The following is a 57261-nucleotide window of genomic DNA, read 5'->3' as shown; positions in this document are numbered from 1 at the left end:
GTATAGATTTAGCCGTTGTCGTCATCTTTCTCGTCGTCATCGTCCATGAACGGGCCTTGTGCGATTACTGATCCGTCATTGGCATCGATAAGGATCTCGGTCATGGACCCATCCGGGGCGACGGCGACTGCCTCGTAGACAGCCTTACCATCCTCGCTTTCGAATTCAATTGAGGTGATCTTGCCATCCACACCTTCCAAAGCAATGGTGAGTGCTTTCTGGATGTCGATCTGCGCTACAGAGAACAGTGTCATTTTTTTCGCATTTTCTGTTTCAGCCAGTGCCATTCCGGCCATCGCGACCGCACCTGCGGCAATAAGTGCGGTAAGGGAAATCAAACGTTTCATCGTGGTCTTCCTGTCTTGCACGGCCCCCAACTGGAGCCTCGCCTCAAGAGATAACCGACCCTTGTAGCCGGGAACGTCTCCACCAGATTACTGATTGGTTAGATTGGCAGACGGTTCCACATCGACCGGCCCGCCGGCTTTGTGCGGGCTGCGAAACGCCCACAATCTGCTGAGTGCAAAAGTCAAAACCGCCGCGGAACCGGTTGAGATCCACAGGCTCACTGTGTCGGATAGACCCCCTTCGGATAGCAACATGATCAGAAGCCCTTCGTTAATGGCAAAGCCGATCAGGGCGACAAGCGCAAATTTCCACAGCGCGCTTGATGCGCTGACTTCCTGATCGGCAAAGGAAAATCCGAGATGGCCGATGAAGCTGACCACGAAAGCGATTGTGAAGGCGAGCAGGTTCGCCAAAAGAGGATGCCAGGTCGACTGGATCAGCAGAAAGCCGATCATCATGTGAACGAAGGTCGCGAGCAGACCGACCATCCCGAACCGCAACAACTGGCGCCACATCACAGGTGCTCCGAATCTGCTGAAAAATCCTCGGCGATGATAAAGCCAGGACGGCCTTTGACCTCGGTAAAGACCCGCGAGAGGTATTCGCCCAACACACCGATGGAGATAAGCTGCACCCCACCCAATAACATAACGGCCACCACAAGGGTCGACCAACCCGGCACGTCGATGCCGAAGATCAGGGTGCGGACGGCAATCCAGAGGGCGTAGAGGATCGAACAGGCAGCAATGGTCATACCAACCCCTGTCCAGACCCGCAGCGGCCAAGCAGTGAAGGACGTGAGGCCGGTCAAACCTAACTTAAACAAGCCAGCAAAGCCGAATTTAGAGGCCCCGGTCGCGCGCGGGTTCAACTCAATCGCCACAGCCTTGGTGCGAAAGCCAACCCAACCATACAGCCCTTTCATGAAGCGGTTGCGCTCTGGCAAAGCGCAGAGCGCATCGACAACCCGTCGATCCATGAGCCTAAAATCGCGCGCATTGGCTGGTATCGCGGTGTCGCCGCCGATATTTAGCAGGGCGTAGAACGCGCGGGTGAATAACCGTTTACGCCATGTCTCGTCCCGGCGTTGCGCGCGGACGGCATAGACCATCTCATACCCCTCGGCGCGATGTTTCAACATGGTTTCGAGATGAAAAAGGGGTTCCTGAAGATCAGCATCGAGGATAACCACCGCTGCACCCACCGTGCGCTCCAGACCGGCCATGATCGCATGTTCCTTGCCGAAATTCCGCGACAGGCGCAGCACACGAAGCGGATATCTGGCGCATAGCTCTCGGCTTTCTTCAAATGTTCCATCAAGGCTGCCGTCATCCACAATGATGATCTCGAAGCTGGGCACCAGCCTGCGGGCATGCGCCTCTACCTGGGCCACCGTTCTGGCGATATTGCCCGCCTCATTGAACGCGGGGATCACAAAGGAAAGATCAGGAACTTGCTTTGCAGGCGGAACGATCCGGGGCTTTTCAAACCCTTCGGGACGACGGTTCATGATGCTTCCCCCTGATCCAGATCTTCGACAAACAAAATGCGGTGCCCGAACCGTCCGGCGGGGCCAAACCGCGGTCCCAAATAGGGAGCGATTTCCGAGGCGACAGCCCTCGGGATGGCCACCGCGTCGCGCAGGCCATTGTCAGCGAAAATGTCGAATGTCGCGGTTCGTTCGGTGAATTTGACGCGACCGCGGGTATAGAACTCGGCAGAAAAGCTGCGACCGCCCCAATAGGTAATCTGCACATCAAGGTCGTAACTTTGCGCCGCAATTACCAATGCGCGCTCGGATCGATTGGTGACGCTTTCTGGCTGGTAGCGCGCCAGAATCGTCACCGTTAGAAATGCTGCCCCAACGAGGCCGATGGCCACGGCTGTCGCTCTTCGACCCCACCAGCCCGGCTGCCCCCTCACTTGCGCCCAAAGCGACACCAAGAGAACCGCTGCGGCGGGAAGCCCGGGCAAAGCATAGGCTGGCAATATGTTTGCGGCGGGCGTGAAGAGGATCAGCGGCGCAACGACCCAAAGTGCGAGATAGCTGTGCCAGCCCCGGTCATTGCCCGTCACCTCGTTGACGCAAGAACCCGGCCGGGAAAGTAAGGCCAAGAAAAACAAGCTCCACGGCAGAAACGTAGCCCCGGCATAGACCCAGATCAGGCCTTTGGGCTGCTGATGGCCGGACCCGTAAAGATCCCCCTGCCAGCCCGGCACGACAAAGCGCTGGAAGTGTTCTCCGACAAGAAAGTAGCGCAGGAAACCCGGCGTCTTGATCTCGGCAAGGATATACCAAGGAAGGGTCAGCGCCGCCGCGATCAATAGCCCCGACAACCAAGGAAATCCATGTAGTTCGCGCCAGCGCCCTGTCAGCGCGAGCCACGGCACAAGCGCGATCATCGTGATGACAAGCGCGACCGGTCCCTTCGCCAAAAGGCCGATAGCGATGCCGACAAAGAACCACCGTCCCCATGCACTGCGCGCGGGGCTGTCCATCAAGCAGTTGTAGAAGCCGATCATGCTTAACGTAGTGCCAAGCACCATGCCCATGTCCGTCATCACGAAAGCCGACGCGCCGAAAAACATTAAAGATGAGGCGAGCACCGTGGTCACGACAAGAGCCTGATCTGCGCCTCGATGCTGGCGCACCCAAGTGAAAATTAGGCTTAACACCCCCAACGACGCAGCAAATATGAATATCCGTGCGCCGAAGGCCCCAACGCCAAAGAGCTTCATCCCCAAGGCAGACAGCCAAGTATGTAAGGGAGGTTTGCCCCAAAACGGGACGCCATAGTCGAACTGAGGTGTGACCCAGTCCCCGGTCTCGACCATCTTACGCGCGATCTCGGCATAACGGGCTTCTGTTGAATCTGTGAAAGGCCACCAGAACAGGGCAAGCAGACGCAAGGCGAACAAAGCACCGAGCGCAAACAGCAGGAACCGTTGGTCGCTGCGCGTTAAGCCAAGGCGCCCCGCATGCTCTTGCCGCACGGCTGTGTCGAATTTGGGATCGATTGCGGCCATGTTGTCCTGTCCTTTTTCTAAGGGCATAGGACGGCGGTGATCTGCAAAAGGTGGTCGGCACTATACCGATCCGTAATATTACGAAGATGGTGCAAAGCCGCAAAGCAGGCTATTTTCTCAATACCTTATGGAGCTTGAGCGCAGATGCGGGTGCTTGTTGTAGAAGATGATGGCGAAACGGCTGAGTATATCTGCACGAGCCTGAAGGCACTTGGCCATGTGACGAAACATGCGTCGGATGGCAAACAGGGCTTCCTCGATGCGCTGGACAATGACTTTGATGTCATCGTAGTCGACCGGATGCTGCCCGGCTTGGATGGGTTGACCCTCGTCAAATCAGTGCGCGGTGCGAACGTTGATACGCCGATCCTGTTCTTGAGCGCGCTCGGCGGTTTGAACGACCGGGTGAATGGATTGGAAGCCGGGGCGGACGACTATCTTGTGAAACCTTTTGCGTTTTCTGAGCTCTCCGCGCGCCTAACTGCACTTGCACGCCGCCCCCCGATGCAGGCCGAAGAAACGCGACTTCAGGTTGCCGATCTGGAGATTGACCTGATCCGCCATACTGTGTGCCGATCCGGTCAGGAGATCGCCGTGCAGCCGCGCGAGTTTCGCCTGCTATCCTATCTTATGAAGAACGCCGAGCGGGTGGTGACACGCACCATGTTGCTGGAAGCAGTTTGGGATTTTCACTTTGATCCGAACACCAATGTCGTTGAGACGCATATCAGCCGTCTACGCAACAAGATCGACAAACCCTTCGAGCAGCCGTTGATCCATACCGTTCGGGGCGCTGGATACAGCCTTCATGGATAACCCTAAGCGCAAAGGTCCTTCAGCGTTGCGGACATCCATACGGCTGTCTTTGCAATACTCGTTCCTCTATTCGGTGCTTTCTGCGCTCGTCTTCGCATTGGCCTATTGGTTCACACAATACGAAGTCCAAGACTGGGTCCTCAATCAAATGCGCAGCGATGCGGCCACACTCGTTGAGATCTTTGAGTTGGGCGGCGATGAGGTGCTGGTCGACCGCGTCGATGCCCTCGCCGAAGTCAGCTTTCAGAATGCCCGGGTTTACCAGCTTCTGAACGCCGAGGGCGCGATTGTTTCTGGCAACTTATCTTCGGTCTTCGAAAACCCATTGCCGGACTATCTTCCGGCACAGGAATTGCCGCTTGCCGGAGAAATTCACGACGAAGTCACCGGCTATTGGCTGCGCGCGGATGACGTCGGCCCCTATCTACTCATCCAAGGTGCAGGCGACCATATCGTCTTGGAAATACTGGAAGCGCTCGGAATGGCTTTGGTGGCAGGCTATCTGGCGGTTGTGATCCTCGGCCTTGTCGTCGGTGTCCGGATTGGCCGCATCACCGAGCGACGCATTGCAGCCATATCAAATACTCTGACAGAGGCCTCTTGTGGCAACCTCGCTTCTCGTATTCCGACCACCCGAAACGCCCGCGATGATCTTTCGCGGGTATCAACCGAGATCAATAGTATGCTCGACCAGATCAAACGCCTGCTTGAAAGCCAAGAGCAAATCTCGAATGACATTGCCCATGACATGCGCACACCGCTTCAACATCTTCGGCAGCGGTTGGAAAAACTACGTGATAGTCCGATGATCCGCCCGGACGATATTTCCGCCAGTCTCGATCAAACCGAAGAAATCATAGCGACCTTTAACGCCCTTTTGCGTATCGCTCAGATTGAGGGGAGTGACCGTCGCGAAAGGTTCGCGTGGAACGACCTGCGTGAGGTCATAGGCAATGTTACGGAAGTCTTCGAGCCTACTGCCGAGGATGCTGGTATTGAGTTGACCATTAAGGTGCCAGACGAACACCTTGAGGTTTTTGGTGATAAAAATCTGCTGACGCAACTGCTGTCGAACCTTGTCGAGAACGCGATCAGACATTGTCCCGTTGGTTCTAAGGTTTTGGTCTTGGCGGAAACCACACCTGTCGGTCCGACCTTGCGCGTCACTGACGATGGTCCGGGTATCGAATGCGAGAATCGAGAGCGTATTTTTCGACGGTTCTTCAGGGGTGAGAAAAGTCGGAACAGTCCTGGGAATGGCCTTGGCTTGGCATTAGCAAAAGCAATTTGTGATCTGCATGGCGCCGAAATAACCGTCTCGGATAATGATCCAGGAACAACTTTCGAGATCAATTTTCTGCGGTAAATGCGATCTGGGTCTCAACATGGGCTTTCTTTGCCGTATTCAAGATGCGCAGTCAGAGTCGCCTTAAAGTAGACATTGCTCAATAGAAAGAGCAACGTCACTTGCGGTTCGCTCTTGCCAGATCAGTTTATGCTGCAATTGCGAAGACCTTCATTACTTACGCGGTCAATTTGGGCTCACTGCGGACGTTTGCCGCACTACACGTCAAGGTTCGCACAGCGGACTTTGCAGCCGTTCGCTGCGGACGCACAGTTTCCGATTCAGTTGAGAAGACCTCTTGGAGAAAAGCGCCGAAAACCAGACCTTCGCTGCGGTCGCAAGAAAGCTGACGGAGGCACCAAAAGCAGACGCTCGCCAAGCGCAATTGAACTTTCCGATCATGGCCTCCGTTTGCTGACCGGAGGTCAGCCCAGCTCATGCTCAATAACGCACAGTTTGGCAATTCTCTGAACTCTTGCGTTCCTAAAACATGGAACCGATATCCGACGCCCCCGTGGGATAGGCTGCCGGCATCGTCTTTACCTGGTCAACCGTAAGCCCCAGTTTGATTGCCAGCGAAAAGATATTGATGAGTTCCGCGTAGTCCGGACCAAACATATGCGCGCCCAAGATTTTACCATTCTCATCAGAGATGATTTTGGCACCTGCATGGGTCTCTCCCAATCGTTTCTGAGAGAACCAGTTGGATGTATCTGCGAATGATACCTCCACATCACCAGTCTCACGCGCTTCTTCCTCCAACATGCCGACCCGGGCGAGTTCTGGAATGGTGAACGCCACGCTGGGGACGCCGGTGTAATCAGGTGCGGTTTGTTTGTTTTTCAGCATGTTCGATGTGGCAATCTTGCCTTCGAAAACAGCCACCGGGGTCAAAGGTTTCCCCGGGGAGGCCGCGGCATCACCAGCGGCATATACGCGAGGGTTGGATGTGGACTGTAGCCACTCTTCGACTTTGACGCCGCCATGCTCAGCCTCAATGCCCGCAGCGCTTAGATCTAAGCAATCGACGGCAGGCACGCGACCCGCGCCATGGACAACAAGGTCGGCCTCTTTGACATGTGATTTGCCATCGACGCTATAGGTGACGCGCTCCATGTCACCCGCAGAGTCGATTCGGTCGGGCGCGGCATTGGCGATGATCTCAATTCCGACAGCACGGCTCCGCTCCAGCAGCATATCGACAAGATCGGGGTCGAACATTTTCAGCTGCTGCTTGCCATGATCAAGAATGGTGACCTCGGCACCTGCTCGGGCAGCAATATGGGCAAACTCAAAAGAGATGTATCCACCACCCACGAATACGATGCGTTCGGGCAGGTTCGGCAGGTTCAGAAACTCGGTGCTGTCGATGAGCCGATCGGCACCGGGAAAGCCCAGAGGTCGCGGTTTGGCGCCTGTTGCGATCAAGGCATGCTTGAAGGTGAACTCCCCATGGCCTTCGATTCCGAGTCGATCCTCTGCGGTAAAGCGCGCCGACCCATGCAGCGTTTTCACGCCAGCTTTCTTCAACCCGTCTTCCATGTTCTCCGGCACCGGATCGGTGAAGCTTTCTTTGTGTTCCATGAGCGCTGGCCAGTCGATCCGCGTGTCACCTGCAACGCCCTTACCCTTTAGTAAACGAGCTGCGTCGATCGCTTCAGCTCCGGCCCGTAGCATTTTCTTCGGGTCGCAGCCGCGCAGCGCACAGGTGCCGCCGTAGGGCAGTTCGTCCACAATGGCGACGGACCATCCAGCCCCGGCTGCTTTTTTCGCGGCGTTGATCCCGGCCATGCCGGCGCCGATGACGATCAGATCAAGTGTTTCGGTCATGAAGTGTCCTTGTAGGCGAGAGTTAGGAAGGCTTTTGTTCCAAGTTCAACGATATCGGCCGAGTTTTCGTTCACTGAGCCACCAGATCCCGGTCGCGCCGACGCCGATCGTGAGCCCAAGCCAGCGCCAACCGTCGCTGCCCAGTGGCAGCGCGCCTACACCATAAGCCAGCACCGGCAGCATCATGGCCAGCAGGAACGGCCCGGTGTAGCGGCAATGCGCCCGGCCACAGCGCCGGGCATTGCGCAGGCAGGCGACGCCCATCCAAGCAAGGGCGATGACCCAGATTGCGGTTTTGGGGCCGTCGGCGAGCGGGACCGCCAGAAGCATCGCGCCGATGGGAAGGCCCCACGCGAGCAGGCTGCCAAGCCGGGTGTTTAGCCAATCGTGGGTGGAGGGATCTGCCATGTCTTTACCCCGCGCAACAAGACAGGGCAGCAACGTCCTTCTCGAAAGTCTGGGCCGCCAGTTTCAAACCCTCGACGGTGGTCAGATAAGGCATGATCGTGTCGCCAAGCTCTTCGTAGGTCAGCCCGGCCTTCAGCGCCATCGCTGCGGTCTGGATGCTGTCGGCCCCTTCCGGTGCCATGATCTGTGCGCCGAGCAGCCGTTTGCTTCCCGCTTCGGCCACCAGCTTGATGAGGCCACGCGTATCGCGGGCCCCCAAGGCCCGCGGCACGGCATCCAGCGGCAGAACGGAGGTCAGCACTTCATGACCAGCAGCGCGGGCCTGCGCTTCGCTGAACCCAACGCCTGCCACCTGCGGATCGGAAAAGACGACCCAAGGCATGGTGGCATTGTCATAGCTGCGGACCTCACCCGCCACCGCATTGCGCGCCGCGATCTTGGCGCCATAGGCGGCCATATAGACAAACTGGTCACGGCCCGTGACATCGCCCGCCGCCCAGATATTTTGATTGCCGGTGCGCATTTGAGGATCGGTCTGAATGCCGTCCCGCGCATCCACTGCAACTCCAGCAGCCGGGAGGTTCAGCCCGTCACTGTTTGGCACACGGCCGGTTGCGAGCACGAGCCGTTCCGATGTCAGTGCTTGGCCATCCGAGAGATGCAGCGTGATATGGTTGTCACCGTTCGAAATGCGGTCATAGCCATTAGCGCGGACCACACGGATGCCCTCATCGCCCAAGTAACCTGCCAGCGCCTCTGACACTTCCGGTTCTGCCTCCGGCAAGACGCCTCGGCGGCTGACCAGCGTCACGGCAACACCGGCTCGCGCAAAAAGCTGCGCCAGCTCCACGCCGATATATCCCGCCCCAAGCACAATCATGGATGCCGGAAGAGCGCTCAGTTCCAGTGCTGTTGTGCTGTCGAGGGTGTCGACGTCCTCGATTCCCGGGATTGCAGGCACATGGGGGCGGGAGCCGGTGGCAATGACGACCTTTGCTGCCGGGAAGAGACTGCCATCGACCGTCAACCTGCCATCGTCATCGAATGTCGCGCGGCCTTCGACGTAATCGACATTCTCATGCCGGGGTAGAACATCTGCATATTTCGCCGCACGTAATTCTTCGACCAGCGCCTGCTTTTGCGCGACAGTCGCCGCCCAGTCGAACACGCGGGCCTCGGCCTCTATCCCATCAAACCGAGCCGCAGCACGCGTATGATGCAAACTCTCAACCGCGCGGATCAACGCCTTGGACGGCACGCAGCCCACGTTGACACAGGTGCCGCCAATGGTGCCCGCGCCGATGAGCGCCACCCGCGCGCCGGTCTCAGCCGCAGTGATGGCGGCAGAGAAACCCGCGGAACCGGCGCCGATCACGGCAAGGTCATAAGATTTCCTCTGGGGGGATTTAGTGTCTTTCATGATGATCTCTCTGAATCGCGGCACTTCCAAAGCGCGTAAATTGTGATGCCGATGAAGATGGCGAGCGCTGGCAACAGCACGTAATCAAGCCAGCCCAGCAGCGCCGACAGGCCAACAGCGCCGAACACGATCACCAGCACTGGCGTGAAACAGCAAAGGGCGACGATGACCGTGCCAATGAGTCCGAACTTGAGCAGGCCACTCTGGGTGTCGGAACCCTCCACGCCGCTCACGATCCGTTCTCCGCATTCAAGGCAGCGCGATATCCGACGGCCGTCACAGCGGCGACAATGGCCTGCGGGTCTGTCAGCGCATCATCATAGCGCAGAACATAGAGGCCATTTTCCGCCTCGCCTGCGATAAACTCCGAGATATGGGCAAAAGTTGGTGATGCCTGATCAGGCGGCAGTTTGAAGCTGGCGGATCCCATCGCGGAACTCAACCCCTTGGATGATCTCGGGCAGACGGTTCTGTCCATCGAGTTTGCGCCATTTCTTCTGCGCTGACATCATTAGCTTGAAGGCCATGGCCAACCCGGTCGTGCGGCTGAGGCATCCTTTGGTGCGTTTCGTGCGGTGCCGGACAGTGGCGAAGGTGCTCTCGATCGGGTTTGACGTCCGGATGTGCTTCCAGTGTTCCGCCGGATAGTCGTAGAAGGTCAGCAGCGCATCCCGGTCCTTGACCAGCTTGGTGACCGCCTTGTCCCATTTCACGCCGTAGGTTTCGACGAAGAAATCGAAGGCGACGTTGGCTTCGGCTTTTGTCTCGGCCTGCCAGATGTCGTGCAGATGACCCTTGGCCTTGGCTTGCACAGATTTCGGCATCGCGTTCAGCACGTTCATGGTCTTGTGGACCCAACAGCGTTGCTCCCGCGTCGTGGCGAACACCTCGCGCAGGGCTGTCCAGAACCCCAGGGCACCGTCCCCGATGGCGAGCTTGGGGTCCTGTTTCAGGCCACGCCGCTTGAGATCAAGCAGCACCTCGCGCCAGCTTTGGGTGCTTTCACGGAAGCCATCGGTCATGGCCAGAAGTTCCTTGCGGCCATATTCATCAGCACCCACGATTACCAGAACGCATTGTTTTTCCTCAGCCATTCGCGGCTTGAAGTAGACACCGTCTGCCCAGATGTAGAGAAAGCGCCGCGAGCCAAGATCGCGTTTCTGCCAAGCCTCGTAGTCCTGCCACCAATCGGCTTTCAGGCGCGTGACGGTCTTAGCGGATAGACCCTTGGCATTCGGGCCCAGCAGCGCTTCAAGCGCCTCGGTAAAATCGCCCGTAGACACGCCCTTGAGGTAAAGCCACGGCAGGAGTTCTTCGATAGATTTCGCTTTGCGCAGGTAACGCGGCAGGATGCTGGGCGTGAAGGTGATCTTGTCTTCGTAAGCACCCCGATCCCGAACCCGCGGCACCTTCACGGGCACCGGACCAATGCCGGTCATCACATCGCGTTCCGGTAGGTGACCATGACGGACAAGACGTGCCCGCCCATCCTGAAGCTTTTCATTGGAAAAGGCCGCCATGAGGGTGGCCAGCTCGGCCTGGACCGCCTGTTCGATCAGCTTGCGCGCGCCATCGCGGATGACATCCGTGAACGGATCAGCGCTAAATCCCGATGGATCGGGCAGTTGGGTGATGGTAGACTCTGACATGTGGCATATCCTTTTCTCAGCAGAGAATCGACGGCGTCTGAACACCGCCATGATATGCCGCCCCTCAGGGCATCACCAACTTTCGCACGTTTCTCATAAACTCCTGCACTTCGACGCTGTCCACGCGCTTCATGGCAGTAGCGACGATATAGCTGCAAGAGGGGCAATTGAGCCCCTCAACGGCAATGCGGGTGGTTGCTTCTGCGGCCAGTGTTGGGCTGGCAGAGAGGATAAGCACAGCGGTGGAGACGAGCAGTTTCATAGGAGACCTCATGGTCAGAATGTCAAAAGAAAGGGCGAGACTATTGGAAAGGCGAGCGCCAGAAGCACGACAATCAAAGCGCCCCAAAGCAACCGCCGCATCACCCCGCGGTCGACCGGGCGCGCACAGATGCCGTCCGTGCAAGCTTCCTTCGGCACCGGGCGATAGGCTTTCCAAAACCCATATGCGAGCGCGAGCGTTGCGAGGCTGAAGGTCACCCATTTGTAGGCATAGAGCGCGGTAAGTTGACCGATGAAGACTCCGGTGACGCCAGAGCTGACCAATACCAACGGCAGAATACAGCAAGATGACATGGCCAATGCTCCGAACACACCGGCGCCGGTGGCCAGCCAGCCAGAACGATCATCATGCTCGGTCGGTGTCGCAGGAGTGTGATCTGTCATCGCGGTGCTCATGGTTGCCTTCGTCATGACAGGCAAGGTAGGGTCTGTAGCAACTACAGGATCAAGGAGAAACTTCATGTCGAGCGATCACGGATTTGCGAGCGCCTTAAAGCGTTCCGATCTTGCGAAGTTGACCGGCTGCAACCTTGAGACCATCCGCTATTATGAGGGTGTCGGCTTGATGCCGGACCCACCGCGCAGTCCCGCCGGGCACCGCCGTTACGGAACTGCGCATGTTGAGCGGCTGAGCTTTATCATGCGAGCGCGAGAACTGGGTTTTACCATGGAAGAAATCCGAGGGCTGCTCAGCATGGTCGATCGCGGCAGCCATACCTGCGGCGAAGTCGAGAAACGTGGGCGGGATCACCTCAATGTCGTGCGGGCGAAGATAAGGGATCTGCAAAGCATCGAGGCAATCTTGGCAGAAACGATTGCGAAGTGCAGCGGTTCGGATGCACCGGAATGCCCACTCCTCAACGTGCTGTCAGATGGAGCTGTGGCCAAGGCAGATTGACCCGCACTTTACGGGACCTGAAGGAAAGGTGTTTTCAGCGTTTGAAAGTGTCGCAAACTTTGGAAGATTGCCCAGAACGGATTCCGAAGGATCAGAACGGATGCCACCAGCGGAGGAATGTCGGCTTTCTGCATGCTGTTGCGCAGCAAATCTCTAAGACCCGAATGGCAGCAATGGGCCGCTCTTGGCGGCGCAGCTTATGCCGCAACTGCGAAGAACTCCGACCCACAAACGGTCAGTAATGGGATGTACCGGCTGCTTCACCCAGCAGGTTAGGCTTGGCCTATACTGCAAAAAGGAGAAGTAGCATGGCGAAGAATGATTTTGATGAGCTAATGTCGATTGGCGTCGATATCGGCAAAGATGTCTTTCACTTGGTTGGTTTTGATAGAAACGGGCAGCTCGTGTTGCGCAAGAAGATCAAGCGCATGGCGTTGGCCGCGACGTTTGAGGAATTGCCGCGCTGCGTTGTGGGCATGGAAGCCTGCATGAGCGCACATTTTGTCAGCCGAACGTTGCGCAAGATGGGATTCGAACCTCGGATCATCCCGGCGATTTACGTTCAGCCGTTCAACAAAGGTCAAAAGAACGACTACAATGATGCCGAAGCTATCGCTGAAGCCGCTTTGCGTCCCAATCTCAAGACGGTTTCTGAGAAAACGCAAGAACAGCTCGATTTGCAAGCGCTGCACCGCGTCCGGTCACGTCTTGTGTCGCGCCGGACGGCGACAATGAATCAGATCCGCGCATTCTTGATTGAACAAGGGATCACCGTTCGCAAGAGCGTGGCCGCATTACGCACGTCGCTCCAAGCCATTTTGGACAATCGCGATGATGAGATGTCGTTGCGGATACGCAAGTTAATTTTGGGTCTTCAGCAGGACTGGATCTGGATAGACAAGCGGATCGAGATGACCACGTCAGAAATTGAAGGTGTCAGCAAAAGCGAGGCCAGCTGTCAGCGTCTGATGACTATTCCGGGCATCGGCCCAATCATCTCAACCGCAGTGGTGGCCGCTGTCGGGAACGGCGAGGCTTATGATCGTGGGCGCGACTTTGCGGCCTGGCTGGGGCTTGTGCCGCGTCAGCACAGTACGGGTGGTCGCACTATACTGGGCCGCATCACGAAGCGCGGCAGTCGATATCTGCGCATGCTGTTTTTACAGGCAGCACAGGTCATCATGATGCGACCCAAGAACTGGCCGAAGTTTAGTTTTGGCCCGTGGCTGGAGGCTGCCGCTACGCGCATGCAGCACAACAAGTTGGGTGTAGCATTGGCTGAGCTACCCCCCGAACATCGGACACTGACGTAAGCTGCGATTTGTAGTTTGCTGATCTTCAACACGAAGGAGATCAGGAATGTCGAAACGGAAGCAACATCACCCAGAATTCAAAGCCAAGGTGGCGTTGGAAGCGCTGAAAGGCGAAGAGACTGTCAGCGAGCTGGCCAGTCGGTTTGGAGTTCACCCGACGATGATCCATCAATGGAAACGTGCATTGCTTGAGGGCGCATCTGGTGTGTTCGAGCGAGGTAGCCGGAAGGCACCGGAAGTCGATGAAGAGCAGGTCAAAGGCCTGCATGCCAAGATTGGGGAGTTGGCCGTCGCCAACGATTTTTTGGCCAGAAAGCTCAAACCCTGGACCGGCAAGTGAGGTGCAAGATGATTGAGCCGAACATTCCGGGTCTGTCCGTCGGCAAGCAATGTTCCCTGCTGTCGATCTCGCGGTCGTCATTTTACTATGAACCCAAGGGTGAGAGCGAGATGAACCTCGATCTGATGCGCGTCATCGATAAGCAGTTCTTGGAAACCCCGTTTTACGGTGTGCGCCAAATGACGTGGCACCTGCGCAATGAACAGCATCTGGTGAACGAAAAGCGCATCCGACGCCTTATGCGGTTGATGGGTCTCATGCCGATCTACCAGAAACCCAACACGAGCAAGGCGGCGAAGGGTCACAAGATTTACCCCTACCTGCTGCGGGGGCTACGCGTGGATCGGCCAAATCAAGTTTGGTGCGCCGACATCACATATCTACCGATGCGGCGCGGCTTCCTTTATCTGGTGGCCATCATGGATTGGCACACGCGCAAGGTTCTGGCGTGGCGCATCTCGAACACGTTGGAGGCTGGCTTCTGCGTTGATGCGCTGAATGAGGCGATCCACAAGTTCGGCCCGCCAGACATAATGAACACGGACCAGGGCAGCCAGTTCACGTCTTTCGCTTGGACGAACAGGTTGCGGAGCGCAAACGTGCGCATCTCAATGGACGGCAAGGGCCGCTTCCTCCCCTCTCGGGACATCGCTGCGCGATACCCTGCCGGGCAAGGGATCAATATCTTTGTCGAACGGCTGTGGCGGTCACTGAAGTATGAATGCGTCTACCTGCATGCCTGGGAAACCGGGTCAGAGGCCCGAGATGGCGTCAGAAAATGGATCGAGTTCTACAACCACAAGCGCCCGCATTCTGCCCTTGGCGGCAAACCACCTGCTGTGGTCTATTGGCAGAGAATTGAAACAACCAACCACGATCAGCAAGTGCAAAGAGTAGCTTAAACTACGCCAGATCCTGTCCAACAAATGGGGAGTAGCTCACAGGATTGCGTACCACGGCGGGTCTTCTTGTTGGCCAAGCCCAAAACTCGCTCGGTTGGGGCGGTGGGTAACCTCCGTTGATTTCCAAGCCGCTTCGGCCGAGAAAGTCCAGCCCAACACAGCGGGCGGAACATCCACAAGGCGGGCGCCGTTGGCCGGGTCGAATACCCCCTTTCAAACCTTGTTTGCCTGCAATAGCAACGTCCCGCGCGCCACGATGTCGCAAAGGTCGCAACGCTCCGTCAAAACGCTGTGGCCGTTTCCGTCTGTGACAGAATGCCCAAGCTTGCAAACGCACGTTCCAGATCGCGGTCACCGAAAGGTTTCTGAACCACGGCGCAGCGACCCAAAGCCGCGGCGGAGGGCACTTCCGCTTGGCCGGTGGCAAAGATGATGGGCATATCGGGATGCTGCGCCCGCACGCGGGTGGCGACCTCCTCGCCCGAAATATCCGGCAGGCCCACGTCGATCAGCAGCGCGTCGAATTGCCCGGCTTGCAGCCTGTCCAATGTCTCCTGCCCCGACGCGGTTTCGGTGACCTCGGTGCCCAGCCCGCTGAGGATATCCGCCAGATCGAGCCGTATCAGCGCGTCGTCTTCGCAGAGCAGAACATGACGGGGCCGGTCTGGCTGCTCTTGGACTGCGTCAGCCTTTGTTTTTGCAGCGGGAGCCGAGGACAGCGCGTCGCGGACTTTGATCGCCAAAGCGTCTTTGGTGAAGGGTTTGGCGAGGAACTGCACCCCGGCATCCACCCGGCCATCGCGCACGATCGCATCGCGCGAATAGCCCGAGATGAAGAGGATCGGCAGGTCGGGCCGCTCGGCCTGAAGGGTTTCGGCCATGTCGCGGCTGCTCAGTTCTCCGGGCATGACCACGTCCGAGACCAACAGATCGAATTCCGGCGCTTGCCGCGCGGCTTTGAGGGCGGTGGCGGGGTCTTCTGCGGTGCGTACGCGGTAGCCCAGATCCGACAGCAAGGCGGCGGTGGCGTCGCGCACCTCGGCGTCGTCTTCGACCAGCAGAACGGTCTCGTTCCCGCCCGCGATGTCTGAGGGGTCATGCCATTGCAAAGGCTCCGCCGCCGTCTCGGCGCGCGGCAGCAAAAGCGTCACCGTCGTGCCCGCGCCGGGATGGCTGGCGATGGTGGCCCGCCCGCCCGATTGCCGCGCGAAGCCATAAACGGTGGAGAGCCCAAGCCCGGTGCCTTTGCCCACCGGTTTGGTGGTAAAAAACGGATCGAACACTTTGGCCAGCGTATCCGCCGGGATGCCGGGCCCGTGGTCGATGACTTTGACCTCAAGATAGTCGCCCGCCACCATGTCAGGCTCACCCAGCAATTCTTCGGGGCCGATATGCCGGTTTTCGACCGCGATTTTCAACTTGCCGCGCCCCTCCATCGCGTCGCGCGCGTTGATGACGAGGTTTAGCACGGCGTTCTGGGTGCTTGCCGCATCGACATAGGCTGGCCACAGGGCATCGGGCGTGTCGAGTTCGACCTCCATCCCCTCGCCCAAGGCGCTGCGCATGATGTCGTCGATATCACTGAGCAGATCGCGCAGGTCGATCGAGCGCGGCTGCAATGGCTGACGGCGGCTGAACGCAAGCAGTTGCGAGGACAGCGACGCGCCGCGCTCCACCGCCCGCATGGCCGCGTCGATCCGCACCCGCGCCGGGGAATCGGCCGCTATTTCGCGCGCGGCCATGGTCAGGCTGCCTGTCATCACTTGCAGCAAGTTGTTGAAATCATGGGCGACCCCGCCAGCAAGATTGCCGACCGCCTCGACCCGCTGGCTTTGGGCCAACCGGTCGTGAAGCTCTTCCAACTCGCGGTTGCGTTTCTCGACACGCTCTTCCAACGTCGTGTTCAGATCGGCCAGTTGGCGGGACAGTTCTTTCTGCTCGTGGATTTCGGAATTCGTGCCGACCCAGCGCATCAGCGCGCCTTGGTCATCTCTGGTCGGCACTGCGCGCACCAAGTGCCAGCAATAGGCACCATCGGCCCGTCGCAGGCGAAATTCGCTCTCGTAGACCGCCCCGGTTTCCACCGCCTCGGCCCAAGTGGCTATCGCCTCGGCGCGGTCCTCGGGGTGAATGATCGCGGGCCAAGCATCCCCGACCAGACTGCCCGGCGCCGCGCCCGAAAAGGCATATATCTGATCGCTGACCCAATCCAAACGCCCATCGGCGGTGGCGGTCCAGACATGGACCGGCATGGTATGGGCCATGGTGCGGAACCGTTCCTCCGCCTCGCGCAGCTTGGTTTCGGCAAGCTTATGCGCGGTGACGTCATTGCCTTGGATCACGATGCCGATGGTTTCTCCCCGCACGTTGTCGAGCGGTTGAAACACGAAATCGACGACGACCCGTTCAGTCGGACCTCCGGGGCTGCGTTGCACCCATGCCTCGGCCCCCTGTTGGCTCACGGCCTCGCCGGTGCGATAGACCTCGTCCAGCATTTCGAAAAAGCCTTGCCCCGCGATTTCGGGCAAAGCCTCGCGCGCGGGTTTGCCAATAAGATCGCGCTTGCCAATCATCCGTAAATAGGCGGCGTTGACCGTGCAAAAGACGTGGTTCGGCCCCATGAGGGTGACCATGAAATTCGGCGCCTGTTCAAAGATCAGCTTGAAAAGTCTGATCCCGGTATCGAGTTCCAGATTCTGCTGCGTCACCTCATGGGCACGGCGCAGCACGGCGGCTTGGGCCGAGCCTGCGCGCGCCTCACCCGGGGCTTCGGCGGTATAGACTTCGGTGATGTCCTGCGTGTGCTGCAAAATGAACTCGACCTCGCCGTCCGCACCTAGGATCGGCGTATGGGTCGCGCTCCAATAACGGTCTTCGGTTTTGCCCTCAGCACTGGCGATTGGATAGGGGATGACCGGCAAGTGGTCGGTGGTGCCATCGCGGAACACCCGCGCGAAAGACGCGCGCAGCATGCGGCCCGACTCGCTTTCGGGGTCAGATGGAAATTCCTCGAACAAGTCTTTCCCGATAAGCCGCTCTAACTGGCGATCAGTCACCTGTAGGTAGGCATCATTCGCCCAGACCACCCGAAGCTCACTGTCCAACAACACGAAGGGCGACGGCGCGGCCTGGAGGATTCTTTCAAAGTCATGGGTCATCGTGTGTTGATCTTCTTATCTATTGGAACGTGCGGGTCAGCAGTCTCAGCCGCGCATTCAATCTTGATTTGAGGTGTCAGGCAAGGACGGTTGCAGCGCCGTGTCTCGCGGCTGCCCTGGCTTGGCCCGCTACGGCAGGGAGGTTTTCGGAGGCTGCTCTAGATTTCATCGTATCTCGGAATTTTTAGGTCTGGGCGGCGGCGCCGCTGCGTCTCAACCGCGCGTCACGCATATGTAGCCCGCAATCCCTGCGGAACCAGAACCTCGCGCAGATTTTGCAACGTCTTGCACTCTGCGCTGAGTTTGCGATGAATGGAGCCGCTGCGCCTACCATGCCCCACGGGCCGCGCAGCCGATCAGCCATCGCCCTTTTTCTCATTTCCGCCCGCGCGCCCCTTTCCCAAAGCTATTCAGGACCACCGCATGACATTCCGCTTCATCCACGCGTCTGACCTGCACATCGGGCGCAAGTTCGCCAATATCCCGCAAGCGGCGGATGGCAACATCCGGGGGCGTCTGATGGAAGCGCGGCATGGGGCCATCGCTAAACTGGCCCAAGCCGCGCGGGATCACGGGGCGGCGCATGTGCTCTTGGCGGGCGATACATTCGACACTGCGACACCTTCGGCCGCTGTGCTGCGGCAGGCCTTGACCGCCATGGGCGAGGCGGCAGAGGTGACATGGTGGATCCTGCCCGGCAACCACGACAATCTGCGCGATGCCGAACCCCTGTGGGAAGTGATCCACCGCGATGCCCCTGCCAATCTGCGCGCTCTCTTGGATGCTGCCCCGGTTGAGATCAGCACGGATGCCAGCCTGTTGCCCTGCCCCGTGGCCTTTCGCGCGGGCGCCAGCGATCCGAGCGCCCCTTTGGACAAGATGCAAAGCCCCGAGGGGCATCTGCGCATCGGCCTCGCCCACGGCGGCGTCACCGATTTCACCGACAGCGGAGAGGCGATTGCGCCTGACCGGGACCAGCGCGCGGGGTTGGACTACCTCGCCCTTGGCGATTGGCACGGGCGGATGGCCGTTTCAGACCGGGTCCAATACTGCGGCACGCCGGAGCAGGATCGTTTCAAACACGGGCGACGGGGCGTCTGCCTTGCGGTTGAGGTTGCAGGCCCCGGCGCTGCCCCCAAGGTGAATGAGATCGAAACCGGCAGTTTCCTATGGTCCGAGGCCGAGCTTACGCTTCATCCCCGCCAAGACGCGGCGGCGGCATTGCAGGCCCTGCTGCCCGCTGCGGGCCGCCGGGATCACCTGCTGCGCGTCAAAGCAGGGGGCTGGGCGGGCCTTCCCGATCGCGCAGCGCTAGCCCGCGCGGCCCAGGCCTGCGCCCCCGATTTCGCGCATTTCGAACTGGTGACCGAAGGTTTGGGTACGCAATATGAGGCCGCAGACCTTGATGAGATCGATCGCGGCGGTGCCCTGCGCATGGCGGCGGATACCTTGGTGAACGAGGCGCAATCCGACACCCTGCCCCAGTCCGAGCGTGATGTGGCCGCCGATGCCCTCGCCCGGCTTCATGCCTATGTGCAGGGGGCGAAAGCATGAAAATCCGCGCCATCACCCTCAACAACGTCCGCCGCTTCACCGATCCCGCGCAAGTGACCGGAATAGGCGACGGGATCAATGTCTTGAGCGAGCCGAACGAGCACGGCAAATCCACGCTTTTCGACGCGATACAGGCGCTGTTCTTCAAACCCTTCGGCTCTCGCGACAAAGAGGTCGCCGCCCTGCGCCCCCATGCGGGCGGTGCGCCGGAGGTGACCATCGAGGTCGAAACCGACGAGGGGCGCTTTGCCGTTCACAAGCGGTGGTTCCAAAAGCCCCTTGCCACCGTGCACCGCGATGGCAGGCTGATCGCACAGGCGGATGAGGCCGAGGCATGGATCGCGCAGCTTTTGGGCGGGGATGCGGGCGGGCCGTCGGGGCTGATCTGGGTCCGGCAGGGCATGACCGCGCTGACCGGTGGCTCGACCAAAGAGGAGAAACTGGCGCTGGAGGCGCGGCGCGATCTGATGACCTCGGTCGGGGCCGAGGTCGAAGCGATGACCGGCGGGCGGCGCATGGACAAGGCGCTGGCACAATGCCGCGACGAGCTTGCCCAGTATGCCACCGGCACCGGACGCCCGCGCACCGGCGGAGCGTGGAAAGAGGCCCAAGATCAAGTGGAGGCGCTACAGGCCACGCGCGACCAACTGACCGCGACCGCGCGAGAGTTGCAGGATGCCTTGGCCGAGCGTCAGCGGGCACGGCGGGCCTTGGCCGACCTCGAAGCGCCCGAGCTGGTCGAAGAACGCCGCCAAAAGCTTGAGGCCGCCCGCACCGCCCATGACGCCGCCACCCGCCACGCGGAAGAACTGGAAACCCTTGACCGGGCCGTGGACCTCGCGCGTCTCACGGCTGAAAGCGCCACATCGCGGCTCGACAGCTACCGCGCCGGAGAGGTCGAGCAAAAGGCCGCCCGCGCCGCCGAAACCACAGCCCGCAAAGCGGCAGAGACCGCCCACAGCACCCTATCTGAACGCCGCGGGACGCTTGACACCGCAGAGGCCGCCGCGACAGATGCCCGCGCCGCCCTCAAAACCGCCGAGGACCACCACCGCCACGCCTTGCGGGCGCGCGCCGCGCGGGACGGCGCTGACCGTCGCCGCGCGCTTGAGGATCGCATCAAAGAGGCCGAAGAGGCCCGCCGCCGGATGGAGACCGCCGGTGCCGCCGCCCAATCCGGCCCGGACGCCGCCACGATGCAACGGCTAGAAACCCTCTCTGCCGAACTCTCCGCCAGCCGCGCCGCCCGCGATGCCGCAGCCCCCCAAGTGATTGTCCGCTACGCCCCCGGCCAATCGGGCAGCATCCACAGCGACAGCGGGCCGTTGGTGGAGGGCACCCCCCTGCCGCTTCCGCGCAGCACCACCCTGCGGATCGACGGTATCGGCAGTTTGGAAGTCCACCCCGGCGCGGAGGGCGCAGAGGACGGCACAGTCGAAACCGCCGCCGCCAGCCTGCAAGCCGCGCTCGACCAGATTGGCGCGGCTGATCTGGCCGGGGCCTGCGCCGCCGCCGCGGCCCGTGTGGAGGCCGCCGCGCGTCAGGGAGAGGCCAAGGCCGTTCTCAACAGCCTCGCCCCTGAGGGGATCGACGCGCTGCACCAAGCCCTCGCCGCCATTCCGGCCTCGGAGGAGGTTTCCGACGCACCTGATCTTGCGCGCGCCGAAGACGCCCTCGAAACAGCGCAGGCCGGGCATGAGACGTGCCGGATCGCGCGGGAGACGGCAGCCGAGGCGCTGGCCGATGCCAAGGCCGATGCCGCGGTCAAAGACGCACAGCTTGCCTCGCTCAGTGACCGGTTGCAGCGCGCCGAGGCGCAGCAGGCCAAGCTGGGCGATGTCACGGAAGACGCGCTTGCCACCCAAGCCGCCAGCACCGCCGCCGCGCTGGAGGCCGCACGCCTGTCCCACGCCGAAAAGGCCAAAGACGCGCCAGATGCGGCCAGCCTTCGGGCCGCCCTCACCCGCGCGGAATCGGTTGAGGCGCAAGCCCGAGAGGAAGTCGCCCGCCTGCGTCCCCTGCTGGCCCGGCTCAGCGAACGCATCACCCGCGCCTCTGGCGACGCGGTGGAGGAACGGCTCGCCGAGACCGAAGACCAATTGCAAGCCGCCGAAGAGACCCTCGCGCGGATCGCCCATGAGGTTGCGGTGCTCATCCGGCTGGAAGGCGCTTTGCAAGACGCGCGGAACGAGGCGCGAGAGCGGTACTTCACCCCCATCGTCAAAGAACTCAAACCGCTGCTGCAGCTCCTTTGGCCCGATGCTGAGCTGACATGGGGCGAGGAATCGCTGCTGCCGCACGCGCTGATCCGCGAAGGTCGCGAAGAGCCGATCGATGTCCTTTCAGGCGGCACCCAGGAACAGGTGGCGCTTTTGGTACGGCTGGCCTTTGCGCGGATGCTGGCCCGTGCGGGACGCATCGCGCCGGTGATCTTGGACGACGCGCTGGTCTTTACCGATGACGACCGGATCGAGCGGATGTTCGACGCGTTGCACCGGCAGGCCAGCGATATGCAGATCATCGTTCTGACCTGCCGCCAACGCGCCTTTCGTGCCCTTGGCGGACAGGCTTTGCGGCTGCAAACGGTGGGCCCATAGAAATAACGGCATCAAGTGCCCAGCGTGAATGAACTTTTCCCCCCGTCCCGCGTTGGCTTCGTAGCATCTGCGCAGGGCATGTTGGGGGGAATACATTGAACGATATCGCCGCGATCAGACGGCTGTTGGAAGTGCTGGTACTGATCGCCCTCTTCGTGACTGCCTATTTCGCCAAGGATTTGCTGCTGCCGATCCTGCTTGGTTTCCTCCTCGCGCTCACGCTCAGCCCGCTGATCCGCTCCTTTGAAAAATTCGGCATCTCGCCTCCGCTGGGGGCTGTGCTGCTGATTGGCTTTGTCGGGCTGATCATCTTTGTGCTGGCCGGGCTGTCGGCGGGCACCGTGGCCACGTGGTCGGATGAAATCCCCTCAATGGGCAATGAGATACAGCGCAAGCTGCAAGGCTGGATGAAGACGGTAGAGGATGTCCGCTCTGCCACGGAACAGGTCGAAAAGATCGGCGCAGATAACGGCGCCAGCAAACCCGAAGAGGTGGTGGTCAAACAGCCGGGCCTGCTCGACAATGCCATGAACACCGGCGCGCGGATTGGCGGCACGGTGGCCGTCGCCCTTGTGCTGGCGCTGTTCCTGCTGGCCTCGGGCGATCTGTTTTACCTCAAGCTGGTTCAGTCCTTCCAGACCTTCACCGGCAAGAAGCGCGCGCTAAAGGCGGTCTATGACGTTGAGCGCCGCGTGTCGCGCTACCTGCTGACCATCACCATCATCAACGCGGGGCTTGGCGTCTCTGTTGGGCTTTACCTTTTCGCGCTTGGGCTGCCCGTTCCTTATGTCTGGGGCTTGGCGGCGTTCTTGCTGAACTTCCTGCCCTATATCGGCGGGGTGATCGGCGCGGTGCTGGTGGGGGCCTATGCCATCGCCACATTCGACAGCGTCGGCTATGCGATCCTTGCCCCCATCGGCTATCAGATCCTCACCGGGATCGAGGGGCAGTTCATCACGCCCTACCTTGTGGGGCGTCGGTTGGAGTTGAACACCGTTGCCGTGTTCCTCACCGTGGTCTTTTGGGGCTGGCTTTGGGGGATTGCAGGCGCGCTCGTGGCGGTGCCCTTCCTCGTGGTCTTCAAGGTGATTTGCGAGAATGTCACCGCGCTCAACATGATCGGGCATTTTCTGGATAAATCCGCCCCCGATGTGGCGGCAACCGCGGCGGATGAACCCGCCGCGGAAAAGCCCGGTGGCTAAAGCTGCCTAGCCCGCGAGGGACGGCAGCCAAAGCACGATCTGCGGGAAGGCCACAAGCAAGCCGATGGTCACCGCGTCGGCGATGAAGAAGGGCATCACGCCGCGGAACACGTCCTGCACGCTGAGATCAGGGCGTACGCCCGCGACCACAAAGCAGTTGAGGCCGATGGGCGGGGTGATCAGACAGAACTCCGCCATTTTCACCACCAGAATGCCAAACCAGATCGCGCACATTGGCCCCGACATGCCAAAGGCGCTGTCAGCCGCAGAGACGAACTCGCCCCCGTTGAGCGCCATGACCGCCGGATAGACCACGGGCAGCGTCAAAAGCAGCATGCCGATGGCGTCCATGAACATACCCAATACCGCATAGGCCAGCAGGATGCAGATCAGGATGATCATCGGAGAGGTTTCGAGCGAGGAGATCCAATCGGCAAAGGCACCCGGCAGATCGGCGAAACCGAGGAAGCGCACATAGATCAGCACGCCCCAGATGATGGTGAAGATCATCACCGTCAGCTTGGCCGTCTCCAGCAGTGCGTCCTTCAACTCCGCCAAACGCATCCCACGGAAGACCGCCATGCAAAAGACGATAAACGCGCCAACTGCGCCGCCTTCTGTCGGGGTTCCCCAGGCATCGCCAAAGGGGTTGTAGACGAAGAAGATGATGATCACGACCACCGCGACAATCGGCAGAGCGGCAGGCAAAGCGGCAAAGCGTTCACGCCATGTGAAGCCGGTCACCGGCGGGCCGACGTTTTTCCAGATCATGGCGATGCCAATGATCAAGATGGCATAGACCACCGCCGAGAAAGCACCGGGGATAAAGCCTGCGAGCAGCAGCTTGCCCACGTCCTGCTCAACGATGATCGCATAGATCACCAAGATCGCCGAGGGCGGGATCAGCGAGGCCAGCGTGCCCCCTGCCGCCACGACGCCCGCCGCGAATTGCTTGTTATAGCCGATCTTGAGCATCTCGGGGATGGCGATCCGCGCGAAAACCGCAGCCGTGGCCACCGACGCGCCCGACACAGCCGCAAAGCCTGCGGTCGCAAAAACGGTCGAGACCGCCAAACCACCCGGCACCCAAGCGAACCAGCGTTTCGCGGCCTCAAAGATCGCTTTGGTCAGACCCGCGTAATAGGCCAGAAAGCCAATCAGAATGAAGGTCGGGATCAGCGAGAGTGTCTGGCTCGAGACTTTCGAGTGAGGCACCTGCCCGGCGGTCTTGATCGCCACGGTCAGCGCCCAGCCCAACTGGTCCCATTCCATGCCCTTTTTGGCCCAGAAAATCCAGATAAGACCGATAAGCCCGGCCATAGCGGCGGCAAAGGCCACCCGCATGCCAAGCACCACCATAAGCAGCATGCCGCCCGAGACCCAAAGGCCGATTTCAATAGGATCCATCAGTCACGCCCATCCAGTTGTTCGGCCTCGGCCATTGCTTGTTCTGCCGCCGATTGCACCAGCGGCACGGCCACGGGGCGTTCCAGCCCCAGCACCAAGGCCCGGCCATAGCCCCAAATCTGCAGACAAAGCCGCAGAGAGATCACGGCAAAGGCAACCGGCACCACCAGTTTGCTGGGCCAGATTGGCAGGCCGATGTCGATCGAACTGTCACGGCTCCACATCGGGGCGGCCATGTCAAAGCTGCGGTCGAAATGCGCCCAAGCGCCCCATGTCAGCGCCAGCATCAAAAGCAGGATCAGCACCACTGACAGCAGTTCCGCAGCCCAAAGTGCGCGGCCCTTAAGCTGGCCGATCAGAATGTCCATGCGCACATGCCCGCCCATACGTTGGGTATAGGCGATGCCCATGATGGCGATGAACGGCATGGCCGCTTCGATCCAGTCGACATAGCCCGCCAGTGGCGTGGAAAAGAACTTGCGCCCCCCCACGGACCAAACGGCCAGCACCATCAACATGAAAACGGCAATCCCCGAGATCAGGGCAAAGAAGGTCTCCAGTTTCAGCAGGCCCCGGTCGAGGCGGCTGAGGAGGCTGCTGTCCTCCAGCACGGCGGATGATCCGGCCATCGGCTCTCCTTTTCAGAAAGTCTGTTTGTTACGTCATTAAAGTCGAAAGGGCCGCGCGGTTTGCCGCACGGCCCTCTAAGTCATGCGCGCAAGGCTTAGTTCGACGCGCGTTCTTTTTCCAGCGTTTCCATCACGAGGTCATAGAGTTCCTGACCCGGAATGCCTTGGGCTTCCATGTCTTTGATCCATGCTTCGCGCGCAGGATCAGCCGCTTTGGCTTTGAACTCGGCGATCACCTCGGGGGAGAATTCGACCTTCTCGACGCCCTTTTCTTCAAGAACGGAATCCCACCGCTCAAGCAGTTCGCCGTAGTTGGCAAGGTAGTGATCCAGCGCCTCATCGACGGACCCATCAAGCGCTTCGCGCTCTGCGTCGCTCAGCGCCTCATAGGCGTCGATGTTCACCACAACGGGGCAGTTCACGGTGCCGGGGTTGAGGTTTGCGGTCCACCAATCGGCTTTGTTGATCGTGCCAAAGCTGAGGTGCGCGTGCTGGGCGAAGGCCACAGTGTCGACAACACCGGATTCCATCGCGTTATAGGCTTCCGAAGAGGTCACGGATGTCGGCACACCGCCCACGGCTTCGAATGCTTTGCCCAGACCGCCGGTGGCGCGCACGCGCATGCCGTCAAAGTCTTCCAACGTGGTGCGCGGATCGCCGGTGCCGACAAGGTTGTACTGCGGCATGGGCGAGGTCATCAGCATCTTGGCGTTCCACTGCGCCATCTCTTTGGCAACGGCGGGGTGATCATAGACCGCACGGCTGACCGCGACTTCTTCTTCAAGGTTGCTGACGCCAAGGAAGGGCAGTTCCAACACGGTGATCGCGCGGTTCTTGTCGGCGTGGTAGCCGGCGCAGAACTGGGCCATCTCGAAGGCACCGATGGAGATACCGTCGAGGTTCTCACGGTTCTTGGACAGGCCGCCGTAGCTGACGTTGATGGTGAATTCGCCGTTGGTCTTTTCGCTCACCAGTTCGGCGATCTTTTCGACATGCTCGGTGAAGGCGCGGCGCTTGCCCCAGACGGAGGCGTTCCATTCGGTCGCGGCAGCTTCGCCGACAAAGGCAACGCTCAGCGCACAGGCGGCGGCACAGCTCAGCAGGTTTTTCATGATGTCTCTCTCCCATTGTTGCCGCCCTTGGATGGGCGGATTGGCGCACAGGCTACCCCGAGGGGACAGGCCTGCCAACCCCGTCATGCCGCGCAAATACGACAGCCGCAAGACAGTTGGGCAGGGTTTGACTGCCAAGGCATTGAAAAAGCGCGTCATTCCCCGGCACAGATCGGAAAATTTACAGATACCACGCCAATCGGGAAAAACCTTTACAGGCAAGCCCTTGTATTCCAGTTGCTTATTCACTTCTTTTCACGGGCCGCTATGATCCAGCTTAGGAGGAGGCCACGGCAGCCGGGTGAGATCTGCGCCCCGTGGCAAGATGCGAACATCAAGGGAGGAACCACCATGTCCGACGCCACCGCAAAGACCTATCCGCCATCCGCCGACATGGCCGCCCGCGCCCATGTGGATGCGCAGACCTATGACAAGATGTACCACGCCTCGGTCACCGACACCGAGGAGTTCTGGCGCGAACAGGCGCAGCGGATCGACTGGATCAAACCCTTTACCCAAGTGCGCGATGTGAACTTTGACCTTGGGTCAGTCAGCATCAATTGGTTCGCGGATGGCGAATTGAACGTCAGCGCCAATTGCATCGACCGCCACCTTGAGACGCGCGGCGATCAGACCGCGATCATTTGGGAGCCGGACAGCCCCGAGGACGCCGCCAAACACATCAGCTACCGCGAATTGCACAGCGCCACCTGCCGCATGGCCAATGTGCTGCGCGATCTGGGCGTGGGCAAAGGCGACCGCGTCATCATCTACATGCCGATGATCCCCGAAGCCGCCTATGCCATGCTAGCCTGCGCGCGGATCGGCGCGATCCATTCCATCGTTTTCGCCGGGTTCTCACCGGATGCGCTGGCAGCCCGCGTCAACGGCTGCGAAGCCAAAGTCGTGATCACCGCAGATGAGGCCCCGCGCGGCGGCAAGGCCACCCCGCTCAAGTCCAATGCCGACAAGGCACTGGCGCAATGCGACGCCAGTGTGCAATGCCTCGTGGTGCGCCGCACCGGCGGGGATGTGGCATGGAACGACGCCCGCGACCGCGATTACAACGTACTGGCCGAGCAGGCCGCCGACACCTGCGAGCCGACAGCCGTGGGGGCCGAGGACCCGCTGTTCATCCTCTATACCTCTGGCTCCACCGGCCAGCCCAAGGGTGTGGTCCATAGCACCGGCGGCTATCTCACCTATGCGGCGCTTACCCATGAGGTGACCTTTGATTACCACGATGGCGATGTTTATTGGTGCACCGCTGATGTGGGCTGGGTCACCGGGCACAGCTATATCGTCTATGGCCCGCTGGCCAATGGCGCGACCACGCTGATGTTCGAAGGCGTGCCGACCTACCCCGACGCCAGCCGCTTTTGGCAGGTCTGCGAAAAGCACAAGGTCACCCAGTTCTACACTGCCCCCACCGCCATCCGCGCGCTGATGGGCCAAGGCAAGGAATTCGTCACGAAAAGCGACCTGTCGTCGCTGCGCATCCTTGGTACCGTGGGCGAGCCGATCAACCCCGAAGCGTGGAACTGGTACCATGATGTCGTCGGCCAAGGCCGCTGTCCCATTGTCGACACTTGGTGGCAGACCGAAACAGGCGGTCACCTGATGACCCCCCTGCCCGGGGCGCATGACATGAAACCGGGGGCCGCGATGAAACCGTTCTTCGGGATCAAACCCGTGGTGCTCGACCCAACCTCGGGTCAAGAGATTGAGGGCAATCCAGCCGAAGGCGTGCTTTGCATCGCGGACAGTTGGCCGGGCCAGATGCGCACCGTCTGGGGCGATCATGAGCGGTTCGAGAAAACCTATTTCGCGGATTATCCCGGCTACTATTTCACCGGCGATGGCTGCAAACGCGATGCCGATGGCGACTACTGGATCACGGGCCGCGTCGATGATGTGATCAACGTCTCAGGCCACCGCATGGGCACCGCCGAGGTCGAAAGCGCGCTGGTCGCCCATGACAAAGTCGCCGAAGCCGCCGTGGTCGGCTACCCGCATGATGTCAAAGGTCAGGGCATCTATTGCTATGTCACATTGATGAGCGGTGAAGAGCCTTCCGATGATCTGCGCAGCGAACTGCGCAACTGGGTCCGGCAAGAGATTGGCCCCATCGCCTCGCCCGATCTGATCCAATGGGCGCCCGGCCTGCCGAAAACCCGCTCGGGCAAGATCATGCGCCGCATCCTGCGCAAAATCGCCGAAAACGATTATGGCGCCTTGGGGGATACATCGACACTGGCGGATCCCAGCGTGGTGGATGATCTTATCGACAACCGAATGAACCGCTAAAGCTTGGCACGGCGCGGGTGGCTGCCCGCCCCCGCGCCATGCCCTAAGAAAGAGAGACATGGACCAAACCGCCCCCCAGATACTGCCGCCCGCCACAGCAGCGGAATGTGACGTCGCCCTGCCGGATATCCTCGCCGCGCCCAAGGATGGCGCCGTCATAGAGCAGCTCTGTTTCCGCTCTGATTACGGCCTGCGAGACCACCCCGATCAGCTGGACCTGACCGTAGGCGAAGGCATCCGTGGCGAGCGTTGGACCAAGAAACCTTGGCTGACCCTGCCCGATGGCAGTCCCGACCCGCGGATACAGGTTTCGATCCTGCCCAAACGCATCATGGACCTGTGCTGGCGCGACCGCGCAAACACGCCCCACCCCGGCGATACGATGATCGTTGACATGGACCTTGGCCATGAGAATCTGCCCGTCGGCACACGGCTACAGGCCGGATCGGCGGTGCTAGAGGTGAGCGACAAGTTCAATACCGGCTGCATCAAATGGCGCGACAGATATGGCCAAGACAGCCTGCGCTGGATCAACCGAAAGGAAAACCGCCCCCACCGCCTGCGCGGTATTCTGTGCAAGATCGTGCAAGATGGCACCGTGCGGGTCGGCGATCAGCTCGTCAAACTTTGAGGTTTGGCGAAAAGCAAAGGCCGCCCCAATGGGACGGCCTTACGTTCATTTCATATTTGTAAGCTCGGCTCTCGCCTTGCGCGGGCTTAGCCTTCGACGCGCTGCAGGTTGATCTCACCCACGCCCACAGCAAAGTTCACGCCGGTCTGGGTGTTCACGCTCAGCGGCTGAAGCGCCAGCGTGTTTTCCGAGCCACCTGTCATCAGGTTGGCGCCTGCGCCGACACCAACGGTCGCCTCAGCAGAGACACCCTTGTAGCTGCCGTTCAGACCGCCTTCGTAATATTCCTGCTCAGTTGGGGCCAACACCAGCCAAGACATCTGGCCGTTCTGGGTCTTGCCGATATCGACGCCCCAGCGGTTGATCTCACCGACATAGGTCTCATCCTCGAGACCTTCTTCGATGGGGTTGAAGGTACAGGTCAGCTCGCGGGTGGAGCCAAAGATAAAGCCGGTGCCATCGCCCACATCGCAAGACAGCGACCCGATCTCAGCGTGGTCTACGGTCTCATTGTCATCGGCCATCGCGGTGGAACCGAAAGCGGTGGCGCTCAAGAGGGCGGCGCCGAGGGTCAGTTTGGTTGCATGCATCATCTTTTGTCACTTTCCGGCGCGGCGTTGCGCGCCTTTTCTGCTTTGAACGGCATTCGGGTGCCTTGGACAGGCGGCGCAGATGACCTGCCCCGCCCCTTTCAGACAGCCAGCATCGACACCAAGTAGGGGCCGATGATGCCTCTCATCGCAGACCCAACGCCCATCCCCGGCTGGGGTTCCTACCCGTGGCCACAGAGGCGAAATACCGCGCAGGGTGACGGGGCGCGCAACGCCCCGGCACCGCTGGACAAATCAGCCGCTACATGGCACCGCTTGTCGCTATGAGTGATGATCTGATCCCCTTCTCGCCCGACAGCGGCGATGCCCCAGCCCTGCGGCGCGCCTTTGGGCGTTTCGGCACCGGCGTGACCGTGGTGACCGTGAAAACCGCACAGGGCCCCTTGGGGATGACCGCGAATTCCTTCGCCTCGGTCTCGCTTGAGCCGCCCTTGGTGCTGTGGTCGCCTGCGATCTCATCCAAACGGCACGACAGTTTCACCTCGGCCGCATCGTTCTGCATCCATGTCCTTGGCGCGGATCAAGAGGATTTAGCCCAGCGGTTCGCCGGCCAAGGTCACGACTTTTCCGGTTTCGACTGGACCGAAGATGCCGCAGGCGTGCCGACCTTTTCGGGCTGCCTTGCCCGGTTTCACTGCAACACCTACGCCGTGCATCCGGCGGGCGATCATTCGCTGATTTTGGGCCATGTGCAACAGGTCGCCCTGCGCGAGGATGGCGCGGCGGGGCTGATGTTCGACCAAGGCCGCTATGGCCAATTTACCCCGCGCGACGCGGATTAAACGCGGCCAAGGCCGCCCCGCAAGGCACCCCCGTTCTCAGTAATCCCGCTCAAAGAAGATGCCGATGCTGCTGTCGCCATCCGAGCCAAGCGTGCCCTTGGCCGTAAGGCTTTCGGTAATGTCAAGGTTGAGGGAAACCTCGCCAGTCCCGTCAGAGGCCGCCGTGACATCGGTATAGACATTGTCGGTCAGGTATTTCCCAAGCCGCAGCGCCGTTGCACCGTCGTCGGTGGTGGTCACATCCAGATCGTCCAAGCCAAAGCCTTCGCGCAGGTTGCCGATCACCCCTTCGCCGCCACGGCCCGCAAGGGTCGCCACCGCACTGGCCAATTGCAGCGCTTGGAAGGCCGAGATTTCCGAGATGTTGCGACCAAAGAGCAGTTGCGACAGCACCTCATCCTGCGGTGCGGCGGGGGTGGATTCAAAGGTCACCTCTGGCTCATTCGCAGGGCCGCTGACGATGACACGCACCTCGCCCGCTTCGGTATCGGTCGAGGTCACAAAGCGGATATAGGGAATGAAATCGCCCTGAAACTGGACCGAGCCTTCGTCGAGCAAGAAGCGTTTGCCCAAGATATCCAGCCGCCCCCGGATCAGTTCAAACCGCCCGGCAGAGATGATGCGGTTGGTGGTGCCGCTGAGGTTGAGCGAGCCGCCCAGTTCCGCATCAAGCCCGCGCCCGCGCACGAAAATCCGGTTGGGCGCGTTCAATTGCAGGTTCAGGCCAAAGCCGGGGCTAGAAGCATCCTCGGCAGGGTCTTCCCCCGCCTCGGCCCCCTCCAGCCCGGCCTTGCGCCGCGTTGCCAGAACATCGGCGGGCGCGTTGACATGGGTGATCTGCGGAATGTCCCCGATTGAGGTCAGCCCCGTTGCGGGCACCTGAATATTGGTCTCGCCTGCGTTGATCACCCCGGTGATCTGCGCCCCACCGCTTAAGGGGCCTGCAAGCCGCAGGTCGCCGTTCAGCGTGGTGCTGTAAAGGCTTGGGTCCGCATAGACGAGATTGCGCAGAGTCACGCTGATATCTGCAGGCAAGGCCGGTGTCAGGGTGATCGCCCCCGCCACACGCAGCTCTCCGCCGTCGACTGCCTGACCGGTCACGTTCAACTGCGCCCGGTTGTTGCCAAGCTGGATATCCGCATTGATCCCGCGCAGCGCCACGCGCAGGTTCGGCGCGGTGAACGTCGCGTCGCTGGTGGTGATGCGCCCGCTGACCGACGACAGCGCTGCCGGGCCGTTGATTTGCAAGTCAAACTGCGCCTGCCCCTGCAAGTTGCGCGGGGCAAGGAAGGGACGCGACAGGCCGAGCGGCGCGTTGCCCGCGATATCAAGGTTCAGCGTCCCATCGGGGCTCACCAATCCAGCCACGGTTGCCTGCGTGCCGGCGGGGCCGTTGGCATTGGTATCAATCCGCCATGCCTCCCCCTCGCGCCGGGCCGAGCCTGCGACGCTCAGCGGGCCGTTCACCTGCTCCACCAAGGCGCCGATGTCCGGCATGTTCAGCTGGAAATCGACCGCCGCATTGGGGCCGGTCACCAAGCCTTCGACCGTCGCCCGCGCGCCGAAGGGGCCGCTGGCGCTTGCATCAAGCACCACACCTGCTTCGGTCTGGCGCGCCACGCCATTCGCGGCGAAAGAACCCGTGACGCTGGGCACCAGCGGGTTCAGTTTGGGAACGGAGACGTCGAACCGCATTGAGACCTCACCGGTGACCAGCCCTTCGACCATGGCATTGCTGCCATAGGGGCCGTTGGCGCTCACATCCACGGCGATCCCGTCTTCTGTTTGACGGATGTCGCCGGTGGCCGAAAGCGGGCCATTCACACCGGGGGCGATGGGGCTAAGGTCGGGTACCGACAGATCAAAGCTGAGCGCCATATTCGGACCGGTTGCCAGACCTTCGACCACGGCGCTGCTGCCGTAGGGGCCGGTCGCGGCGACATCCACGGCAATGCCATCCTCTTGCTGGCGGACGGTGCCCTGCGCGGCAAGCGGCCCGTTGACGCCGGGGGCCAGCGGGCTGACATCCGGCAAGGTCAGGTCAAAGCGCAGCGCCATGTCAGGGCCGGTTGCCAGCCCTTCCAGCGCAACGCGACTATCGTAGGGGCCATTGGCGATGGTATCGACGACAAACCCCTGTTCGGTCTGCTCCAACGTGCCACTGGCCTCAACCCCGCCGTTGATTTGCGGCACGAGAGGTTGGATATCGGGCAACGACAGATCAAAGGCCACATCGACGCGCGGCGTGACCAGCCCCCTGACCGAGGCGTGCGCATCAAGCGGGCCGCTGGCGTTGGTGTTGATCTCCCAGCCCTGTGGTGTCTGGCGCAACTCGCCCTTGGCCGTGACAGGCCCGGTGATATCCGCGTCTGGTACGAAATCTTCGATCCGTGGGATATCTGCGGTGAAATCGATCTGCGCGTCCTCGCCCGTGGCCAAGCCTGACACGGTCAGCGCCGCGTCATAGGGGCCATCGGTGACCGCATCGACAACCCAGCCGCGCGTCTCTTGCACCGCTGTCGCCTTGACCGCGATGGGGCCTTCGTATTGCGGCAGAACCAGCCCGACATCGGCGAGCGTAAAGTCCAAATCCGCGCGGCTGTCTTCGCTGCGCAACTCGACATTGCCGGTCAGATCAATCGCGTCGTTCTTGAGGTCCAGATCACGAAGATAAGTCCCGGTCTCATTGCGCTTTGCGACCATGCTGAGGCTGGTGCGCCCCGCCAGAACCGCATCGGCCTGTTCGATCCCGATCTCAAGGTCATCCGTCCCGCCCGCAATCGCCAGATCGAACATACCGCCCAAAGGCGTGACCGTCCCGTTCAGCGCAAGCGCCGTGGCGCCCGCGATATCGCGGCCTGCCAGCGCGGAAAAGCGACTGATATCCCGCGCTTCGAGCGTCATCTTCAACTGCGTGAGCAGCCCGGTATCCACCCCATTGATCGCCGCCTCGCCGGTCAGGCCATAGTCTTCTCCCGACAGGGTCAGCCCGTTGATCTCAATCGGTTCTCCTTCGACGAAACGGATTTCGGCGCTGCCGGTGATCGCGTCCCCAATGGCCTCGGCACTGGCCGGATCGGTCAGCGACAGCCCCTCGGTGGCAAAGGTCACATCGCCAAGGAATTGGCCCAAACTGCCAAGGTTGCCTTCGAGGATCCCATCAAGCGCCAGTTGCGTTTGCGCGATTTGCAGCGCGCCCGTGTCCAGCCCGGTGATGTCGAACGCACTTTCAAAGCGGTCGCCATCGGCGGCATCGTAATCCACGCGCAGGGTCACGGCCTCTACCCGCGTGCCCTCACCCGAAATCGGCAACAGGGTCGAAGTGCCATCGGGGTTTGCGATCCGGCCAGAGATGTCGATCAGGGTCGGCCACTTCTCTTGGTTCAGCGTGACCTGCCCCTCAAGATCGACGGAATTCGCCGCAAGGGCAAAGCTGCTGACCTCAACAGCACCGTTGCTCTCAAGCAGCGCATCCAGCGCCAGCCGCACGTCTTCCCCGAAAAATTCGCGGTAGCGAGGAGCGAGCAGCGCGGTGATGTCGCCGCCAATATCGGCCTGAATGCGACGGTCAGGGGTTTCGCTGGCGCGGCGTGGGGCCTGCGTGCCAAGGGTCACTTGCCCGGCCAAACGCTCTTGCCCATCGGTGGCGATGGTCACATCGGTCGCGAAATCATCCAGAGGACCCGCGCCTTCGACGGTCATCTGCACCGAAGGCTGTCCCGGCAGGTTCAGCAGTTTCGAGGCGATGCCTTCGGGGTCTTCGGTCAGGTTCAACAGCAGGTCCAGCACGTTTTCCGTGCGGTCGAAATTGGCCTGAATGTCGAACTCACCCTTTTTGCCATCGGTGCGGCGGGCCTGAAAATCGACAATACCGACCGTATCGGTCAGCCGCGCATTTGCCTTGACCGAAAGCTGCGCAGCCTCGCCCAGAATGGGCTCACCCAGATTGATCTCATCCACGGAAAAGTCAGCGATTTCAATGGAGACGGGCAGATCGGGCAAGGCAAAGGGTTTGGCCTCGGCATCGGGCAGATCGACCTCATTGCTGACCGGCAGACGCTCAACATCCAGCCGCCCGGCGGTGAGTTGCTCAACCTCTAGCCGTCCGCGCAGCAAGGCCGAGCGGTTCCAATCCAGCACCACCTCTTCCAACGTCAGCCAGATGCCATCGTCGTCCGAAATCGTCATCCGATCAAAGGAGGCTGCCGAACTCAGCGCCCCTGAAAACCCGTCAATGCTGACAGTGCGGCCCGCGCCACTCAGCGCATCCTGAATGGTCCGGGTGAGAAAGCCCTTATCATCATCCTGCGCAAAAGCCGGTGTGAGGCAGGCCAGATAGACAAAGCTGGCGGTGAGAATCTGCAAAAACTGTCGCATTAAAACGCCTGTCCAATCCCGATATAGACTTGGAAATCTTCATCAACTTCCGGCCCCGAGGTGGGCACGGCCACATCCAGACGGATCGGGCCGATGCCCGTGGCATAGCGCAGCCCCAGCCCCGCGCCGGAGTGCCAAGTGCCTGATCCGTCGTAGAATTCTTCTGACCCGATATAGCCCGCATCGGCAAAGCCCACGACGCCGATCTTCTCGGTCAGGGCCACCCGCGCCTCTGCCGAGAGGCCGACAAAGCTGCGCCCGCCCACGGTGTCGCCGCTTGCCAGATCAACCCCCAGCGACTGATAGGGCTGCCCGCGCACGGTGCCGCCCCCGCCAGAGTAAAACAGGTAATCCGCAGGCGCCTCGGAAAGGTCCGGCCCGGCGACGGAGCCAAGCTGCCCCCGGAAGGCCAGTGTCACGGGGCGCTCGGTTCCAAAGCTGCGGTAGTAACGCGCATCAAAATAGGTCCTCAGACCGCTTTCAGACCCCGACAGCGCGACGAAGGGCGTGATATTAGCGTCGATGTAATAGCCCTCGGTCGCGTCCAGTTCCTTGTCGCGGTAGTCGAACTCAGCCCCCAGCGGCAAGGTCAGCAGGGTGTATTGGTTGGTGCCAAAGGCATCCTCTGTCTCGGCCACACGCAGGCCAAGGCCCGCAGAATAGGTGCGGTTTTGGTTGGCGATCCGCTCGATCCCCGCTTCCAGATCCAACTGACGGGAGAAGTAATTCACCTCATCCAGCTGCTCTAGCGTCGCCAGCGCATAGAAATCGGTATCTTCGTTAAAGGTCGCCGGACGCTCGAACCGAGCGGAGAGCGTATAGTCTTCGCCGCCCGAGTTGCCGCCGATGCCTTCGATCTCTGCCGACAAGCGCAGCCGTTCGGCTCCGCCCAACAGATTACGGTGCAGCCAGAAGGTGCTCAACGTCAGCCCTTCGAGCGAAGACAGTTCCGCGCCAAACCCAAAGCGGCGCTTGGGCGCTTCTGTCACCTGCGCGGCAATGGGCAGCGTGTCATTTGGGCCAATCCGATCCGCTTCGATCAGGGCCACGGCATCAAAAGCGCCGGTGCGGCGCAGCCGTTCGGTGGCCAGTTCCAACTCCTCGGGAGAGAAGACCTCTCCCTCCGGCAGGCCCGCGATCTCAATCAGGCGGGCGGTGCGCACGTCTTCGTTGCCGGTCACGGTCAGCGCACCAAAGCGCAGCTTTGGTCCCGGGGCGATCCGCAAGGCAGCGTCGATCTGCCGTTCACGGTGTTTGGCCACAAGATCCTGATCGGCCAATTCCGCCTTTGCGTGGCCCACATCGCGCCAGCCGCTGACCCCGGCCGAGACGGTTTCCTTGAGCACACCAAGGCTCGCAGTTTCGCCGCTGGCGAAACCCTCCGGCAGTTCGGTACCGGGGGCAACAGGCGCGATACGGGCCGCGCCAAAGCGGAACTTTGGCCCCGGGTCCACGGTGATCACGGCGCGGTCGATGCGGCGCGGCGGCTGCACCGGGGGAATCGCGGCGGCATCGACGCCGTCCAAGGTGATCTTGAGCGTCGGCCCGAAATACCCATTGTCGTAAAGCAGCGCCAAAAGCCTGCCATAGTCCGCCTGCGCTGCGGCGACCAATTCCTGCGGCGTGGCCGGTTCGGCATCTTCATCGGTTTGCTCGGCCAGCAGCGACCCGTCGCGCAGGGTGGCATAAAGCTCTGAATCATCGTCGATACCGGTGATGGCCAGTTCTGCCGCCTGCGCCGCAGCCCCCCCACCAAGAAGAAGTCCAAGAGCGAGACAATACGCCGCCCCTTGAGTCTGCCCTTGTTGCGCCACGCGCTACCCTCCTTGCGTTTCGTCACCCCGGTTTTCGCGCCGGTTTTCCTTAGCCCGCTCAGCACGAGCCTTTTTCTCATCAACCGTTAAACGGCATTGCCGCCTTGGCTGCAAACATTCTGCCGGGGCAATAGCGGTATGAGAGCCCTGTTCGCCCGTCTCGCACAGAAGCGGACCGCAAAATCGGCAAAATACCGCGCAGCAAAGTGTAGTCTGCACGCGACGAGAGACGAGGGCTGAAACGAGTTTTCTTTTTTGGGTGATCCAACCATAGCTTTGCCATTGCAAAGCATGGTGGTGCGGTCGGAGAGACTCGAACTCTCACGGGTGTTACCCCACAGCGACCTCAACGCTGCGCGTCTACCATTCCGCCACGACCGCACGCCATGGTTGGTGGGCGGGGTTTAGCCAAAGACCAAGGGCTTGTGAAGAGGCAATCGGCAAAATTTTTCAGTGAGTTTCAGAAAGCGGGTTAAGCCCCTATTTTCCCGCGGCCACTTCGCTGATCACAATCCCTTTAGTGCCCTGCAATCTGACACCTCAGACGTTGAAACGCCGCGTCCGGCAAGCCATCTGTGGACCAAGCAACAAGGAACACGCCATGCCCGCAGATACCGCCACGCCTTCAACTGACGCCCCCACCGTGCAGATCGACATCGTGTCGGATGTCATGTGCCCTTGGTGTATCGTTGGCTATAAACAACTGGAACAAGCGCTCGGCGCGGTCGGCGTGGGCGCATATCTGCGCTGGCATCCCTTTGAGTTGAACCCGCAGATGCCAGCCGAAGGCCAAAACATGGCCGAACATCTGGCCGAGAAATATGGATCCACCCCCGCGCAATCGGTCGAGAATCGCAAGCGGCTGTCCCAGATGGGCAGCGACTTGGGCTTTGCCTTCAACTTTTCCGACGACACGCGGATGCAAAATACATTCGCCGCGCATCAGTTGCTCACTTGGGCGCAGGCCAAGGGGCTGCAACACCCGCTCAAAATGGCGCTCTTCGATGCGCATTTCACGCAAGGGCACAATGTGAATGATCCCGAGGTGCTGGCCGATGTCGCGGCCTCCGTCGGGCTGGACCGCACCGAGGCGCTGGAGGTGCTTAGCAGCGGCAGCTTCGCCGAACAAACCCGCGAAGCACAGCAATTCTGGACCTCCCGCGGCATTTCCGGCGTGCCGTCGATGATTTTTGAGGGCAAATACCTCGTTACCGGAGCACAGGGGGCCGATAATTATGCCCAGATGCTCCGCAAGGTTCTGGAAGAACGTGACGCCGCCGCCTAACGCAGAGCCTCTGGCGGTGCGGCGCGGGTCTTGCTAAGGCATCCCTATGGTTGAATGGATCATCAGCGACGGCTTGACCGATTACCGCACCGCCGAGGCGTGGATGGAGGCGCGCGCCACCGCCATCGCCGCGGGCGAAGCCGAGGAATGCATCTGGCTGGTAGAACACCCCCCGCTCTACACCGCGGGCACCTCGGCGCGTGCCGAAGACCTGACAGAGCCGGACCGCTTTCCCGTCTATCCCACCCGGCGCGGCGGGCAGTACACCTATCACGGACCGGGCCAGCGCGTGGCCTATGTGATGCTGAACGTCGCCGCACGGGGTCGCGATGTCCGCTGTTTCGTGCGCCAGCTTGAAAATTGGGTGATCGCCACATTGGATGAATTCAACCTGCGCGGCGAGGTTCGCCCCGGGCGTGTCGGCGTTTGGGTACAGCGGCCCGAGAAACCCGCCCAGCCCGATGGCAGCCCCGCCGAAGACAAGATCGCCGCGATTGGAATCAGGCTGCGCAAATGGGTCAGCTTTCACGGCATCAGCATCAATGTTGAACCGGAGCTCAGCCATTTTGGCGGCATCGTGCCCTGCGGCATCACGAACCATGGGGTGACCTCACTGGTCGATCTGGGTCTGCCCGTGACGATGGACGATGTCGATCTAGCCCTGCGCGCCACCTTCGATGATGTCTTTGCCAATGACCCCTCTGGCAGCTGCGACATCGCCTCCTGAGAGAGGCAAAGCGCGCGCCAAGCGGCGTTAGAACCCGATTATACGTCGATAGCCGCAGCGGAAAAAATACCCTCCCTGCGACCATCGCGCCCATTGCCCCCGCGAGACGGTCGCTCTAAAACGGGCGCGACACCGCATGTGCCGCCTATGGCGCCATGTGTCCAATTCATTTGCAGGAGGCACCGCATGGCAGACGCAGCCATTCACGGCCAAGATCATCACGACGACCGGGGGTTCTTTACCCGGTGGTTCATGTCCACAAACCACAAAGACATCGGTATCCTTTATCTGATCGTCTCGGCCTTGGTCGGTCTTATCTCGGTGGCATTCACCGTTTACATGCGCCTTGAGCTCATGAACCCCGGCGTTCAATACATGTGTATGGAAGGCGCACGTTTCATCGCGGATAGCGCCGCTGCATGTACGCCCAACGGCCACCTGTGGAACGTGCTGATCACCGGCCACGGCATCCTGATGATGTTCTTCGTCGTGATTCCCGCCCTCTTCGGCGGTTTCGGCAACTACTTCATGCCGCTGCAAATCGGCGCGCCGGATATGGCTTTCCCGCGGATGAACAACCTCAGCTTCTGGCTCTATGTCGCCGGTACAACGCTGGCGGTCTGCTCGCTGCTGACACCGGGCGGCAATGGCCAACTGGGCTCCGGCGTGGGCTGGGTGCTCTACCCGCCGCTCTCGGTCCGCGAAGCAGGCATGTCGATGGACTTCGCGATCTTCGCCGTCCACGTCTCGGGTGCGTCTTCGATCCTCGGTGCGATCAACATGATCACCACCTTCTTGAACATGCGTGCCCCCGGCATGACCCTGTTCAAAGTGCCGCTCTTTGCATGGTCGATCTTCGTCACAAGCTGGCTGATCCTTCTGTCCCTGCCGGTACTGGCGGGCGCGATCACCATGCTGCTGATGGACCGCAACTTCGGCTTCGCCTTCTTCGACCCCGCAGGCGGTGGTGACCCGATCCTCTACCAGCACATCCTGTGGTTCTTTGGTCACCCCGAAGTATACATCATCATCTTGCCCGGCTTTGGCATCATCTCCCACGTGATCGCGACCTTCTCGCGTAAACCGGTCTTCGGCTACCTGCCGATGGTTTGGGCGATCATCGCGATTGGCGCTCTGGGCTTCGTCGTTTGGGCGCACCACATGTACACCGTGGGCATGACCTTGAACCAGCAGGCCTACTTTATGCTGGCCACCATGGTCATCGCGGTGCCAACAGGGGTGAAGGTCTTCAGCTGGATCGCCACCATGTGGGGCGGCTCTATCGAGTTTAAAACTCCGATGCTTTGGGCCTTCGGCTTCCTGTTCCTCTTCACCGTCGGTGGCGTCACCGGCATCGTGCTGAGCCAGGCCGCTGTGGACCGTGCCTATCACGACACCTACTACGTCGTGGCGCACTTCCACTACGTGATGTCGCTCGGTGCCGTCTTCGCCATCTTTGCAGGCATCTACTTCTACCTGCCCAAGATGACAGGCCGTATGTACCCCGAATGGGCCGGCAAACTGCACTTCTGGGCAATGTTCATCGGCGCCAACCTGACCTTCTTCCCCCAGCACTTCTTGGGCCGTCAGGGCATGCCACGCCGCTACATCGACTACCCCGAGGCCTTCGCCTACTGGAACCAGTGGTCCTCGATCGGCGCCTTCCTCAGCTTCGCCTCCTTCCTGTTCTTCTTCGGGATCATGGCCTACACGCTGACACGCGGCGCCCGCTCCACGGCGAACAACCCATGGAACGAGTTCGCGGATACGCTAGAATGGACCCTGCCCAGCCCGCCGCCCGAACACACGTTCGAGCAGCTTCCAAAGCAGGAAGACTGGGACAAACAGCACAGCCACTAAGCGCTGCGTCACCATTTCAAAGGCCCCGCCACACGCGGGGCCTTTTCTTTTGCACCGCTGCACTGTCACACTCAGCGAAAGCCCCAGACAAAGGTCACCCCATGCCTCTCACCCTCACTCCGATTTACGCCGCCCTTTGTGCGCTGGTTTTTCTCGGCCTCAGCTGGCATGTGATTGCCTACCGGCGGGTCAATCGCATCTCTCTCGGCGATACCGGAGACAAGGCGCTGCTCAAACGCATGCGCGCACAGGCCAATGCCGCAGAATACATGCCCATCGCGCTGATCTTGCTGGCGCTGACCGAAGCCAATGGCGCCCCCGCACTGGCTGTCCACGCCCTTGGCCTCGCGCTGCTGACAGGCCGCATCCTGCATCCTCTAGGCTTTGCCGCCACCCCGCAAAAATTCATCCTGCGCCAGGTCGGTATGGTTCTGACCCTCGCCATGATCGCCGCCTCGGCCCTCGGTTTACTGGGTCACGCCCTCTTCTAATTCATCCTTTTTCAAATACCCGCGGGGGTCCGGGGGCAGCGCCCCCGCCCTGCGCAACTTTTTCCGCCAAAAACCACATTTCCCTCTTGAAGCCCCCTGCCCCAATGGGTATCTCGCCCTCACCAGACGGTAAGCGGGCGTAGCTCAGGGGTAGAGCATAACCTTGCCAAGGTTAGGGTCGGGCGTTCGAATCGCCTCGCCCGCTCCATCTGGTCTTCACAGGGTCGCATCCTCGGATGCGGCCCTTTGTGTTTTTCAGGCCCGTGACGAATGCCAGAAAAATCGCATGGACCCGGCCAAGCCGCCGCATTTTACCTCTTGCAGCCCCCCGCGCGAATGGGTATTCCCCCCTCACCAACCGGATGCGGGCGTAGCTCAGGGGTAGAGCATAACCTTGCCAAGGTTAGGGTCGGGCGTTCGAATCGCCTCGCCCGCTCCAGGTTGATCCTACCACCCCGTAGGAAACGCAAAGCCGCCCCTCGGGGCGGCTTTTGTGTATCTCGCGTCCACCATGACATAAAAAAACGCCCCATGACGAACACGGGGCGTAAGGTACGGAACGAGGGACAGTAGGTGGCCGGCAGGCGTTCCGGGCCTGCGGTCACCTTTAAATTTAGGAACCCTTGGCCGTTTTCAAAGGGGCCGGACCCTGCGGCCCCGCCCCCTGCCCGGTTTTGAGCCAGTTCTTGCCGATTCTCAGCCCCCGACCCGGCTGGCATAAAGCGCAATCGCCGCGGCGTTAGAGACATTGAGCGACCCAAATCCGCCAGCCGCATCGATCCGCACCAGCGCATCCACGGTCTCGCGGGTCTTCTCACGCAGCCCCGGCCCCTCGGCCCCCAGAACCAGCGCCACAGGGCGGTCACGGCGGCCCTCTACCGCGCCCTCGATGGTCTGGGTGGCCTCCCCATCCAGCCCCAGCACCAGATACCCCATATCCTGCAGGGCGCGGATCGCATCAGCGAGGTTGCGCACCCGCAGATAGGGCTGACGCTCCAACGCGCCGCTGGCGGTCTTGGCCAACGCGCCGGTCTCAGGCGCGGAGTGGTGCTTGGTGCCGATGACCGCCGAAGCGCCCAAGACTTCAGCCGAGCGGAGAATCGCGCCGACGTTGTGCGGATCGGTCACCCGGTCGAGCAACAGCAGCCGCGGTGCGGAATCGCCGATGGCGACATCCTCCAACCGGCCCCAGTTCAGCGGCTTCACTTCCAGCACCGCGCCTTGGTGGACGGAGTTGGGATCGAGCGGCGGGCGGAACTTGCGCGGGTCAACGACCTGCGGCGTGATTCCCGCCTCTGCGATGGCATCCTCCAACTTGGCTTGGGCATTCGGCGTGACCATCAGCTGCAGTTTTTCGCGGTTCGGGTTCATCAGCGCATCGCGCACCGCATGCAGACCAAAAAGCCAGACCGTCTGCGCCGCTTCGGCCTTCTTGTCCTGCTCTTTTTGCACGACCCATTTGGGTTTCTTCATCTCTTTATCCTTTCGTGCGATTTCCCCAACATTTCTCAGGAATTCGCCTTGACGCTTCTTTGGGTCGCTTGTAATCACGCCCCCACGTCAGGTGCAATGCACAGGACAAAGTGGGCGACAGGCCGCAAGGTGTGGCAGGGGACTGTAACTCCCTCGCGGAGACGCACGCCTGGTTCGATTCCAGGGTCGCCCACCACTTTCTCCTCCGTAGATGACCCCGGAACCACGCGAGCGTAACGCCCGTGGCCACCGATCAATCCCCCGGATCGATCCTGCGCGCGACGGCAACGTAACCGCCTCACGGGATCAGCACGTCCCCCCGCGAAAACGCCTCAAGCTCCATGCTCAGATCGTCGTATACCAACTGAACCCGAACCGTCTGAACAGACCCGAGGTCGAATGTCAGATACGGCTGCGGATCATCATCCAGAATCGCATTGGGCGAAGGCAGCGCCTCGTGGCAGGGGGGCATCGGCCAATTCTGCATCGGCGCGTCGTTGACCGCGACCGCCATCGCGGCCAGCCCGCAGCGCCAGCTCCACAGATGGGTGACATAGACGAGATCCTGCCCGTCATACTCCCGCACCGCGATCCAATTGCCGCGCGTCGCGTTCAGGATCGGCTTCACCTCTGCGGCGGTTGTGAACCGGCCCGTGGGGGTTTGATCTTCGGCAACCAATCCGGGGGGCACGGCAGCCATGTGAAATGCCCGCGGCGGTTCTGCGGGTGCGAGAGGCGCCGCCGGACTGGCCGGTGCTGCGGGCCGCGCCGGGGCCTGCACCGTCATCGGTGCATCCGGTCGGCCAACCCCGTCCAAAGGGGCGGCTGGTCCGCCAAGGCTGATCGCGATCACGGCGAAGACAAAATCGAACATTCCGAACCCTCCCGCAGGCCGCTCAAATTGCTGGCTTTTGCCAAGAGACGCCTGCCCCTATATTGGCCGAAAACCAAAAGGCCTTGCCCAAGTATGACACGCAATTCGCGTATCCCGCAAACTTTCAACGTCGTCATCGTGGGGCAGCAGGGCCGGCTGACCTATGAAGCGTTGCTTTTTGCCGCCTCCCTGCGCCATTCTTGCCCGCAGTTCCAAGGCCGCCTGCTGATCGCCGAGCCGCAGCCCGGACCGCTTTGGGACAACGACCCGCGCATCATCGACACCGCGCTGCGTGAGGCGCTGACCGACCTCGGAGCAGAGTTCATCCCCTTCGAGAGCCAGCATTTCGGCAGCGCCTACCCCTATGGCAACAAAATCGAGATGCTCAGCGCCCTGCCCGCGGGCGAACCCTTTGTTTTCTTTGACACAGACACGCTGATCACTGGCGATCTGGCCGCCGTGCCTTTTGATTTTGACCGGCCCTCGGCCTCCCTGCGGCGCGAAGGGACATGGCCCGAGCCGCAGCTTTACGGGCCGGGCTATACCGCGCTCTGGAAGTCGCTTTACGACAAGTTTGACCTCAACTTCGCCAGCAGCCTCGACCTGAGCCAGCCGGATGAATATTGGCGCCGTTATCTCTATTTTAACGCCGGGTTCTTCTACTACCGCTGCCCGCATGAATTTGGCGCGCTGTTTCTGCGCTATGCGCTGGCGGTACGGGATGATCCTCCTGTGGAGCTTTGCGCGCAGAGCTTCGACCCATGGCTCGACCAAATCGTGCTGCCACTGGTGATCCACGCCCTCGGCGGTGGGCGGGATGCCCTGCCCTCTGGCTTGCTGGATGGCACGGTGACCTGCCACTACCGGTTTCTGCCGCTGCTCTATGCCCGCGAAAGCGACCATGCGATTGAGGTTCTAGAGACCATCACCGCCCCCAACCAGATGAAAAAGCTACTCAAGCAGCGCGATCCGATCAAGCGGATGGTCTATCAGGGGCGCGGCGCCAAGGTGCGCGCGCTCTTTGATCAAGACAACCTGCCGCGCCGCGAACAGGCGATCCGCAACCGGATCAAATCCAACGGTTTTTGGATGCGCTGAGCGATCCGTCCACCGTTGTCTGAACGGTTCTTTGCGCCTAGGCTGCGCGAAATCCATTCTTCTGAGAGGACAGACCAATGGCCGACAGCCCCAAACATCAATTTGACACGTTGCAGATTCACGCAGGCGCCACACCCGACCCGGCCACCGGTGCGCGGCAGACGCCGATCTACCAGACCACGGCCTATGTCTTTCGCGATGCCGATCACGCGGCGGCGCTCTTTAACCTGCAAGAAGTCGGCTATATCTATTCGCGCCTGACCAACCCCACCAACGCCGTCCTGCAAGAGCGGATTGCCACGCTCGAAGGCGGTGTGGGGGCGGTCTGCTGCTCCTCGGGTCACGCGGCGCAGATCATGGCGCTGTTCCCGCTGATGGGACCGGGCAAGAATATCGTCGCCTCCACCCGTCTTTATGGCGGCACGGTCACGCAGTTCAGCCACACGATCAAACGCTTCGGTTGGTCCTGCAAGTTTGTCGATTTCGACGATCCGCAAGCCGTCGCCGATGCGATCGACGACGACACCCGCGCGGTCTTTGGTGAGGCCATCGCCAACCCCGGCGGCTATATCATGGATGTGCGCGCCATTGCCGATGTGGCCGATGCGGCGGGCATTCCGCTGATCATCGACAACACCAGCGCCACGCCCTACCTCTGCCGCCCGATTGAGCATGGCGCGACGCTGGTGGTGCATTCCACCACCAAATACCTCACCGGGAACGGCACCGTCATGGGCGGCTGCGTCGTGGATTCGGGCAAATTCGACTGGTCCGCGAATGACAAATTCCCCTCGCTCAGCCAGCCCGAGGAAGCCTATCACGGGATGAAGTTCCACGAGACCTTCGGCGCGATGGCCTTCACCTTCCACGGCATCGCCATCGGGCTGCGTGATCTGGGGATGACGATGAACCCACAGGCGGCCCACTACACGCTCATGGGGATCGAGACCCTGTCACTGCGGATGGACCGCCATGTGCAAAACGCGGTCAAGGTTGCCGAATGGCTCGAACAGGACGACCGCGTTGATTACGTCACCTACGCCGGGCTGAAATCCTCGCCCTATCACGAGCGGATGCAAAAGGTCTGCCCCAAGGGCGCGGGCGGGCTTTTCACCTTTGCGGTCAAAGGCGGTTATGACGCCTGCGTGAAACTGGTCAACAGCCTTGAAATCTTTAGCCATGTGGCGAACTTGGGCGATACGCGCTCGCTGATCATCCACTCGGCATCGACCACCCACCGCCAGCTGACGCAAGAGCAGCAAGAAGCGGCAGGGGCCGGGCCGGGCGTGGTGCGTATCTCAATCGGGACAGAAGACGCCGACGATCTGATCGCCGATCTGGATCAGGCGCTGACCAAAGCGACCAGCTAAACCTTCGCCCCCGCCGATCACCTCGGCGGGGGATTTTCCATCCAAGGCGGCTTACTGCCCCGGCGCAATCGCGAAGGTCATGGAGACCTCGGCCTGCAGCTCGACCTCGCCTTCGGCCACGGCACTGTCCATCGCCATGCCCATGCGGGCGGCCTCGAACATCTTAGGCTGGGAATGCGAATTCTCGGTCATGCGGATCAGCGTGCCCAGCTTCACCCCCGCGGCATCGGCCAATTGCCGGGCGCGTTCGGTGGCATCGGCAACCGCGGCTTTGCGCGCCTCTGCCAACGCGCCTTTCGGATCTTGAAGACCAAAGTCCAAGCCGTTGAAATCATTCGCACCTTCGTCGATCACCGCGTCCATCATCGCACCAAGCCGGTCCAGATCGCGGACCTTTACGGTCACCGAATTGCCCGCTTGATAGCCGGTGATGCGCGGCGGGGCGCCATTTTCGACGGGGCGGCGGTCATGCACGGGGCGCAGGTAGAAGCGGCTGGTCTGACGGTCCTTCGCCGCGATGCCCTGCGCGTCAAGCTGGGTCAGGATCGCAGATACCGCTTCGGTCACCTTGTCCATCGCGGCTTTGGCGGTCTCGGCCTCTTCGGTCACGCCCAGCGTGATCGTCGCCATGTCGGGCACGGCGGCGATGCTGCCTTGGCCGGTGACGATAATCCCCTCTTCCGGTCCCTGCTGGGCCGAGACCAGCCCCGCCCCCGCCATCCACGCCAGTGCCACCCAATTCATCAGTCGCATGTTCGCTCCTTTCCGTGCATCAATGCGCCGCCATTTGCCCATCGCGGGCCCCCGCTGACAAGCACCTGCGCCGCGCGCACCCTTCCCTTGGGCGAACTCCTGCTCTATCCTTCGCGAAGACTGCGGCGCGTCTGTAAGTGCGCCCGACCCCATGCTAAAGTCGACCCCGATGAAGCCGAATTTTACCCTCTCCCTGTCGTTCGACGGCATTCGTTTGCTCCACCGCACATCGGGCGGCTGGCAGCTTGTTGGTGAAGTGGCGCTCGACAGCGCCGATCTGGCGGCGGAACTGGCGGTCTTGCGCAAAACCGCGACGGCATTAGAGCCCGGCGGGCTGCGCAGCCTGCTGCTGATCCCCGACGCGCAAATCAAATATCTGGCCATCGACACCACCGGAATGGACCCCGCCGCCCGCCATGCCGCAGCGGCTGAGGCGCTTGAGGGGGCAACGCCCTATCCGGTGGCTGATCTGGTGTTCGACGTCCACGCCGATGGCGCGCAAAGCCATGTGGCCGCCGTGGCCCGCGAAACCTTGGAAGAGGCCGAAGCCTTTGCGGTGGAGCACCGTTTCCACCCTGTCAGCTTTGCCGCCGCCCCTGCCGCCGAGGCGTTTGTAGGCGTGCCGCATTTCGGCATGACCCAAGCCGCATCGGCGCTTTTGGACCCCGGCGAAACCGTGACCCCCGAAGCGGAGCCCATCGTGATCTCCGGCGTGATGAGCGCGCCTGCGGGGCCGATCGTGGACACGGATGAGACGACGCCCGTGGCCGACACATCAGTGGCAGACACACCGGTGGCCGATACGCCCGTGGCCGATACGCCCTTGGCGGAACCTGATCTCGCAGCTACGCCCGAAGAGACACCGCCGCCGGCAAAGGAAGACCTGCCCGAGTTGGCCACCCCCGAGGAATCGCCGGAAACACCCCCGGCGGCGTTGGAGCCGACCCCCAAAGAGACGCCCCCGCCCCTTGAGGAAGACCTGCCCGCACTGGACGCGGCAGTGATCCCTGCGGCAGAGGAAACAGAAGCGTCAGCCCCCGCGGCAGAGGCTGAACTGGCCCCCACGCCAAAAGAAACGCCACCGCCAGTGGAAGAGGACCTGCCCGCGCTGGATGCCCCTGCGCCCGCCGCAGAACCGGCTGAGGCTGCGCCGCTATCGACGCCCCCCGCCAGCGGCAGCGTTGCGGCCTCCGCTGCGCCACTGGCCGCAGCGGCCGCAGCACAGGCCAAGCCGCCCGCCGCCCCGCGGTCTGAGCCTTCGCGCAGGGTCGATTTCTCTGCCCCGCCGTCGCGCAGCGCCCCTGCTGCCGGTTTCGCAAGCCGCCGTGGCGGGACTGAGAGTGCACCCAGCCTTGGTGGTGCGAGCCGCGCGACACCGCCGCCTCCGCCCGCCGCGAAGCCGGAACCATCGCCCGCACCCGCGCCCAGCACGCCGTCGCTGCCCGTCGGCGCGCCTTCGCCCGCCGCGGCCCCGCTGGCCCCGCAGATGCCCGTCGAACCGGCAGCCACCGCCGCCGCGGCAGTGGCCGCAGCCCCCCAGCCCGACAGCAGTTCTCTGACGCCCGAAGCGCCCTCCTCCGGTGGGGCCTTCCTCAGCCGTCGTAAGCCCAAGGCATCGAAAGACCGTCGGTCGGCCACCGCCGCCGCGGCCACCGCCACCCCCGCCTCAGAAGCCGATCGAATGACCGTTTTCGGCGCCCGTCGCCGCAACGAAGTCGGCGGCAAGCCGCGTTTCCTTGGCTTGATCCTGACAGCGGCGCTCTTGGTTTTCCTTGCAGGTGTCGCCGCTTGGGCCTCGATCTTCCTTGACGAGGGCAGCGCCCTCTCGCGGCTCTTTGGCGATCGCAGCCCGCGCAGCACCGCCGAAGCCTTGGCCCCGGCGGAAACGCCCAGCATCGACGAAGAAATCGCCGTGCTGCCCCCTGAACCAGCTGAGCCGGACGCGATTGAAACCGCCGCGTTGGACGCCGGTCTGACCGATGAAGACGGTGCCGTGCTCGACGCCCTGCGCGACCCCGAGCCGCGCCCCCTGACCGAGATGACCGAGGCCGAGATTGACGCCAAATATGCCACCACCGGCATCTGGGCCCGCGCACCGGACGTGCCCCCGGCCCCGGCGGCGGCAATTGATATCGACGATCTTTACCTCACCAGCATCGACCCGATCAGCAGCACGACAGATGCCGTGGCCCTGCCCTCGGTCGATGCCTTTGGCACCGATACGGCCCCCGGCGCGGTCAGCTCACCCGTAGCGGCAGGCACGCAATTTGCGCTGGACTCCCGCGGTCTGGTCAAACCCTCAGCCCAAGGAGCGCTCAGCCCCGATGGGCATCTGGTCTACCTTGGTCGCCCCTCCGCCGAGCCGCCCGCCACACTGACCCGGCCAGAGGCCGAACCGGTGGCCCCGGAGGTCGATAACGCCTTGGCAGAGGCCCGGCCCCGCGACCGGCCCGATGATCTGGAAGAAACCACCGAACGCGCGCAGCTTGATGGGCTGACGCGCTCCGAACTGGCGGGCCTGCGCCCGCAGTTGCGGCCAAAGTCGGTTCAGGAAGAGGCAGAAGAAGCGCTCGTCGCTGCCGCCCCGCCCGAAGTGACCGTTGATCCGATTGACACCAGCGGCGCCGTTGCCGCCGCACTTGCCACGCCTCCGGCGATCCAGAACGCCACGAAACAGGCCACCACCCAATCACGCCGCCCCGATACGCGGCCCCGCAATTTTGACCGGATCGTGAAACGCGCCGCCCGCGATGCGGCCCCCGCACAGGTCGCCAGCGTCGCCCCCAAAGCGGTGCAGCCGCGCTTTCCGTCCAAAACCTCGGTCGCGAAACAGGCCACGGTGAAGAATGCGATCAACCTGCGGGACGTCAATCTGATCGGGGTCTACGGCAAACCATCGAACCGCCGCGCCTTGGTCCGGCTCAGCAATGGGCGCTATCAAAAGGTTGAGGTGGGTGACCGTATCGATGGGGGCCGCGTCTCTGCGATTGGGGACAGCGAGTTGCGCTATGTCCGCCGGGGCCGCAATGTCGTGCTGAAGATGCCGAACTAACGCCGGTTCGACTGCCCGCAACCGCGCGCAAAACGGGGCGCCGAAGCGCCCCTTCACCCCTCCCCGAATGTGCTTTTCTTACGAGGTCTCAAGCTCGCCGTTGTCGATCTGCTCTTGCTCGATCGATTCAAACAGCGCTTTGAAGTTGCCTTCGCCGAACCCGTCATCGCCCTTGCGCTCAATAAACTCAAAGAAGATCGGGCCGATGACCGTTTTCGAGAAAATCTGCAACAGGATGCGCGTCTCGCCCCCGTCGACGACACCTTCGCCGTCGATCAGGATGCCGTGTTTCTGCATCCGGTCCAGCGGCTCTTCATGGCCGGTCACGCGGTCCTTGCTCATCTTGTAGTAGGTCTCGGGCGGGCCGGGCATGAATTTGAGACCGTTGTCGGCAATCGCATCCGTGGCGTCATAGATATCGCGCGCGCCCACGGCGATATGCTGGATGCCTTCGCCGTTGTACTTCTTCAGATAGGCCACGATCTGCCCGGTCTCGCCGCGGTCTTCGTTGATCGGGATGCGAATGCGGCCACAGGGCGAGGTCAGCGCGCGGCTGGTGAGGCCGGTGAACTTACCTTCGATGTCAAAGAAGCGAATTTCGCGGAAGTTGAACAGATCGCCGTAGAACTTGAACCAGACATCCATATTGCCCTTGTGGACATTATGCGTGAGGTGATCGAGGTAGTAGAACCCAACGCCCTCGGGCTTGGAGGTCGCGATCCAGTCGTATTCCCAATTGTAGGGCGAGGTGTCGTAATACTGATCAACGAAATAGATCAGCGAGCCGCCGATCCCCATGATTGCAGGCACGTCCAGCACCTTTCCATCGCCTTTGTATTCCTCGGCCCCCTTGGCGACCGCATGTTCCAACGCCTTTTGTGCATCGACCACACGCCAGCCCATCGAGGGTGCGCAGGGGCCATGCTCTTCGACGAAACGCGCGGCAAAGCTTTCGGGGTCGTGGTTCAGCACATAGGTGATGTCACCCTGCTGCCAAAGTTCGATCTTTTTCGTCTTGTGATTGGCGACATGGGCATAGCCCATTTTGGTAAAGACATCGCGCAGCGCCTGCGGGTCGGGGCTGGCAAATTCGACAAACTCGAAACCATCGGTGCCGGCGGGGTTCTCTGCCGTGATCTGCGATTTCGGGGCGTCATGTGGGAAAGGGCCCATGTCAGTCTCCTCTGCTTTTGGGATTTGGCCCATGATACGATGCACGTTCCGCGCTGTTTGCGCGTTTCGCGGCATGGTTCTGGTAATTTTCGCGCAAGAAGAGCATATTACCCATAAACCATGCGGGAAATACGCATCATGTTGGATGAAACAGATCGGCGGCTGCTGACGGCACTGCAAAAAAACGCCCACCTCACGGCGCAGGAACTGGGCCAAGAGCTCAACCTATCCTCCAGCCAAGCCGGGCGCAGGCGGCAGCGGTTGGAGGCAGAGGGCTATATTCGCGGCTATCATGCGCGGCTCGATCCGGTGCGGATGGGGCTTAATGTGCAGGGCTTCGTGCAGGTGCATCTGGGCACCCACGGGCCAGAGCATTCGGCCAGCTTTGCGCGGCTTATGGCCACCCGTCCCGAGATTGTGAGCGTTTGGACGATGACGGGGGATGCGGACTATCTCTTGAGAGTCTATTGTGACGATCTGCCGAGCCTGAACAGGCTCATTCACGACGTTCTTCTGCCCCATCAGGCCGTTAGCCGGGTGCATAGCCAGATTGTCATGGACCAACTGAAACAGGACGGGCCGCTGCCCACCTGACATTGAGAGAGGACCGCAATGGAAGGTTTCCTGTTCCAAGCCTCCGTCTATCTGGCCGCCGCCGTGATCGCCGTGCCGATTGCCGCGCGATTGGGGCTTGGGTCGGTGCTGGGCTACCTCGCGGCGGGCATTCTGATCGGCCCGGTGTTAGGACTGGTCGGGTCCGAGACGAAGGACGTGCAGCATTTCGCGGAATTCGGCGTGGTGATGATGCTGTTCCTCATCGGGTTGGAACTGGAGCCCCGTGCGCTCTGGGACATGCGGCATCGGCTTTTGGGCTTGGGCGGGCTGCAGGTGCTGCTGTCGACAGCGGCGCTGATGGCCATCGCCATGGCCTATGACCAGCCGTGGCGCGTGGCGCTGGCGATTGGTCTGACACTCGCGCTTTCTTCCACGGCGATCGTGTTGCAGACCCTTTCGGAAAAGGGATTGATGCGAACACAGGGGGGCAGATCCGTCTTCTCGGTGCTGTTGACCCAAGATATCGCGGTGATCCCCATCCTCGCCTTCCTGCCGCTGCTGGCCACGGGGCTTGCCGGGGGGATCCTGCCCAACGGGGCGATTTCACTTGATCCCCAAGAGGTCGAGAACGCGCATCTGAGCGCGGAGGCCAGCCACGGCAATGACGCCGCCCATGCCGCCCAGACCTTTGTTCAAAGCCTGCCCGGCTGGGGCGTGACGCTGGTAACCATTGGGGCCGTAGCGGCGATCATCCTCGTCGGCATCTACCTGACCCGGCCCGTGTTCCGCTATATCCACCTTGCCAAACTGCGCGAGATGTACACGGCGCTGGCGCTGCTGATCGTGGTGGGGATTTCCTCGCTGATGACGGTGGTCGGGCTCTCACCCGCGCTTGGTGCCTTCCTCGCCGGTGTGGTCTTGGCCAGCAGCGAATTCCGCCACGAGCTAGAGACCGACCTTGAGCCCTTCAAAGGGCTGCTCTTGGGGCTGTTTTTCATCACCGTCGGCGCGGGCATCAACTTTGTCCTGCTGTTCGAAAAACCGCTAATCCTGATCTGCATGGCGCTTTTGGTTATCATCGTCAAAGCGCTGATCCTCATGGTGCTAGGCCGCCTGTTCCGTCTGAAAGGACGCGATGGCTGGCTGTTTACGCTGGCACTCGCGCAGGCCGGGGAGTTTGGCTTTGTGCTGGTCAGCTTCTCCCTCGCCACCGGTGTCATGCCCGACCCGATTGGCGAGACGCTCTTGCTGGTGGTGGCGCTGACCATGCTGATCACGCCGCTGCTGTTTATCCTGCACGACCTGATCAGCCGACGCCTTGACGACAGCGCCCCCGTCATCGCCGATGAGATCGACAGCAGCGGTCCGGTGATCATCGCGGGCGTGGGGCGTTTTGGGCAGATGGTGAACCGGATGGTACAGGCCAGCGGCTTTCAAACCGTCGTGTTGGACCACAACCCCGAGACCATCGCCGTCATGCGGCGCTTTGGCTTCAAAGGTTTTTTGGGTGATCCGACGCGGCCCGACATCCTGCGCAAGGCGGGTTTGCAAGAGGCCAGCGTGCTGGTGGTGGCGCTTGATGACCCGAAATCGGCGGTCTCTCTGATCTCCTACGCGCGCAAGGAGAACCCGCATGTGCATATCGTCAGCCGCGCGCGCGACCGCGAAGAGGTCTATCGCCACTATCAGGCCGGGTCGAATGACATCGTGCGCGAGATGTTCGACAGCTCCCTCAGGGCCGGGCGATATGTGTTGGAAAACATGGGGCTTTCGGATTTCGAAGCGAACGAGGCGCAAAAGCTATTCTATGCCCATGACCGGGATTCGGTCCGCGAATTGGCGGCCCTCTGGCGCCCAGATGTGCCCCCTTCGCAGAACGCCGCCTATGTCGCCCGGGCGAAAGAATTGCAGAAAGACTTGGAAACGGCCTTTCTCAATCTGGGTGAAAGCAAGGGCAAGGAAAGCGCCTGAACCGGGCAGCTAGCCCCCTTTCCGGGGGGCTGCCCGGCACCGCGCTATGCGTCGCTGACGCCCGCTTCGGCAAAGGTGGCCATCCCTGCGTGACAGGCAAGGGCGGTCTTAAGGATGCCGATCGCCAAGCCCGCGCCAGAGCCTTCGCCGAGCCGCAGGTTCAACTCCAGCAGCGGCTCCTTGTCCATCGCGCCCAGCAGACGCCGGTGGCCGCTTTCCGCGCTGAGGTGGCCCGCAACGCAGTGATCCAGCGCGCCCGGTGTGGTGCGCGCAAGGCCAAGCGCGGCGGCGCAGCAGATGAAACCATCTAGGATCACAGGGATGCGCAGCTGCCGCGCCCGCGCCATGGCCCCGGCCATCGCGGCCAGTTCGCGGCCACCAAGGCGGCGCAGGCTCTCCAACCCGTCACCCTTGTCCGCGTGCAGGGCAACGCCCTCGGCCACGACGTCGGTTTTCTGCGACAGGCCCGCATCATCCACCCCGGTGCCCCGCCCGGTCCAGAATTCGGCCCCGCCGCCCAAGATCGCGCTGGCAAGGGCAGCGGCAGAGGTGGTGTTGGCGATGCCCATTTCGCCCACGACCAAAAGATCGGCCTCGGAGTTCACCGCCTCCCAACCTGCGCGCAGCGCTTCGAGGAATTCATCCTCGTCCATCGCGGGCTCAACGGTGAAATCCTTGGTCGGCTTGTCCAAGGACAGCGGGACCACATCAAGGCTCGCCCCATTCATCCGCGCGATTTGGTTGATCGCCGCCCCGCCGTGCTGAAAGTTCGCCACCATCTGCGCGGTCACCTCTGCCGGAAAGGCCGAAACACCCCGCGCGGCAACCCCGTGGTTGCCCGCAAAAACGATGATCTGAGGCGCTGCAATCTCGGCCCGGGCACCGCTGCGCCAGCCTCGGTACCAGATCGCCAGTTCCTCTAACCGGCCTAGCGCCCCGGGAGGTTTCGTGAGGATGCTATCATGGGCGCGCGCCTCTTCCATCGCGGCGCTGTCGCAGGCGGGCATCGCGCGCAGAAGGCTGCGAAATTCGGAAAGACTGGCGAAAGACGTGTTCATATGCGGCCCTTTGCGGATTGATATTCAATCGTTTCTAGCCTTAGCCTGTCGGCGCTGAAAGTGCCGAAGGGGCGAAATAATGGCCATTCCCGACATCACCACCCTTAGGCACGCCTTTCGCGCCCGCGACATCGCGGTGGCCTTTGCCCTGCTGACCCGCCTGCCCCTGCCGCATTTCCACTTCCCGACCGAGCCGCAGCGCCCACCGGCCTGCAGCGCTTGGGCCTATCCGCTGGTAGGCATTGTGCTGGCGCTAATCGCGGGGGCCGTGGGGCTGGCGTTAACACGGATGGGGGCAACCCCGCCGCTGACAGCGGCTTTCGTGCTGCTTGCGTTGGTGATGCTGAGCGGGGCGATGCATGAAGACGGCCTCGCTGATTGCGCCGATGGGTTCTGGGGCGCTTGGACGGCAGAGAAACGGCTGCGCATCATGAAAGACAGCGTGATCGGCACCTACGGCGTGGTGGCGCTGGTGCTGTCGCTGTTGCTCCGGTGGTATCTGATCAGCGAACTGATCACGGATGAGGCGCTGATCTGGGCGCTGGTCATCGCCTCTTGCGGGTCACGCGCCGCGATGGTCTGGGTGATGGACAGCCTGCCGACGGTGCGCCGCGACGGGCTGTCAAACCGCACCGGCCGCCCCGGCGAATTGGCGACGGCGGTGGCGGTGCTGATCGGGGTGGTGGTGATCGTGGTTGCGCCGGACTATTCAGCATGGCGCTTGGCGCTTTTGGGGCTGCTCGGGGCGCTGGTGGTGCGGCAGATCGCCAAACGCAAGATCGGCGGGCAGACCGGCGATGTGCTGGGCGCGACTCAACAGGTGACAGAGATTGCCCTGCTAACAGGCTGTCAGATGATGGCCTACGGCTGGCAGGCCATCCCCTAACGAAAAAACCGCGCCCCTAGGGGACGCGGCATGATCTCAACCTGCGGCGCTCTTAGGCGGCTACGCGGCTTTCCAGCACATCGCCCACCTGTTTCGCGGCGGCGAGTTCGTCGCCCCCCGAAACGGCGGCCACTTCGCGGGTCAGACGCTCAAGGGCGGCTTCGTAAAGCTGACGCTCGGAATAGCTCTGCTCGCGCTGGTCGTCGGTGCGGTGCAGGTCGCGCACCACCTCGGCAATAGCAATCAGATCGCCGGAGTTGATCTTTTGCTCATACTCCTGCGCGCGGCGGGACCACATGGCGCGCTTGACCTTGGCCTTGCCCTTGAGGGTCTTCATCGCGTGGTTGATCACGTCGGGCGTGGACAGCGCGCGCATGCCAATTTCGGTCGCCTTATGGGTCGGTACCCGCAGGGTCATCTTGTCTTTCTCAAAGGAAATCACGAACAGCTCCAGCGCGATGCCGGCAACTTCCTGCTCCTCAATCGAGACGATCTGCCCCACGCCATGCGCAGGGTAGACGACGAATTCATTGGGGCGGAAATCAAGCTTTTTCGATTTGGTCATATAGGTCGCTCCTTGGCGCGCGGGGGAAGCCCCGCCATTAACTCAGACACCTGAACAGCACGTAAAACGCATGCGAAGCGCAGCCTGAGCGGCCTGCGATCGGGTGCGTTTAATTTAGAAATGTGAGGTCAACCTTGGCAGCAGGGTCGAAACATTATCAGGCTCGTGTGTTACAGCTTGAAGACATCATAGCACAGAATCACGCCGTCCGAAAGCTACACCAAGTCCTACTTGGCGGTTTCCCGGTCATTCCAGCGGTTTAACCCGAAATCTTGAGGTCACAAAGCGGCAACAAAGCGCGAATCGGTTGGGCCTCAACCGCCCTCGCCCGGCTTTTCCGAGAAGAGCTCCATCTTGCCCTCTTTGCCGTCCATCTCCTCTGCCTCGGGCAGCGGGTCTTTCTTGGTGATGATGACGGGCCAAAGCTCGGAATACTTGCGGTTAAACTCAACCCACTTTTCCATGTCCGGCTCGGTGTCCGGGCGGATCGCATCGGCGGGGCACTCAGGCTCGCAGACGCCGCAGTCGATGCATTCATCGGGGTGGATCACCAGCATGTTCTCGCCTTCATAGAAGCAATCCACCGGACATACTTCGACGCAGTCGGTGTATTTGCAGGCGATGCAGGCGTCATTCACGATATAGGTCATGCGGGAAACTCTGGCTGGGTATGTGAGGGACTAGCTAAACCGGGGCGCGGGATCATTCAAGGTGGCGTGCCTTAGAAAGATCAAGCTGCCTGCGGTCGCGCTTGGTCGGGCGGCCCTTTCCCTCAAAACCGGGATTTTCGGGCTGTCTGTCCTTTGGTTTTGGCTGCGGTGGGGACAGATCGGTATAAAGCGACTGCGCCTCAGGGGCCGGACCCCGCCGCTGGCCTATTGCCTCGATCCGGATGACACGAACGTGATCGCCCTGGCTGAAGGTCAGCACATCGCCGGGGCCGACGTTGCTGGCGCGTTTCTGGGTGGGGGTGCCATTGATCCGAACCGCGCCGCCCGCCACCTGAGCGGCAGCGAGCGAGCGAGTCTTGAAAAAGCGGGCGTGCCACAGCCATTTGTCGAGCCGCAGTTTTGCGCCCGCCTCCACTTACTTGTCGTCCTTCAGCCCCATCAGCGCGGCGGCAAAGGGGTTATCAGGGTCAATCTGCTTTTCCTTGCGCGGCGGACGCGCAGAGAAGTTTTGCGATTTGCCGCCCTTGTCACCACCGGGCTTGCGCCCCTTGCCCTTGGCGGGCTTGCCACGCGGCTTGCCCTGCCCCTGAGGACGGTCCCCCCCGCGGCGGTTGCCACCGGCATTGCCGCGCGGGCTGCG

General features: G+C 61.5%; 48 protein-coding genes, 4 tRNA genes and 1 pseudogene (1 of these 53 running past the window's edge). 24 read left to right on the top strand and 29 right to left on the bottom strand.

Annotated features, from left to right (window positions below; translation table 11 throughout):
- Positions 1–8: 8 nt before the first annotated feature.
- From B5M07_RS06810 to B5M07_RS06795, 4 genes are all read right to left on the bottom strand, one after another.
- Positions 9–347, bottom strand: a complete 339-nt coding sequence (locus B5M07_RS06810; RefSeq protein ID WP_120350734.1) for a PepSY domain-containing protein — start codon at positions 345–347, stop codon at positions 9–11.
- 87 nt (positions 348–434) lie between these two features.
- A complete protein-coding gene (locus B5M07_RS06805; RefSeq protein WP_120350733.1) occupies positions 435–863 on the bottom strand; it encodes a GtrA family protein in 429 nt (142 codons plus the stop codon).
- The gene (locus tag B5M07_RS06800) at positions 863–1858 is read right to left on the bottom strand and encodes a glycosyltransferase family 2 protein (protein WP_120350732.1); all 996 of its coding nucleotides are present in this window, start codon (positions 1856–1858) and stop codon (positions 863–865) included. Before B5M07_RS06800 ends, B5M07_RS06805 begins: the two co-directional genes overlap by 1 nt.
- Positions 1855–3375 carry an ArnT family glycosyltransferase gene (locus B5M07_RS06795; protein ID WP_254693972.1) on the bottom strand — a complete coding sequence of 507 codons (1521 nt, stop codon included), beginning with the start codon at positions 3373–3375 and terminating at the stop codon, positions 1855–1857. Before B5M07_RS06795 ends, B5M07_RS06800 begins: the two co-directional genes overlap by 4 nt.
- Before the next feature lie 144 nt (positions 3376–3519).
- On the opposite strand from B5M07_RS06795, the gene B5M07_RS06790 reads away from it, so the two are divergent.
- Both B5M07_RS06790 and B5M07_RS06785 read left to right on the top strand, forming a co-directional pair.
- Positions 3520–4191 (top strand): winged helix-turn-helix domain-containing protein, encoded by a 672-nt coding sequence (locus B5M07_RS06790; RefSeq protein ID WP_120350731.1) that lies wholly within the window; start codon positions 3520–3522, stop codon positions 4189–4191.
- On the top strand, positions 4184–5557 hold the full coding sequence (locus B5M07_RS06785) for a HAMP domain-containing sensor histidine kinase (RefSeq protein ID WP_120350730.1): 1374 nt from the start codon (positions 4184–4186) through the stop codon (positions 5555–5557). Before B5M07_RS06790 ends, B5M07_RS06785 begins: the two co-directional genes overlap by 8 nt.
- Before the next feature lie 462 nt (positions 5558–6019).
- Here the strand turns inward: B5M07_RS06785 and B5M07_RS06780 are convergent, their stop codons facing one another.
- The 8 genes from B5M07_RS06780 to B5M07_RS06745 all read right to left on the bottom strand — a co-directional run bounded on the left by B5M07_RS06780 (position 6020) and on the right by B5M07_RS06745 (position 11521).
- On the bottom strand, positions 6020–7366 hold the full coding sequence (locus B5M07_RS06780; protein WP_120350729.1) for a dihydrolipoyl dehydrogenase family protein: 1347 nt from the start codon (positions 7364–7366) through the stop codon (positions 6020–6022).
- A gap of 45 nt (positions 7367–7411) precedes the next feature.
- Complete coding sequence (locus tag B5M07_RS06775) at positions 7412–7774, bottom strand: hypothetical protein (protein WP_120350728.1); 363 nt, start codon at positions 7772–7774, stop codon at positions 7412–7414.
- A 4-nt stretch (positions 7775–7778) separates the two neighbouring features.
- Entirely contained in the window at positions 7779–9194 is a 1416-nt protein-coding gene (gene merA, locus B5M07_RS06770) for a mercury(II) reductase (protein ID WP_120350727.1), read from the bottom strand.
- The gene (merF, locus tag B5M07_RS06765) at positions 9191–9427 is read right to left on the bottom strand and encodes a mercury resistance system transport protein MerF (protein ID WP_254693970.1); all 237 of its coding nucleotides are present in this window, start codon (positions 9425–9427) and stop codon (positions 9191–9193) included. The genes merA and merF overlap by 4 nt, the downstream gene beginning before the upstream one ends.
- Complete coding sequence (locus B5M07_RS06760) at positions 9424–9624, bottom strand: hypothetical protein (RefSeq protein ID WP_120350725.1); 201 nt, start codon at positions 9622–9624, stop codon at positions 9424–9426. Before B5M07_RS06760 ends, merF begins: the two co-directional genes overlap by 4 nt.
- Complete coding sequence (locus B5M07_RS06755) at positions 9593–10843, bottom strand: IS256 family transposase (RefSeq protein WP_120350724.1); 1251 nt, start codon at positions 10841–10843, stop codon at positions 9593–9595. Before B5M07_RS06755 ends, B5M07_RS06760 begins: the two co-directional genes overlap by 32 nt.
- A gap of 64 nt (positions 10844–10907) precedes the next feature.
- Positions 10908–11105 carry a hypothetical protein gene (locus B5M07_RS06750; protein ID WP_120350723.1) on the bottom strand — a complete coding sequence of 66 codons (198 nt, stop codon included), beginning with the start codon at positions 11103–11105 and terminating at the stop codon, positions 10908–10910.
- 14 nt (positions 11106–11119) lie between these two features.
- Positions 11120–11521, bottom strand: a complete 402-nt coding sequence (locus tag B5M07_RS06745; RefSeq protein WP_254693969.1) for a mercuric transporter MerT family protein — start codon at positions 11519–11521, stop codon at positions 11120–11122.
- Between the two features lie 64 nt (positions 11522–11585).
- On the opposite strand from B5M07_RS06745, the gene B5M07_RS06740 reads away from it, so the two are divergent.
- The 3 genes and pseudogenes from B5M07_RS06740 to B5M07_RS06730 all read left to right on the top strand — a co-directional run bounded on the left by B5M07_RS06740 (position 11586) and on the right by B5M07_RS06730 (position 14578).
- The gene (locus B5M07_RS06740; RefSeq protein WP_120350722.1) at positions 11586–12023 is read left to right on the top strand and encodes a MerR family transcriptional regulator; all 438 of its coding nucleotides are present in this window, start codon (positions 11586–11588) and stop codon (positions 12021–12023) included.
- Positions 12024–12331: 308 nt separating this feature from the next.
- Positions 12332–13336 carry an IS110 family transposase gene (locus tag B5M07_RS06735; protein WP_120350721.1) on the top strand — a complete coding sequence of 335 codons (1005 nt, stop codon included), beginning with the start codon at positions 12332–12334 and terminating at the stop codon, positions 13334–13336.
- A 46-nt stretch (positions 13337–13382) separates the two neighbouring features.
- Positions 13383–14578 (top strand): annotated as a pseudogene (locus B5M07_RS06730) (IS3 family transposase).
- A gap of 281 nt (positions 14579–14859) precedes the next feature.
- Here the strand turns inward: B5M07_RS06730 and B5M07_RS06725 are convergent.
- Entirely contained in the window at positions 14860–17736 is a 2877-nt protein-coding gene (locus tag B5M07_RS06725; RefSeq protein WP_120350720.1) for a hybrid sensor histidine kinase/response regulator, read from the bottom strand.
- A 423-nt stretch (positions 17737–18159) separates the two neighbouring features.
- On the opposite strand from B5M07_RS06725, the gene B5M07_RS06720 reads away from it, so the two are divergent.
- The 3 genes from B5M07_RS06720 to B5M07_RS06710 all read left to right on the top strand — a co-directional run bounded on the left by B5M07_RS06720 (position 18160) and on the right by B5M07_RS06710 (position 23089).
- On the top strand, positions 18160–19290 hold the full coding sequence (locus B5M07_RS06720) for a metallophosphoesterase family protein (RefSeq protein ID WP_120350719.1): 1131 nt from the start codon (positions 18160–18162) through the stop codon (positions 19288–19290).
- Positions 19287–21887, top strand: coding sequence for an AAA family ATPase (locus B5M07_RS06715; RefSeq protein ID WP_120350718.1), 2601 nt, complete (start codon positions 19287–19289; stop codon positions 21885–21887). Before B5M07_RS06720 ends, B5M07_RS06715 begins: the two co-directional genes overlap by 4 nt.
- 95 nt (positions 21888–21982) lie before the next feature.
- A complete protein-coding gene (locus B5M07_RS06710) occupies positions 21983–23089 on the top strand; it encodes an AI-2E family transporter (protein ID WP_082849525.1) in 1107 nt (368 codons plus the stop codon).
- A 6-nt stretch (positions 23090–23095) separates the two neighbouring features.
- Here the strand turns inward: B5M07_RS06710 and B5M07_RS06705 are convergent, their stop codons facing one another.
- From B5M07_RS06705 to B5M07_RS06695, 3 genes are all read right to left on the bottom strand, one after another.
- Entirely contained in the window at positions 23096–24496 is a 1401-nt protein-coding gene (locus tag B5M07_RS06705; RefSeq protein WP_120350717.1) for a TRAP transporter large permease, read from the bottom strand.
- Positions 24496–25125 carry a TRAP transporter small permease subunit gene (locus tag B5M07_RS06700; protein ID WP_120350716.1) on the bottom strand — a complete coding sequence of 210 codons (630 nt, stop codon included), beginning with the start codon at positions 25123–25125 and terminating at the stop codon, positions 24496–24498. The genes B5M07_RS06705 and B5M07_RS06700 overlap by 1 nt, the downstream gene beginning before the upstream one ends.
- A 95-nt stretch (positions 25126–25220) precedes the next feature.
- Positions 25221–26237 carry a C4-dicarboxylate TRAP transporter substrate-binding protein gene (locus tag B5M07_RS06695; protein ID WP_120350715.1) on the bottom strand — a complete coding sequence of 339 codons (1017 nt, stop codon included), beginning with the start codon at positions 26235–26237 and terminating at the stop codon, positions 25221–25223.
- Positions 26238–26588: 351 nt separating this feature from the next.
- Here B5M07_RS06695 and acs point away from each other — a divergent pair, with 351 nt between their 5' ends.
- Both acs and B5M07_RS06685 read left to right on the top strand, forming a co-directional pair.
- Positions 26589–28544, top strand: a complete 1956-nt coding sequence (gene acs, locus B5M07_RS06690; RefSeq protein WP_120350714.1) for an acetate--CoA ligase — start codon at positions 26589–26591, stop codon at positions 28542–28544.
- A gap of 58 nt (positions 28545–28602) precedes the next feature.
- A complete protein-coding gene (locus B5M07_RS06685; protein WP_120350713.1) occupies positions 28603–29175 on the top strand; it encodes an MOSC domain-containing protein in 573 nt (190 codons plus the stop codon).
- Positions 29176–29261: 86 nt separating this feature from the next.
- On the opposite strand, the gene B5M07_RS06680 is transcribed toward B5M07_RS06685, so the two are convergent.
- On the bottom strand, positions 29262–29768 hold the full coding sequence (locus tag B5M07_RS06680; RefSeq protein ID WP_120350712.1) for a DUF992 domain-containing protein: 507 nt from the start codon (positions 29766–29768) through the stop codon (positions 29262–29264).
- Between the two features lie 263 nt (positions 29769–30031).
- On the opposite strand from B5M07_RS06680, the gene B5M07_RS06675 reads away from it, so the two are divergent.
- The gene (locus B5M07_RS06675; RefSeq protein ID WP_120350711.1) at positions 30032–30568 is read left to right on the top strand and encodes a flavin reductase family protein; all 537 of its coding nucleotides are present in this window, start codon (positions 30032–30034) and stop codon (positions 30566–30568) included.
- Between the two features lie 36 nt (positions 30569–30604).
- Here B5M07_RS06675 and B5M07_RS06670 read toward each other — a convergent pair whose 3' ends face one another.
- The 3 genes from B5M07_RS06670 to B5M07_RS06660 all read right to left on the bottom strand — a co-directional run bounded on the left by B5M07_RS06670 (position 30605) and on the right by B5M07_RS06660 (position 37140).
- A complete protein-coding gene (locus B5M07_RS06670) occupies positions 30605–34945 on the bottom strand; it encodes a translocation/assembly module TamB domain-containing protein (protein WP_120350710.1) in 4341 nt (1446 codons plus the stop codon).
- Entirely contained in the window at positions 34945–36759 is a 1815-nt protein-coding gene (locus B5M07_RS06665) for an autotransporter assembly complex protein TamA (protein ID WP_120350709.1), read from the bottom strand. Before B5M07_RS06665 ends, B5M07_RS06670 begins: the two co-directional genes overlap by 1 nt.
- A 295-nt stretch (positions 36760–37054) precedes the next feature.
- Positions 37055–37140 (bottom strand) — tRNA-Leu (locus B5M07_RS06660).
- A 220-nt stretch (positions 37141–37360) separates the two neighbouring features.
- On the opposite strand from B5M07_RS06660, the gene B5M07_RS06655 reads away from it, so the two are divergent.
- The 6 genes from B5M07_RS06655 to B5M07_RS06630 all read left to right on the top strand — a co-directional run bounded on the left by B5M07_RS06655 (position 37361) and on the right by B5M07_RS06630 (position 41561).
- Complete coding sequence (locus B5M07_RS06655; RefSeq protein ID WP_120350708.1) at positions 37361–38044, top strand: DsbA family oxidoreductase; 684 nt, start codon at positions 37361–37363, stop codon at positions 38042–38044.
- A gap of 46 nt (positions 38045–38090) precedes the next feature.
- Entirely contained in the window at positions 38091–38771 is a 681-nt protein-coding gene (lipB, locus tag B5M07_RS06650) for a lipoyl(octanoyl) transferase LipB (RefSeq protein ID WP_120350707.1), read from the top strand.
- A 186-nt stretch (positions 38772–38957) separates the two neighbouring features.
- A complete protein-coding gene (gene ctaD / locus B5M07_RS06645; protein ID WP_120350706.1) occupies positions 38958–40631 on the top strand; it encodes a cytochrome c oxidase subunit I in 1674 nt (557 codons plus the stop codon).
- Positions 40632–40732: 101 nt separating this feature from the next.
- Positions 40733–41122, top strand: coding sequence for an MAPEG family protein (locus B5M07_RS06640; RefSeq protein ID WP_120350705.1), 390 nt, complete (start codon positions 40733–40735; stop codon positions 41120–41122).
- A gap of 133 nt (positions 41123–41255) precedes the next feature.
- Positions 41256–41330, top strand: a tRNA-Gly gene (locus B5M07_RS06635).
- A gap of 156 nt (positions 41331–41486) precedes the next feature.
- Positions 41487–41561 (top strand) — tRNA-Gly (locus B5M07_RS06630).
- Between the two features lie 257 nt (positions 41562–41818).
- Here the strand turns inward: B5M07_RS06630 and rlmB are convergent.
- The gene (gene rlmB / locus B5M07_RS06625; protein ID WP_067626569.1) at positions 41819–42595 is read right to left on the bottom strand and encodes a 23S rRNA (guanosine(2251)-2'-O)-methyltransferase RlmB; all 777 of its coding nucleotides are present in this window, start codon (positions 42593–42595) and stop codon (positions 41819–41821) included.
- A gap of 112 nt (positions 42596–42707) precedes the next feature.
- Between rlmB and B5M07_RS19415 the strand changes: the two genes are divergently transcribed.
- Positions 42708–42791, top strand: a tRNA-Tyr gene (locus B5M07_RS19415).
- Between the two features lie 102 nt (positions 42792–42893).
- On the opposite strand, the gene B5M07_RS06620 is transcribed toward B5M07_RS19415, so the two are convergent.
- Entirely contained in the window at positions 42894–43469 is a 576-nt protein-coding gene (locus B5M07_RS06620) for a hypothetical protein (protein ID WP_162931825.1), read from the bottom strand.
- A 93-nt stretch (positions 43470–43562) separates the two neighbouring features.
- Between B5M07_RS06620 and B5M07_RS06615 the strand changes: the two genes are divergently transcribed.
- Complete coding sequence (locus B5M07_RS06615) at positions 43563–44567, top strand: hypothetical protein (RefSeq protein ID WP_120350704.1); 1005 nt, start codon at positions 43563–43565, stop codon at positions 44565–44567.
- A gap of 77 nt (positions 44568–44644) precedes the next feature.
- On the top strand, positions 44645–45937 hold the full coding sequence (locus tag B5M07_RS06610) for an O-acetylhomoserine aminocarboxypropyltransferase/cysteine synthase family protein (RefSeq protein ID WP_067626576.1): 1293 nt from the start codon (positions 44645–44647) through the stop codon (positions 45935–45937).
- 51 nt (positions 45938–45988) lie between these two features.
- On the opposite strand, the gene B5M07_RS06605 is transcribed toward B5M07_RS06610, so the two are convergent.
- On the bottom strand, positions 45989–46690 hold the full coding sequence (locus B5M07_RS06605) for an SIMPL domain-containing protein (RefSeq protein WP_120350703.1): 702 nt from the start codon (positions 46688–46690) through the stop codon (positions 45989–45991).
- A gap of 169 nt (positions 46691–46859) precedes the next feature.
- Between B5M07_RS06605 and B5M07_RS19410 the strand changes: the two genes are divergently transcribed.
- Positions 46860–49742, top strand: coding sequence for a hypothetical protein (locus B5M07_RS19410; RefSeq protein ID WP_162931824.1), 2883 nt, complete (start codon positions 46860–46862; stop codon positions 49740–49742).
- Positions 49743–49820: 78 nt separating this feature from the next.
- Here B5M07_RS19410 and hppD read toward each other — a convergent pair whose 3' ends face one another.
- Positions 49821–50915 (bottom strand): 4-hydroxyphenylpyruvate dioxygenase, encoded by a 1095-nt coding sequence (gene hppD, locus B5M07_RS06595; protein ID WP_067626134.1) that lies wholly within the window; start codon positions 50913–50915, stop codon positions 49821–49823.
- A 138-nt stretch (positions 50916–51053) separates the two neighbouring features.
- On the opposite strand from hppD, the gene B5M07_RS06590 reads away from it, so the two are divergent.
- Complete coding sequence (locus B5M07_RS06590) at positions 51054–51509, top strand: Lrp/AsnC family transcriptional regulator (protein ID WP_067626139.1); 456 nt, start codon at positions 51054–51056, stop codon at positions 51507–51509.
- A gap of 18 nt (positions 51510–51527) precedes the next feature.
- Positions 51528–53441, top strand: a complete 1914-nt coding sequence (locus tag B5M07_RS06585) for a monovalent cation:proton antiporter-2 (CPA2) family protein (protein WP_120350702.1) — start codon at positions 51528–51530, stop codon at positions 53439–53441.
- A gap of 44 nt (positions 53442–53485) precedes the next feature.
- Here B5M07_RS06585 and cobT read toward each other — a convergent pair whose 3' ends face one another.
- Positions 53486–54499 (bottom strand): nicotinate-nucleotide--dimethylbenzimidazole phosphoribosyltransferase, encoded by a 1014-nt coding sequence (cobT, locus tag B5M07_RS06580; protein ID WP_120350701.1) that lies wholly within the window; start codon positions 54497–54499, stop codon positions 53486–53488.
- A 79-nt stretch (positions 54500–54578) separates the two neighbouring features.
- On the opposite strand from cobT, the gene cobS reads away from it, so the two are divergent.
- Entirely contained in the window at positions 54579–55385 is an 807-nt protein-coding gene (gene cobS, locus B5M07_RS06575; protein WP_120350700.1) for an adenosylcobinamide-GDP ribazoletransferase, read from the top strand.
- 52 nt (positions 55386–55437) lie between these two features.
- Here the strand turns inward: cobS and B5M07_RS06570 are convergent, their stop codons facing one another.
- The 4 genes from B5M07_RS06570 to B5M07_RS06555 all read right to left on the bottom strand — a co-directional run.
- A complete protein-coding gene (locus B5M07_RS06570) occupies positions 55438–55950 on the bottom strand; it encodes a CarD family transcriptional regulator (RefSeq protein ID WP_007120274.1) in 513 nt (170 codons plus the stop codon).
- 314 nt (positions 55951–56264) lie between these two features.
- The gene (gene fdxA / locus B5M07_RS06565) at positions 56265–56600 is read right to left on the bottom strand and encodes a ferredoxin FdxA (protein ID WP_067262482.1); all 336 of its coding nucleotides are present in this window, start codon (positions 56598–56600) and stop codon (positions 56265–56267) included.
- A gap of 52 nt (positions 56601–56652) precedes the next feature.
- Positions 56653–57036, bottom strand: a complete 384-nt coding sequence (locus B5M07_RS06560; RefSeq protein WP_120350699.1) for an RNA-binding S4 domain-containing protein — start codon at positions 57034–57036, stop codon at positions 56653–56655.
- Positions 57037–57261, bottom strand: partial view of a helicase-related protein gene (locus B5M07_RS06555; protein WP_254693968.1) — the 3' portion only. It continues 2760 nt past the right edge of the window; only the last 225 of its 2985 coding nucleotides appear in the window; the start codon falls outside the window, past its right edge — the gene reads right to left on this strand; the stop codon is at positions 57037–57039.

The sequence above is a fragment of the Sulfitobacter sp. D7 genome (genome assembly GCF_003611275.1).
Classification (GTDB): Bacteria; Pseudomonadota; Alphaproteobacteria; order Rhodobacterales; family Rhodobacteraceae; genus Sulfitobacter; species Sulfitobacter profundi.
Note: the sequence above shows the minus strand (reverse complement) of the source record. Positions and strands in the feature narration are given on the sequence as shown.

What these genes read in the sequence shown, in the direction of transcription:
- B5M07_RS06810 (WP_120350734.1), bottom strand. Translation starts at nt 347, where the DNA reads ATGAAACGTTTGATTTCCCTTACCGCACTTATTGCCGCAGGTGCGGTC.
- B5M07_RS06805 (WP_120350733.1), bottom strand. Translation starts at nt 863, where the DNA reads ATGTGGCGCCAGTTGTTGCGGTTCGGGATGGTCGGTCTGCTCGCGACC.
- B5M07_RS06800 (WP_120350732.1), bottom strand. Translation starts at nt 1,858, where the DNA reads ATGAACCGTCGTCCCGAAGGGTTTGAAAAGCCCCGGATCGTTCCGCCT.
- B5M07_RS06795 (WP_254693972.1), bottom strand. Translation starts at nt 3,375, where the DNA reads ATGGCCGCAATCGATCCCAAATTCGACACAGCCGTGCGGCAAGAGCAT.
- B5M07_RS06790 (WP_120350731.1), top strand. Translation starts at nt 3,520, where the DNA reads ATGCGGGTGCTTGTTGTAGAAGATGATGGCGAAACGGCTGAGTATATC.
- B5M07_RS06785 (WP_120350730.1), top strand. Translation starts at nt 4,184, where the DNA reads ATGGATAACCCTAAGCGCAAAGGTCCTTCAGCGTTGCGGACATCCATA.
- B5M07_RS06780 (WP_120350729.1), bottom strand. Translation starts at nt 7,366, where the DNA reads ATGACCGAAACACTTGATCTGATCGTCATCGGCGCCGGCATGGCCGGG.
- B5M07_RS06775 (WP_120350728.1), bottom strand. Translation starts at nt 7,774, where the DNA reads ATGGCAGATCCCTCCACCCACGATTGGCTAAACACCCGGCTTGGCAGC.
- merA (WP_120350727.1), bottom strand. Translation starts at nt 9,194, where the DNA reads ATGAAAGACACTAAATCCCCCCAGAGGAAATCTTATGACCTTGCCGTG.
- B5M07_RS06760 (WP_120350725.1), bottom strand. Translation starts at nt 9,624, where the DNA reads ATGGGATCCGCCAGCTTCAAACTGCCGCCTGATCAGGCATCACCAACT.
- B5M07_RS06755 (WP_120350724.1), bottom strand. Translation starts at nt 10,843, where the DNA reads ATGTCAGAGTCTACCATCACCCAACTGCCCGATCCATCGGGATTTAGC.
- B5M07_RS06750 (WP_120350723.1), bottom strand. Translation starts at nt 11,105, where the DNA reads ATGAAACTGCTCGTCTCCACCGCTGTGCTTATCCTCTCTGCCAGCCCA.
- B5M07_RS06745 (WP_254693969.1), bottom strand. Translation starts at nt 11,521, where the DNA reads ATGAGCACCGCGATGACAGATCACACTCCTGCGACACCGACCGAGCAT.
- B5M07_RS06740 (WP_120350722.1), top strand. Translation starts at nt 11,586, where the DNA reads ATGTCGAGCGATCACGGATTTGCGAGCGCCTTAAAGCGTTCCGATCTT.
- B5M07_RS06735 (WP_120350721.1), top strand. Translation starts at nt 12,332, where the DNA reads ATGGCGAAGAATGATTTTGATGAGCTAATGTCGATTGGCGTCGATATC.
- B5M07_RS06725 (WP_120350720.1), bottom strand. Translation starts at nt 17,736, where the DNA reads ATGACCCATGACTTTGAAAGAATCCTCCAGGCCGCGCCGTCGCCCTTC.
- B5M07_RS06720 (WP_120350719.1), top strand. Translation starts at nt 18,160, where the DNA reads ATGACATTCCGCTTCATCCACGCGTCTGACCTGCACATCGGGCGCAAG.
- B5M07_RS06715 (WP_120350718.1), top strand. Translation starts at nt 19,287, where the DNA reads ATGAAAATCCGCGCCATCACCCTCAACAACGTCCGCCGCTTCACCGAT.
- B5M07_RS06705 (WP_120350717.1), bottom strand. Translation starts at nt 24,496, where the DNA reads ATGGATCCTATTGAAATCGGCCTTTGGGTCTCGGGCGGCATGCTGCTT.
- B5M07_RS06700 (WP_120350716.1), bottom strand. Translation starts at nt 25,125, where the DNA reads ATGGCCGGATCATCCGCCGTGCTGGAGGACAGCAGCCTCCTCAGCCGC.
- B5M07_RS06695 (WP_120350715.1), bottom strand. Translation starts at nt 26,237, where the DNA reads ATGAAAAACCTGCTGAGCTGTGCCGCCGCCTGTGCGCTGAGCGTTGCC.
- acs (WP_120350714.1), top strand. Translation starts at nt 26,589, where the DNA reads ATGTCCGACGCCACCGCAAAGACCTATCCGCCATCCGCCGACATGGCC.
- B5M07_RS06685 (WP_120350713.1), top strand. Translation starts at nt 28,603, where the DNA reads ATGGACCAAACCGCCCCCCAGATACTGCCGCCCGCCACAGCAGCGGAA.
- B5M07_RS06680 (WP_120350712.1), bottom strand. Translation starts at nt 29,768, where the DNA reads ATGATGCATGCAACCAAACTGACCCTCGGCGCCGCCCTCTTGAGCGCC.
- B5M07_RS06675 (WP_120350711.1), top strand. Translation starts at nt 30,032, where the DNA reads ATGGCACCGCTTGTCGCTATGAGTGATGATCTGATCCCCTTCTCGCCC.
- B5M07_RS06670 (WP_120350710.1), bottom strand. Translation starts at nt 34,945, where the DNA reads ATGCGACAGTTTTTGCAGATTCTCACCGCCAGCTTTGTCTATCTGGCC.
- B5M07_RS06655 (WP_120350708.1), top strand. Translation starts at nt 37,361, where the DNA reads ATGCCCGCAGATACCGCCACGCCTTCAACTGACGCCCCCACCGTGCAG.
- lipB (WP_120350707.1), top strand. Translation starts at nt 38,091, where the DNA reads ATGGTTGAATGGATCATCAGCGACGGCTTGACCGATTACCGCACCGCC.
- ctaD (WP_120350706.1), top strand. Translation starts at nt 38,958, where the DNA reads ATGGCAGACGCAGCCATTCACGGCCAAGATCATCACGACGACCGGGGG.
- B5M07_RS06640 (WP_120350705.1), top strand. Translation starts at nt 40,733, where the DNA reads ATGCCTCTCACCCTCACTCCGATTTACGCCGCCCTTTGTGCGCTGGTT.
- rlmB (WP_067626569.1), bottom strand. Translation starts at nt 42,595, where the DNA reads ATGAAGAAACCCAAATGGGTCGTGCAAAAAGAGCAGGACAAGAAGGCC.
- B5M07_RS06620 (WP_162931825.1), bottom strand. Translation starts at nt 43,469, where the DNA reads ATGTTCGATTTTGTCTTCGCCGTGATCGCGATCAGCCTTGGCGGACCA.
- B5M07_RS06615 (WP_120350704.1), top strand. Translation starts at nt 43,563, where the DNA reads ATGACACGCAATTCGCGTATCCCGCAAACTTTCAACGTCGTCATCGTG.
- B5M07_RS06610 (WP_067626576.1), top strand. Translation starts at nt 44,645, where the DNA reads ATGGCCGACAGCCCCAAACATCAATTTGACACGTTGCAGATTCACGCA.
- B5M07_RS06605 (WP_120350703.1), bottom strand. Translation starts at nt 46,690, where the DNA reads ATGCGACTGATGAATTGGGTGGCACTGGCGTGGATGGCGGGGGCGGGG.
- B5M07_RS19410 (WP_162931824.1), top strand. Translation starts at nt 46,860, where the DNA reads ATGAAGCCGAATTTTACCCTCTCCCTGTCGTTCGACGGCATTCGTTTG.
- hppD (WP_067626134.1), bottom strand. Translation starts at nt 50,915, where the DNA reads ATGGGCCCTTTCCCACATGACGCCCCGAAATCGCAGATCACGGCAGAG.
- B5M07_RS06590 (WP_067626139.1), top strand. Translation starts at nt 51,054, where the DNA reads ATGTTGGATGAAACAGATCGGCGGCTGCTGACGGCACTGCAAAAAAAC.
- B5M07_RS06585 (WP_120350702.1), top strand. Translation starts at nt 51,528, where the DNA reads ATGGAAGGTTTCCTGTTCCAAGCCTCCGTCTATCTGGCCGCCGCCGTG.
- cobT (WP_120350701.1), bottom strand. Translation starts at nt 54,499, where the DNA reads ATGAACACGTCTTTCGCCAGTCTTTCCGAATTTCGCAGCCTTCTGCGC.
- cobS (WP_120350700.1), top strand. Translation starts at nt 54,579, where the DNA reads ATGGCCATTCCCGACATCACCACCCTTAGGCACGCCTTTCGCGCCCGC.
- B5M07_RS06570 (WP_007120274.1), bottom strand. Translation starts at nt 55,950, where the DNA reads ATGACCAAATCGAAAAAGCTTGATTTCCGCCCCAATGAATTCGTCGTC.
- fdxA (WP_067262482.1), bottom strand. Translation starts at nt 56,600, where the DNA reads ATGACCTATATCGTGAATGACGCCTGCATCGCCTGCAAATACACCGAC.